Raw genomic sequence first — 57,671 nt, 5'->3', positions numbered from 1 at the left:
CCGCTATTGCAAGCAGGTCACCCAGCAGTGGTGAAACGTACCTTTGGGTCAAAACTGATTAAGATGATTTACGCGGACAGCCAAGTGATTGGCAAGCAAGTGGAAGTCATTGATACGTCAGACGAAGAGCAAAACCGGTTTTCGCTTAATGATGACGAGATAGCGGAGCTTGCTAAACAAGCGATGATCATCGAAAAGCATTATCAGCGTCCGATGGACATTGAGTGGGCGAAAGACGGCATTGATGGCAAGCTCTATATCGTTCAAGCACGTCCGGAGACCGTGTGCTCGCAAAAGCAAAGTAATGTGATTGAGCGTTATGAGTTGAGTGACCGAGCGGGTGTTCTGGTGGAGGGGCGCGCGATTGGTCAACGCATTGGAAACGGCCCCGTGCGTAATGTGGCGTCGCTGGATGAAATGTCTTTGGTGCAGGAAGGCGATGTGCTGGTGACAGACATGACAGACCCAGATTGGGAGCCTGTGATGAAAAAAGCCTCGGCAATCGTGACTAATCGCGGTGGCCGAACGTGTCATGCCGCGATTATTGCGCGCGAATTGGGTATTCCTGCCATTGTTGGCTGCGGTGATGCTACCGAGAAATTGGCTGATGGAGCTGATGTCACCATATCCTGTGCAGAAGGCGAAACGGGCTATGTCTACGACGGAAAACTTGAGTTTTCGATTAATCAAACAGCGGTCGATGAGTTGCCGGTATTGCCGACCAAGGTGATGATGAACGTGGGTAACCCTGATCGTGCGTTCGATTTCGCGCAAATCCCGAATGAAGGCGTCGGCTTGGCGCGTTTGGAATTTATCATCAATAAGATGATTGGTATTCACCCGAAAGCCTTACTGAACTTTGATGCGCAAAGCGATGCGCTGAAAGCAGAGATCAGCCAGCGTATTCGCGGCTACAAAGATCCAGTCGATTTTTATGTTAGCAAGCTGACCGAAGGGATCGCGACCATTGCGGCGGCCTTTTGGCCGAAACGCGTGATTGTGCGTATGTCTGATTTCAAATCGAACGAATACAGCAACCTCATCGGCGGTAGTGAGTATGAGCCGCATGAGGAAAACCCAATGCTCGGTTTCCGAGGGGCCTCTCGTTATATCTCGCCCGTGTTTGAAGACTGTTTTGAGTTGGAAACGCAGGCTATTAAGCGTGTACGTAACGAGATGGGCCTGAAAAATGTAGAAATCATGATCCCGTTTGTTCGTACAACAGGTGAAGCGGCTGAAGTGAATGACTTACTGGCGAAGTTTAGCCTTCGTCGTGGCGAGCAAGGGCTCAAAGTCATCATGATGTGCGAGTTACCATCAAATGCGGTGCTGGCGGATGATTTCCTCAAGTACTTTGACGGCTTCTCGATTGGCTCGAACGACATGACCCAGCTAACGTTGGGGCTTGATAGGGACTCCGGCGATATAGCCCACTTGTTTGATGAGCGTAACCCCGCGGTAAAAGCCATGTTGAAGATGGCGATTGAAGCGGCGACGCGCGCAGGTAAATACGTGGGCATTTGTGGTCAGGGTCCGTCTGATCATGATGACCTAGCAGAGTGGTTGATGGCACAAGGGATCAGCTCTGTATCACTGAACCCAGATACGGTTGTCGATACGTGGATGAAGCTGGGTACCGTCAAACCTAAGTTCTGATTACATTATTCTCGCCTAAAAATACGAAAGCCTATCTCCTAAAGATAGGCTTTTTTCTCAGTGCGGAATGCGCTTATCAGGCACTTTGTTTTTCTTGCTCCAGCAAGGCTTTCTTGCGCTCTAGTCCCCAGCGGTAACCGCCTAGGCTGCCATCATTTCTCAGTACTCGATGACAAGGAACTAGAACGCCTATTCGGTTTTTACCACAGGCGGTGCCGACTGCTCTCACTGCATTGGGATTGCCAATTTCATTGGCGACATCGCCATAGCTACGTACATCACCGTCTTTGATGCTAAGGAGGAATTGCCAGACTTTAATTTGGAACGCTGTACCGCGCATGTCCAATGGCAAATCGGGTTTTGGAACACCTTGGCTAATGTGGTTATCCAGTGCGGTTATCCAATCATCCAGCTCATGGCTGGTTTGAGCATCGGACGCGGCAAACTGCGCGTTAGGGAATTCTTGCTCAAGCAAGGCAACCAGTGAGGCTTCATCATCACCAAATTGAACACAACACACGCCAATGTCTGTGGCAGCCATCAATAGGAGTCCGAGCTTGGTTTCACGGCAGGTGAAGTAGATGGTTTCTCCTTCGCCACCGGCCTTGTAGGTTTTGGGGTTCATGCCCATTTTGCGTGATTCTTCGCCATAGACGCGACTGATTGAGCCAAAGCCGGAGTCGTAAATCGCATCTGTCACACTGTTGCCTGTTTTCAATGACCGCTTAAAGCGGCGCATGCGAAAGGCATCTTGATAGGCTTTGGGCGAGATGCCAAATGTACTTTTGAACACTTTTTGAAAGCGAGACGGGGACAAGTCCGCCATATCCGCTAACGTTTGTAGGGTGAGCTTGTCTTCACAATGGGCTTCGATATATCGAACCACATCAATCAATTGCCGCGTTCGTGTATCTTGGGTGTCGGTATAGCAACGCTTGCATGGACGAAACCCTGCTTGAATCGCACCTTGGGCATCATCAAAAAATCGCATGTTTTCTGGATTGGCAGCTTTTGATGTACAAGAGGGATGGCAAAACACACCTGTGGTGATCACGGCATAGATAAACCGTCCGTCATAGCGGTTGTCTCGGTTTGAGACTGCGGTTTCCATCTCGCGTTTAGTTAGCATGGTCATTTTCACTCCATCCATTGCGTTGCCCAATGAGTTCTCGCTATCACATCATAGAGCAAGGCAAGGCTCCATCCGAAAATGGTTAGGGAATTATTTATAGACGAAAATGATGCGCAAGAATCGGATGTTTTGTGCTTTTTGAGGGCGTTAATCTGGGAACATGGAATGACGACAGGACCTAAGTGATGACAACAACGATTAGCTCAACCATGTCTGCCAGAGTGTGGTTTTTACTGATCCTTCTCTCCATGCTGTGGGGCGGTTCTTTTTTCTTCGTGGGTGTCGCGGTCGGTGAGTTGCCTGCACTGACGATCACGTTTCTTCGCGTGAGTATCGCCGCTATTGCGCTTTGGAGCTTTGCATTTGCTATCGGTATTCGCCCAAACTTGTCGCGACAAGTTTGGCTCGCGTTTTTCGGAATGGGGATGTTGAATAACGTCATTCCGTTTGTGCTCATTGTGTGGGGACAAACCCAAATTGCGTCTGGGCTAGCGTCAATACTAAACGCCGCAACGCCTATTTTTGCTGTGATTGTGGCGGGGCTTTTGCTGCCTGATGAAAAGCCGACACCACTTAAAATCATTGGTGTCATGATTGGTTTTACGGGTGTGGTGGTGATGATAGGTGTGCCAGCTTTAGGTGGTACAGGTACGCTGCTTGCGCAGTTAGCCATTGTCGGAGCCACTGTCTCCTATGCGTTTGCGGGTGTGTTTGGACGTCGGTTTAAAACCATGAAGATAAACCCGATCATCGTTGCAGCAGGGCAAGTGACAGCATCGTCAATCGTGATGCTTCCTATGACGCTGTATGTGGATGGTGTGATAGGAGTGGGGGAAGTCAACACGCCTGTTTGGGCATCTGTTTTCGCTCTGGCAATCCTCTCAACCGCGGTAGCGTACGTTCTGTATTTCAAAATATTGGAAGTCGCCGGTGCAACAAACGTGCTGCTCGTGACCCTGCTGGTGCCCGTGTCCGCCGTGTTCCTTGGCACGGTTTTTCTGGGAGAATCACTAGACGTTATTCACATTGTTGGCATGCTACTTATCGCGTTGGGGTTATCCGCCATTGATGGTCGACTTTGGCAAGGTGTTAACCATATCAATCGCGATGAAAAGAGCAATTCCCCAAAAAACTAAAAGGCGAGAGCAACACGCTTATACCTGATTGGATCTTCGACTGTCGAGCCTTGAATGTGATGGTGACACAAGCCACTTGATGAGCATTTTTACAAGCTGTTGCTTAGTGACAGGCTTTACTAAGTGATCATCCATAGTGTCGTCAATCGAGAGGAGTGTGTCGCTGGTGTATTCCCCTGATAACGCAATAACCGGAATACCTTGGCTGCATTGTCTGATGGACTTTGTCGCTTCGATGCCATCCATGCCGGGCATTCGGATGTCCATCAGAATCAAATCAAGGCGTTCCATCTTGGCTTTTAAAATCGCTTCTTGCCCTGACGATGCATGGACTACGTCCACCCCTTCAGTGGCAAGGTAGCCTTGTACCAAAAGGCGATTCACCTGCATATCATCAACAACAAGCACTCGCTTACCTATTAGGCAGCCGACTTGGTGCAATCCTCCATCATTGATCACCGTATCAAGGGAATGCAGGAAAGACTCACGATGATTGATACTGTCTATTTTTCCCTGAGCAAGATTGCTAATGATGTAGTTGTCGACGATTGGGTCGCAAGTGTTGGGCTGCGCGAGCAGCCAAATGGGGGTGATTTGCGCTTGATGACCGAGCTCCCCGGAACGAAGTCGTTTTATTATGTCGTTGCTAAATTCAATGTGGTCAGTATCAATGAGGATGAAATCATATGACCGTGTCGTCATCGGTGCGTGTATGGACGTGTTTTCAGATAGCCAGGTTGTTTGAGTGCCAAGTAACAATAACTCAGAAGACAATAACGCGTAGGTGTTGCTGTCACTCACAACGAGGCAAGACTTTCCATTGAGGTTTTGAGTGAGGTTTTTCACCACGGCCGCATTTAGGTTGCTTGTATCTAAGGATGGAAATGTCAGGACAAACTCGGTAAATACGCCCGGGACAGAACGCACCTCGATATTGCCACCAAAGGACTCCATGACGCGTCGACAGTAGGCGAGACCTAATCCGTTGCCTTTGGATTTCCCTTGTGAATAGTATTCATCAAAGATGTGGGCTTGTTGCTCTTTTGAAATGCCGGGGCCCGTATCAATGACCCTTACCTGATGTTTCTCGGTTGTACTGCCAAAACGGATATTCACGTTGCTATTTGGGTGAGAGTCGAAGTAGTAAACCGCATTCTTTAGCAAGTTGAAGATGACAAAGCTGTACAGGGTATCGCTGCCATGGAAGACGAAATCAGATTGCTTATTGAATACCACACGTTGCTTATCCTGCTCACTGTTAAAGCTGAAATCATTGATGGCCTGTGACGTGAGTTCGGCTGCTGAGTAGGTTTTGAATAAACTTGTGCTGATCCCTTCTCCATTTAGCTCACTGAGCATGGCATCTATAAAACGATTCCCCAGTTGTACTGCCTTTTTACCTTCAACGAGTTCATGGTAAATCTTCTGCATTTCAGGTGAGGCAATCGAATGTGGCTCATCTTTATCAATACCAAACATGTCGGCATTGATCCGCTCAAAGTGATAGTTAATTTTTGTTAGTGGGTTTCTGATCTCATGAGCAATAGAACCGGCCAATACATGCGACGTGCGGATTTTTTGTTCTGTGACGATAAAGCGATTAGCAACAGCAAAGAGTTTTTGGAGGCCTAATATTTCTTCGCTGGTGATGAGGGACTCTTTGGGGTTCTTACTGACAACGTATAAATAGACGATGTCATCTTGTTCGTCGGTGATAGGCAGAACCAAAGAGATATCTTTGTTACGCATCTCATTGGCAATTTGCTTGAGCGCGTCTTTGTTGGAAGATTGACTGTGGCTAACCTGATATTCAAGCTCGTCCCTGACCAAAATGGTACGGTTTCCCTGAAAGTACAAGAGGAGCGCAACATTTTCTGCATTTTTGCCCACTGCCTGTATTTGGCCTGACTTGGCATTTAATAGGGTGTTGAGCTTTTCAATGGCGAGTTCTGTGGAGTATCGAAAATCATTCGTAAGCTTACTGATGTTCTCAACAGGGTTGCCTTTCTGGTGGTAAATTAAGTGATTAAATTTACGGAGAAAAAATGCATGTGTTTTAAGCCAAAACAGACCGGAAATCAGAGTGGCAGCAGCGATGGGTGGTGCGATGTTTTGATTCTGACAGAGGTTGGTAATTAGGGTGGCAGGAATAATGTAAAGCATGGCGTTGGAGGAAAAACTTGCCACCTGCAGGCAGACATAGCGAAAGCTATAGAACCTATCGCTGAGCAGCGCATAACCAACCATAAGTGCTTCGACGATTGAGAGCGCGGGAGGAACCCAAGTGACCGAGAAATCGTTAAAGAGAACAGGAATAGCAAAGTGAGCGACAAAGGTGGAGAAAATAAACGCCACCATACCAAATACCATATAGGAGGATTTGACGCGTTTTAGCATGCTCGGGCTTTTGCTGGACAGGATAAAGTTACGTAACGTCAACACGATAACCAGAAATAGGCACGCGAAGAACACCCAAGCCACCGCACCGAAGTGAATGATAAACTGACCGATATCTTCTACGTCTACGCTCACCACACTGAGCCCGGGGGACGTGTTTGTCAGTATGATGGTCAAGACTGAACAACTAAAAATGCACCATTGCCAACGAGATATTTTGTAGCCGTCTTGCTCTGAACGCAGGCGACAAGAAAACAGATAGGCAAAGCAAAAGGCGAGCCCTGAGGCAATGTTTGCGATCATGGCCATCCACAATGCGACCGCTCTTGATGTCTCTACCAATAAATACGATTGAAAGTACGCATTAGAGAGGATCCAAACGGAGATGAACATGGTGTAAAGCGTATAAGGAACGTAAAGCGGCGGAGAGAGCCCAGAACGTTTTTTCGTGAGTGCAATGACAAAATAGGATGCCCACAACATCACGAACAGTGCGATCGAAACCAGAAGTATCGCCACTGAGTTTTCTGAAGAAATCGATACCCAATCAGACATGCTCTTCAGCCTTGATTTGTAGTCTCATCGAAAATTTCGTTTTGACACATACTTCGACGCTTCACTGTATCTTCCATGACTAATAGACAAAATAAAAAGGCGTAAGGGGGTTGGGTATATGGTATTCAATTATTACCTTGCCACGTGTCACCATCCTGATAACTTTTCTCCACGAAATAACTTTTCTTTTTTCTGCGACGTTGATTGATAGGAACCACCGTTGAGGGTTATTGCCTTGAAACAACTTTCACCATGGAATGTTCTGTTGAGTCGAAAGAGATTTGGTATTATCTGTGCGGAAACGGTGAAGCGTATGCACGTTAGGAATGCGATTAGGAGAACGGAATGAGTCTTAAGGGACTGCAAAAATATCTGGCATTGAATCACATTGATTATGAAGAAATCACGGATGGCTTAATGATAAAGCTTGGCTTCCTTGTCGGCCGTGTTCATGTCAAATGGGATGATAGAAAAGACACGTTTAATTTCAATGATAAGTCTCGCTGGGTCACTCAGGCGTTTGTCGTGATACTGATGTTATATTTTCTCCTGACAAATCTTGGTATTTACTCCTCTCTTCAGCTTTACACCTGTGTTGGTGTCACATTGGCCATGCTGGGGATTTTCTCGTACAAAGAGTTCAAAATTCACCAAATTAAAGCGGCCATTTTGAAGAACGTGTTGGCGAAATAGCGAACATTAAGTGAATGTTCCTGCCGATGAGTATAAAGGCTGAACGCTATGCGCTCAGCCTTTGTTGTATATGAATCCCCTCTTCCCCTCGAAAGATTATCTTCCCTGCCAAATGAGTTATTGCGCGGGGTAATTTTCCGTCCTGTTTCACGCATCCTTGGTGCCACTCGCAAATGACATGCCTTAAATATTAGTCTTTCTGTTGTGTGTCGCATCGATAATATTGTGTTCATCATGATGTTGTTTTTCTAACTACATATAAATAAAGACTTTTATATCGCATCTTAAATTCCTGCCCTCGCTCATTGCCTGTATGGATAAGTGGACTGTCTGTTTCATGTTTATGCGACTTACTCCTTAAAGGCGACCAAAATCCTTCACATTCATTTCTTAGCTGAGTCTTTCCCCGACAAAAAAAGGAGAAAGATTGTGATCAAGACAACACTAGTTACCGAGCAGAGCGCAACGCCGGATGAGTTTTGGATGCTGTGGGGAAAAAATCATTACAGATTGAGAAACTGTTGCATGCGATGGCTCAATGGGAATGTTGCGAGAGTAGAAGATGCAATGTCACAGGCGAGAGAAAAAGCGTATCACCACTATTTGCGTCGTAGTGACCAAATCAACAGTCCTTTTTCTTGGCTTTGTAAGCTCACCTACAACATTTGTATCGACATTTTGCGGGACCAGAAGAAACAACTTACTCTCTGTGAAACCGTCTCTCATAGTCCAGACCTATTCTACTTTTCTCACGTCACTACCGAGCCGCTGGAAGACAAAATTCTACGTGATAACACGCTCAATGATGTTCTTCGCGCCTATGAAAGACTGACCCCAGACCTGCAACGCGTCGTGCAGTATCGCTTTGTCGATGAAATGGAATATCCCGAAATTGCCGAGGTTTTGCAGATCTCCCAAGCCAATGTGCGCAAGCGTGTTCAGTTGGCTCGTAAGCAGATCAGAGCATTTATTCATTGAGTCATTCTCTATGCACAATCTACAGCTATTCCGTCAACGTCAGTAAATGGTGAGCCACTGGTCATTGCTAATGGACGCCGCAAGGCATGTCGGGACACTGATAGAAGTGAGAGGGAAGAAAAACATGGCGGTAGAGGCGAGTGAATGCGCTTACTCACTTTGGAAAGGGATAAAGCGAATTTGCGATGAGTTGGTTTGTCACTATGGGCTGCGATGTAAATAAGGCGCGCGATGTAAATTGGAGCATGCGTCGCTGGATAACCCCCCTTAGCGAACAAACCGACACATGAGCACAAATAGTCGTCACAACGTTTCCCTTTCGCCGTCTCAAATGAATAGAGCGTTACATGTTGAAGTGAAAAGTTAATCCTTTTCCGCTTCTGTTTACTGTGCCCGCCTCATTGAACTGGGGCCGGTAATAAGGTGAGACGGATGAAAATTTTACCAGGATGGTTGGCGGCGAAAGGGAAGAAATCGGCCACCGTGGTCAACGTCATTGCTTATCGACGATTTGTGGAAATGATCAAATCAGGGATTGATGAGCTAGCACAGGCGTCATCTGAGCAATTGTCAGATGTGTTGGCGTTATATGTTGAAAGACGTCCCGATAACGCGTCATTGAAAGATGTGCAGACTTACTCCCAGCAAGTGGCGCAAGCAATCGCTGCGCGTGATTTGGTAAATGCTGAACAAGCTTGTGATGCACTCTTGCAGTGCGTGAACAGTATCTCTTCGCCTAAAAAGCCACGTTCTAACTACCAGCTAAAAAAGGTGGCGATTGAGCAAGAAGAGACGGGGTCATCGGTAAAACACATACCCATGATATCTCTGCTACCTCCCACGTACTCGCAATTTAAAACCTTTACGGTTCGTATCGAGCTGGATCTGTATGTGAATGAAGGCGGGGAGCTGGTGGTGGCGTGCGCTAATGTCAGTAAAAAGCGCGCATCAAAACAAGTAAAAGGGCTGACATCTTTGGGGAGAACAACCCAAATTCTTACCTACCAAGCCAACCAATCTGACGATGATTTTTATCGCAAGGCTCAACAGCAGATACAAACGTTTGTTAGCCAGGCGAGAAGTTAACCTGTGAATTAAGACTGATAGGGCATTTCATTATGATCAAGTTCCAAGCACTGATGCAGGCAATACAGAAGAGTATTCATAGTGCCGCGCAAGCTGTTGAGTCTGAGGGAATTAAGCACGTCGACAAATTCTTTGACCAGATACCCAGCGACAAATATCACGCGCACCAAAATCAAGCAAAACGGCTCTCTGAAGCGCATGAAGCCCTCGATCGCCAAGATACGGAAAAGGCGAACTCCTTGCTCAAAGAGTTTAATGAGGTGTCGGAAAGTTCGAAACACATTGCACCCGAGCAAGAGATGATCCATCGCCCGAAAATGGTCGCGATGGCATTTCCTCGACAAGGCAAAAATGGAGAGATAGAAAAAACCATCGTTAATGTACCGCTTATTACTCTTTGCCCCATAAGTAGCCCGCGTATCAAAGAGGTGCATTTTGAAGCGGAATTGGAAGTGACGGCAGATGACAATGATGAACTGCATGTCGCGTTCAGACCGCTAGGTGGAAACCAAGCTGAAAACCAAGTGCGGCCAGATGATACCAACACAAAAATTGCAATTACGCTCGTTGGTCATGAACCGCCGAAAGGGCTACAAAAAGTCATTGAGGGATACGAGAAAGCCTTGCGGGCGCAAATTCCGGGATAAGAGAGTAGTCACATCATGGCAGATGAAAATAAGAACCTGATTTCAATGGCGCAACAGTTTAGTGGGTTACCTATGCGCTCGTTAGTTGGCGCACCGCTGATTGCGGCTGCACAGGCCAATAGTGAAATGGCGTTGGCCCAAACACGTTTTTTGCTGGATACCTGTTTTGAAAAAATACCGGATGGGGATAGCCAACTTTTTAAGCCCATCATGGTAAGCATGACAGTAACGCGGCCCGTTATCGATAGAAACGGTCAACCAGGTGAGGATGTTGAAACGCGCTTTAGTTTGCCGCTAATGACACTTATTCCTCTCAATTCATTAGCGGTTGATGAGGTGAAAGTCTACTTCGAGATGGAAGTGGTAAGTTCATTTAGTAGCGTGAGCAAGAACAGTGAAGACACGAAACGTGATGAGAAGGAAGACTCCTCTCTCTCTCAGCGTTTAGAGACCTCCGAGCAAACAACGGAATTGACGGGCTCAGTGTCGTCTACCTCGAACCATCATGCATCCGGTGAAACAGAGAAAAAACAAAGTAACGCCGCCAAGTATGAAATCACTACACACGCGAGTCAGTTGCCGCTCCCGAAGGGGATTACGGCGGTCATTGATGCGTATACACAATGTATTTCACCCATTCAAAGTCGGGAGTAATACGTAGAGGTATAAAAATCATTTTCTTTGTTTTTAAATAAAAATTTGTGGAAATAAACATTCACTAATTAATAAGTTATACGTCTTTAAGTTATAGAAAACATTTACTGGTTAATAAATTAATTCACGTTCCGTGAGTTATTTAAAAGAGCAACTTCTTTAGATTAATTCTGGAGATTGCGACATAACAAGCCTTTGTTGTTATGTGCGCTTTGAGCGTCTCTAGCTCAAAGCAGAGTTTAATTATTTTCGACATTAAGGATTCTATAATGCCTGATCAAAATCGTGCTCTCGTTTCTATGGCTCAACAGTTTAGCGGCCTTCCAATTAAATCACTGATCTCTGCTCCGCTTTTGGCAGGTGCAGAAGCCAACGCCAAAATGGCTCTGACGCAAACACAGTTCCTGTTGAGCACTTGTTTTAACGTCGAAGAAGCTGACGGCAATACAACGTACACGCCTATCATGATCAACATGAAGCTAACACGTTCAGTGATCAAAGCGAACGGTGAAGCGGGTGACCCGGTAGTTACTGATTTCAACCTGCCTCTGATGACCATCATGCCTTTGAACTCATTGGCTGTTGACGAAGTTACCGTTAACTTTGAAATGGAAGTGAAAAGCTCGTTCTCGAACGACAAAGAGACTTCAGCGGAGTCAGAAAGTGCTGCGGAAGGTTCGTTCTCTGCGAAGGTTGGTTATGGTTGTTTCTCTGCAGAAGTGAGCGGTTCGGTTTCCTCTAAGAGCAAATCAGCGTCGTCTGAGAAGTCGCACTATGAGAAGTCAAACTCTGCAAAATATGACATTCACGCTCACGCGGGCCAATTGCCTTTGCCAGAAGGTGTTACCACCATTATCCAGGCCTTTGCCCAGAACGTTACGCCTATCCAGCTGAAAGATGATGGAGACGCTGGTCAAAACCAGAACGGCGGTTAATAAGCGACAGTCGTCCGTTTTACTTTTCTTTAAACTCACGCCTCGGTTATTTGCCGGGGCGTTATTAGGGAATAATTTATGTCAAACAATACAACCATTAATTGTCCAGCATGCCAATCTCCCATTGCGATTGAACCTAAATTGCTAATGAGTGGATTTAAATTTCAGTGTGCGAACGTTAAGTGCAATGCATCAGTCAGTATCAGCACTGAAAGCCGTCAAGTAGCGAAGAGTGCCTATGGTAAGTTTGAGCAATTAAAACGTGAACTCTAAGTAATATATTGTGGATATATTGCGGATATGCGCTTTTTCGTTTGATTTCATTTCGAGCAAATAAGGCGATAAATAATGAAAACACTAAGAAAACGATGGACGAAGTCGTTATTTTTGTTCTGGACGGTATCTTCTTTTTCGTTGGCAGAGCCAACTATTCACCAATTTCCCACCAAGCTTATAAAAGTCATTAGTGGGGATACAGTTCGCGTGTTGCTTGAGGTGTATCCCCACCAATATACGGTTGTTGATTTGCGGCTTTATGGTATTGAGGCTCCTCAAAACCAGCAGGGCGAAAAACATGGGGCTCCTATTTCTGAATGTGAAATCGCATTGGGTAAAGCGGCGAAGCAACATGTAGCCAAATTGCTGCGTCGCGCTGATTCGTTGCGGGTCAACAACATCGATCCAAAAATGCTCAACCATGCTGGAGAAATGGTGGGTGACTTGTGGTTCACTAATGATGGAATAGAAATGAGCGTAGCGGAGTACTTGCTAGAGCAAAATTTGGTTGCACCATACTTTGGCGAAAAGCGGAGCATATGGGACTGCGAAACACCAGATACACCGAAAAAGTCTGACGCAATAGCGACAAGCACATGACATACAAATGTGTTCACAAAAAGCGGCCTAATCCGTCTTAGATATGTGAACTGACGATGCAACGTATTCGACAATTTGGAACCCCCTGCCAGCAATGGCGCGTTGAAATGACTGCCTTAATCCCATTGCTGGGGTGGCAGACCAGTGCAGGGGGTTCTTCCTATTACTCATCAGATGAGCGGGTGCTTTGTCGCCTCACTTCATGCTTACCAATTGTCAACATGACTGAAAATAGTTGTCACACCGTTATTTGACTGCCGTCTTATTAATACAACCAACAATTATCCCTATCGCGACTCTTTGTGAGTTGCCGTGCAGGAAGGAGCGTTACTTTGGCGGAATTCGCTTTATCGTTTGAACACCTGATTGAAGACGTTTTTGAAGTCGATTCGTTAGACAGCCGATTAGAACAATTGCCGCTCGGCCGTTTAGGGGATCAAGCTGGTGCGTGGAAACTTGCACTTATCGAAGCTGGCTGGCAACGGGAAGAATTCGATTTACTCTTTCGCGAATGCTATCGAGCAAATGTTTGGTTGGTGTTACGTGCTAATGACATTCATAGCCAAGCCATTGCGGACTCACTGTTTCGTTACGCCTCCTATGCGCATTGCAGTCACGCTGTCCGTTTGATGCAAGTGACACTTGGCTTGCCGGCGACGGGGAAAATGTCTGATACCGATATTGATTATCTCAACGTGATTGATGAAGACAGTTTCTACCTTAAATTTGGTCGCGGGAAGATTGCCAAAATGTCAGAAAATCTGAGGTATCGCTTTGACTCAAGCAAGGCATGCGATGAGTTTGAGCCGATAGTTACCTTGATGAAGCCAGGGAGTCTGACATGAGACGTAAAGACAACCTAAAAGTGATTTTCAAACGGCCAGGCTTTTTTGGAAGAATGCGGTCAATTGTGCCTCATTGGCTGATGGTGTTGGGGGCGGGAGCCATTGTCATCAACCTTGCTTTGGGGGAGGTTGGACTCGGTATTGTGAGTGTCTTTCAAGACATCCAGAGCGCGCATCCTCAAGAACATATGACGAAGGAAAAATTGACGTGTGTTGATGATAAGTTCACTGAGTCAGGCGCAGAGCCCTATACCCAGTGTGTTAACCAGTTGGGTGAATTGGTTGAAAGAAACTGATGGTTCATGGTGGGCGAAAAAGTGACGAGGTGTTACCTGATGTACTTACAGGATGGTGTGTGGGCTGATGCAAAAATGCGCAATTTGCGCATTTACCGTGACTCGTGCGGAAAGTCCTTAGAGTGAAATAAATGTTTGTCCCAACAACGTACTAATTCGCTTTTCTACGCTGACGACTAGCGATAGTATTCGAAGCATTCATCAGTTTCGTCGTGTGTGTACGATGAGCTAACCGCGCAACGACACTTCTCTGCAACCTGTTACGTTTTTGGGCCTCTAATGGCCGTTTTTATTTGATCGAGATTTAGGAGAGATAGCCTTGCATTACTATCGCTGGTATGCGGTATTTACCCATGCAAACGCTGAAATCGAGCTGTGTGAACAACTTTTGGACATGGGCTATGAAGCCTATTTACCGCTTAGAACAGTCAGAAAAACGGTAGACGGGAAGAAAAAGGTCGCGACCGAGCCTTTGTTCAAATCACACGTGTTTGTTCAAACCAAACCTGATGGCCTTGAGGCCATAAAAGCACTGCCGGATTTTTCTCATTTCGTGCGCTTTAATCAATATCTGGCGTCTATTCCTGCTACTCACATTGTTAAAATCAAAACGATTCTTTACTACTATGAGGAGTCGACATCTATCGCCAGTTCGTTAGCAAATGGTGTGACGGTTGCAATCGTCAATGGCTCATTAAAAGGCATGACGGGCATTTTATTGGACGATGAAAACAACCGTAAAATCGCCATGGAAATTGGCCAACTAGGGCGCTGCGTATTGGTCGATGTACCCAAAGCGAGCGTTGTCCGAACAGAAATATCTACGCCTGCTTAACTCCCTCTAAGCACTACTTTACGAGTAGTGCTTACATAACGCCTTCTGAAAACCTCGCTTTTTTTGTTACTCTTTCTGCACAATGTTTAACCAAGGAACGGTCAAGTGCTTTTTATCAAAGGTTCGCGATTTACTGCTGATCGTGCGTGGGGCGCGCTAGATATTGCAAATATGAAGGGTATAACAACCCGTCTGCATTGGACCGACAAACCCTACAAATGGCATATCAATGACGGTGAAGAAGTCTTCGTTGTGCTCGATGGAGCCGTTGAAATGCATTATCGCAAAGATGGCGAGACTTGTTGTGAAGTGATGGGTGTCGGCGATATCTTTTATGCAAGTGTCGGTACTGAACACGTGGCAAAGCCCTTAGGTGAAGCGAGAATTTTGGTGGTCGAAACGGCCGGTTCGGTGTGACACTTACCGGTTGCTTGATTGAGGTCGCAGACTTGTGGTCAAAGTTTGCTGTCAATCATTTTCACTGTAAGATTATGATTTATAAGGGATGTCATGTAAGTGTCGTGGCGGTGTCGTGGCCGACAGTGCTTATTTTTCGGTAGGTTAGTTGGCAAACAGCAGAAAGGAAATACCAATGATTATCAGGAAATTACGACTACAGCGTGGTTGGTCTCAAGAACAGCTTTCAGAGATGAGTGGGTTGAGTGTTCGCACAATTCAACGTCTCGAAAGAGGAGACAAAGCGGGATTAGAGTCGCTGAAATCGTTGGCTGCTGTGTTTGAAGTTCAAATAACCGACTTACAAAAAACGGCGGAGCCAGACATGACAGATGAAGTGAAATACACCGAAGAAGAAGAGCGTGTGATGAACCAAGTGCGAGATATAAAAGGGTTTTACTCGCACCTTGTCACCTATGTGCTGGTGATTGGCATGCTGTTTGTGATTAACCTGCTTACGAGCCCTGAATACATTTGGGCATGGTGGCCAGCCATGGGCTGGGGTATTGGTCTTGTCGTTCAAGCATTGAATACATTTGATGTGCTGAATTTCTTTGGCCCAGAATGGGAAAAGAAACAGATTGAAAAGCGGCTGGGGCGAAAGCTGTAGTCAAAATCCAAAATCCAAAAGCCAAAAGCGTAACAACCTTGAAGCCAGCATTTTGCTGGCTTTTTTGATCGTGAATGCAGGCGTTTTCGCTACCGGAAACGTGGTGTGGCTATTTGCTTTATATCGAGGGTGTGAGGCGTTACAAGAATTAACTGATTTGGTCGAAATTGATGTGACTGAACGGTGATGTTTACGTATCTACTTAGATGTATTGCGGGGCATTTTAAGACGCCGCTATATTCACAGGCGATAAGTCGAGGTGAATAAGCAAGGGGATAGAGTAGGCCTTCTCCCCTTGCTGATGAGCGTCACTTTTCGATGTGAGTGGCGTTGCTGCTCTGCAAGCATTCAGGCTTTTCGAGTTGGCCTGAATGCACATTCTCCTTCGTGGATTTGTAGCAGCGACTCCCCCTACAGTGGTTCTGCTAGTCAACCCCCGGCGTTTCCTCCTTGGATGCCGGGATTTTTTTATACCATTTCTTCTAACGTGGCTTCAGTGACCTTCACCCTCGCAATGCGGTTGTGGTCGATAAGCAGGATTTCAAAGCTCCACTGACCATGCTGAATCACCTCGCCTTCAGCAGGAAGTCGGTCGACCAACCAAGTCAGCATGCCATTTAACGTTTGGAAGCCTTCTTGATCTTCGCCATCCAGTGCATTGATATTCAACCTGTTTTTGAACTCACTGATTGGGATCAGAGCATCCATCACCCAGCCGCCTTCGGGCAACTCTTTTACCCATTGTTCCTGAGGTGATAAAGACAGCTCACCGGCAATGGCTTCCAGCAAATCATAGTGAGTAACCAGACCTTGAATGTCGCCATATTCATCGATGATGAAGGCCATTTCCGCGCTGTGTGTTTGCAGGTGGTTCAACAGCGTTAAGCCTTTCATTGACTCAGGCACGTACAGCGGCTGTTTCACGAGCTTGACAATAGAAGGTGTGCTCAGTTCATTGGAGCTGCTAAGCAGCATCTTTGCTGACACTGTACCTACGACGGTATCAAGGTTGCCGCGACACACAGGAAAAACACTGTGCTTGGTGCCGCGAATGCGTTTAAGAAGCACATCAACCGGCTGTTCGATATCTAAATAATCGATATCGCGTCGCGGTGTCATCAACGAGCCCACTAAACGGTCATTGAGATGGAGAATGTTTTTAATCATCTCTTGCTCGCGCGGTTCAATCGCGCCGGATTCTGAGCCTTCATTGACGATGGCTTGGATATCGTCTTCGGTTACCACATCGTCATTGTCGTTGTTAATGCCTAATAGTTTCAGCAAGGTTTGGGTCGAGAAACTCAGCAGCAAAACGAATGGCCGTGTGATAATGGATACCCAATGGATCGGAAGAGCAACCACCATGGCAATGGCTTCAGCCTTTGATTGTGCGATACGTTTAGGAACCAGTTCGCCGACAACAATGGCGAAGTAAGTGATACCTACCACCACGATAGCGGTCGAGAGGATATTGGCCGTGTCCGCATCTAGCCCGTTTAGAACCATAAATTCAGCAAATGGCACAGAGAGCGTCGCTTCACCGACAATACCGCTTAAAAGACCGATAACGGTGATGCCGATTTGAATAGTCGAAAGGAAGGTATTAGGGCTTTCTTTGAGTGCTAAAGCAGTGGCTGCTGCTTTGCTGTTTTCGGCGAGTTTTTTAAGCCGACTGGCTTTTGATGCGACCAGAGCGATTTCTGACATCGCAAACAAACCATTTAGAACAATTAAACCAACAAGTAAGAGAACATCCATAAAGTATTAAATTCACGTAATTAACAGCCGTCAGAATAATCCGGAATGTAATTATGGAATGTGACAAAATGAATAATTTTGAAGCAAGAACCGTAAGGAATTGTAAGGATTGTTGGTAGAGAGATAAAAAAACAGCCTGAATAGGCTGTTTTTTTGATTTTCTATTCGTTATGCAACGTTTAGCATCTTTTGTTGATGCGCGAGGTACTCATCGTAAGTACCTTGGAAGTTGTTCAACTTCTTATCTTTGATTTCGATGATTGATGTTGCCAGAGATGATACAAACTCGCGGTCATGGCTGACGAAAATCAGTGTGCCTGGGTACACTTTCAGTGCGCTGTTCAACGCTTCAATTGCTTCCATGTCCATGTGGTTCGTTGGTTCGTCCATTACCAAGACGTTGATGTCTTGCATCATCAACTTACCGAAGATTAAACGGTTCTTTTCACCACCTGAACAGTTCTTGGCTTTTTTGTTGACGTCATCTTCGGTGAACAGCAAACGGCCTAAAATCGCACGAACAATCAGGTCGTTGTGCTTTGCGGTACGCCATTGTGAAATCCACTCGAAAATGGTCATGTCGTTGTCAAAATCAGCAGTGCTGTCTTGAGGGCAGTAGCCGAAGGATGCGTTTTCCGCCCACTTCACTACACCTTGCGTTTGTGAAAGCTCGTTGACAAGGCAGCGAAGCAGGGTGGTTTTGCCAACACCGTTCTCACCGATAACAGCAAGACGCTCACCCGCTTCCAGCAGCAGGTTACCTTTTTCGAACAGCAATTCGTCTTCATACGCGTGACCGAGGTCTTGCAGTTCCAACGCTTGGCGGTGCAGCTTTTTGCCTTCGCCAAAGTCGATAGAAGGGCTGATGCGGCTAGATGATTTCACTTCATCCAGTTTGATTTTGTCCATACGCTTAGCACGAGAGCTTGCTTGCTTTGCTTTAGACGCATTCGCACCAAAGCGGTTTACAAAGTCTTGAAGCTCGCTGATCTCTGCCGCTTTCTTCGCGTTGCTGGAAAGTAGCTGTTCGCGGATCAAACCTGACGCTTCAATGAAGTAGTCATAGTTACCCGGATAGATACGCAGTTCACCGTAGTCAATGTCTGCCATGTGGGTACACACGGTGTTTAAGAAGTGACGGTCGTGCGAGATGATGATCATGGTGCACTTACGTTGGCTAAGCTCTTCCGCCAGCCAGCCGATGGTGTGGATATCCAAGTTGTTGGTTGGTTCGTCCAGCAGCAGAATATCTGGGTTAGCAAACAGTGCTTGAGCAAGAAGCACACGTAGCTTCCAACCCGGCGCAACGTGTTGCATCAAACCAAAGTGAAGGCTCTCTTCGATACCTGCTTTGATCAAAATGTCACCCGCGCGGCTTTCTGCCGTGTAACCGTCCATTTCCGCGAATTCGCTTTCAAGCTCAGCGACTTTCATACCGTCTTCTTCGCTCATTTCTGGCAGAGAATAGATACGGTCACGCTCTTGTTTGATTTCCCACAGTTTCTTGTCACCCATGATCACCACGTCGATAACGTTGTGGCTTTCGAAGGCGAACTGATCCTGGCTTAGTACGCCAAGCTTCAACCCCGGGGTAATAGACACGTTACCTGAGCTCGGTGTCAGCGCGCCACTTAGGATCTTCATGAAGGTTGATTTACCACAGCCGTTTGCACCGATTAAACCGTAGCGGTTACCGTTGCCGAACTTCGCAGAGATGTTTTCAAATAACGGCTCAGCGCCAAATTGCATGGTGATGTTAGCTGTCGAAATCAAAGAAGTATTCCTAGGTGTTTGAATGAGTTGTTCTCTACGCCAGTTGCTGAACGTGAGTAAATAGGCGGCGAATTATACAGACTAATGCGGCAAAGAACAGATGTGAGAGTAAGATCACGTCTTAAGATTTTGTGAGATTTACTTTCAACGCTGTCTGGCGGGAGATTGGCAATAAAAAAGCACCGTATGCAGGCCACAGACGGTGCTTAATATCCTACTTAGATCATACTGATTTTCAGTGGGTTATGCTGTTACTTCACTTTCCAACTGATGGTTTCACCCGCACGGATTGGCACAACAATATCAGCACCAAAAGGCATAGTTTGTGGCACAGACCATTCTTCCTTGGTCAGTGTCACTGTGTCAGTGTTGCGTGGGATACCGTAGAAATCTGGGCCGTTAAAACAGGCAAATGCTTCCAGATTGTCCAGCTTGCCTTCTTGCTCAAACACTTCAGCGTAAAGCTCAAGTGCCGCGTGTGCCGTGTAAGAGCCTGCGCAACCACAAGCAGACTCTTTCGCGCCTTTAGCATGCGGTGCAGAGTCGGTGCCTAGGAAGAACTTCTTGCTGCCGCTCGTCGCGGCTTCTACCAATGCTTTTTGGTGCGTATTGCGTTTTAGAATTGGCAGACAGTAGAAGTGAGGTTTAATACCACCAACCAGCATGTGGTTGCGGTTAAACATCAAATGATGCGCCGTGATGGTTGCTGCTACGTTATCGTTCGCATTCTTCACGAAGTTTGCCGCGTCAGCGGTAGTGATGTGCTCCAGCACGATCTTCAAGCCTGGGAAGTCGTTCACGATCGGTGCCAAAACCGTATCGAGGAATTCTTTTTCACGGTCGAAAATATCAACGTCGTGCGTGGTCACTTCACCGTGAACCAGAAGCAGCATGCCGACTTCTTGCATCGCTTCCAACACAGGGTAGATATTCTTCGCAGAGGTTACACCTGAATCAGAGTTTGTGGTGGCACCTGCTGGGTAAAGCTTGGCAGCAACAACCGCACCGGATGCTTTCGCTTTTTTGATTTCGTCTGGTGACGTGTTGTCGGTCAGGTAAAGGGCCATTAATGGCTCAAACTGAGCAGAAGGTTTTTCCGCCATAATGCGCTCGCGGTACGCAAGGGCCATTTCAGTGTTTGTAACAGGAGGAACGGTGTTTGGCATGATGAGTGCGCGACCGTTGTAACGGCTGATGTCGCGGACGGTATCTGTCAGTACTTCGCCATCGCGAAGATGTACGTGCCAGTCGTCAGGGCGAGTGATTGTTAGTGTGGTCATTAAGGCGTCCCTCCATAGCAAAAATATCGGATTGGCGCCTGCTAGCAAGGAATGAGAAAAGAAACGCAAACGCTTGCGCTCAGGCGGCAGGATGATAGAGGAAAAGCCTTCATATTTCACCCCTTTTTATCGGTGTGATGTCAAACGATGGGAAAGAACACGTGCAGTAGCGTGTTGAAAAGTAAGGTGCGAACTGCAATCAAAATAAGGGTTAACAGACGATAGAAGAGTGGCTTACTTTATTGGCCAGAAAGGCGGAATGATAAATCGGGTTTGGTTAAAACCACCCAGCAATCGCTTTACTGATGAGTGGCCAGATTTGACCAAGTTAACCTCATAGGCATTCAGTTTGACGGTATAGTCGACCGTTGCGTGGCCGGATTGACCGACATAAGTGAGATAGATGTTGTCATCGCGTTCAAAACAAACATAGTTCCACAACTCTTCTTCAATTATTCGATCCATTGATGGCCCTCGGTACTTTCCTGCATTTCATGCCCTCGTCGTTGGCGAAAAACGCCACTTGTTGATCAAATTGAGCTTTCCCTAACCACTCACCCAAAACACGCCAACGATACCCCTTCTTTCTCGTAAACCGCCTTAACCGTTGGGTGTTTGGCCATCTCGCGAAGGTACCTGACGAGGTTTGGACATTGTTTTTTGGCGTCTTCGATGTTCGGTAGCCAGCCGCAGAGCATAACGAGGAAAAAGTCGCAGGCTGAAATCTGCTCCCCCAATAAATACTTACCTTGTTGCAATTGCTTATCGAGCACACTAAGCGCGTTACCAATCTGGACGCGCTCTGCGGCTTTAACTCCGTTTATCGCCGTTTCGTCAGTGGTGTGTCTTTGCGGATAGTAGTAAACCAGAAGCGCGGTTTGCAGTGTATTGTTCAAATAGGCCAACCATTGGAAAAACAGTGGCCGTAATGGGGAGCCTAAAGGTGGCATCAATTGATGCTCTGGGTGCTGTTCACATAGGTGAATACAAATGGCAGGGCTTTCGAATATCGCTTGGCCATTGTGGACCAAAGTAGGCACGCGCCCTGCTGGATTGAGTTTCAAGTAAGACGCCGATTTTTGCGCATTTGCCTTTCTATCCACCAACACCAATTCGTAGTCGAGCCTCATATGATGCAAAAGCATATGCGGAGCAATACTGGCGTTGTTTCTTGCGTAGTAGAGTTGGTACATCAAACATCCTTGAACGAAATACTGACTAGGTGAATTTACATGAAGCTGGGTTACAGCAAATCATAGTCGCGAATAAACTGGCTCATGTGATCTGCCACTGACGCATGCTCGCTTTCAATCGGGTGTCTGGCACAGCCTTTACCTTGGATCTTGAAGGTGTGGCGATAAACCTTGGCTCTACCAAGGGCGTGCAGTTTTGCAATCGCAGCGTCTGCCGCTTCTTCTAGCTTTTGGGTAGGGACAGCCAACAGGATATTCACGTCGTCATGATCGCCATTTGGGTTTCGATAGTGGGCCACAATCTCTTCAACAAACGCTACCATCCGCTGTGTCCACGCTTGTGTAAACTCGGTTAGAGATTGCCATGACTCTTGCGCCTGTAAAGGTGTATTGAAGTCGTTTGTGCCAATTTCAATGACTACTAGGTTGGGTGTTTTCTCTGTGTAGTGGGTGTCATCGTTTTCGATAGCACTCGCTTTAAAGGCAAAATCTGGTATGTGTTGATGCGGCGCAGTACCGTTCCAGTTTCTGATCAATCCCATGCCGGAGTATGAGACTTGGGCAAGACTCGCACCCAGACGTCTCGCCGTTTGATACGGAAAAGCCAATCGCGCGTTAGACGTGTCGAACACTTCTTCCGTCGAGCATTCGATGGTGTTGGACTCGCTGGCATAGCCTGCGCTCATGGAATCCCCGATAAACAGAATATGTGGTTGGTGGTCTTTGGGATGCGGTTCAAATTCCCCATCGTGATGGAATGCGAAGAGGGTACAAAATGACACGTAATTCTCAGTGCGTTTTATGAGCTCGATAGTTACCGCTGTTGATGTGTCGGCTTCTATTAACGCAAACGTTTCTCGTATTCCTTGAGGGGAAGTGGTGATTTTTTTAGCAAGTTTGCCGTCAACCAGCACATCAAAACCATCACCACATCCTTTAAGTTCAATGGCCAGATACTGCCCTACAAACCGACATTGAAAGTTTATGCCCGGCCAATTACATCTCACAACACCCGTGTCATTGTCTCGAACGATTCGTCCTTCATAACGAACATGCTTATGTGTGGCAGGATCGGTGATTCTTTTTTCGTTCGAGATAATGCGCGTGTGTTCCATTTTTTGGCGGCTCCATGGTAAAGACGTTTGCGTGAACGCTAGACCATGGATATTACCGCCAAATTTTGGCAATACTTTGACTTACATTGTTTTTGTGTCTTGAGCGGGGTTTTTCGTCAGAAGGTGCTTCACCATTTTGTTCACCGCATTCATCTGAAGCCCTGATTTATAGGCGTAGTCATATCGCGTATATCCCCACCAGTCCCAGCAGCCTTTCGGGTTCATCATCAGGCGGGTTTTCGCTTGAGGGTAGAGGACGATGATGTTGTTGGCATCCGCCCATTCGTTGATACCGACTTCAGTCGGGTATTCATCTCCTAGCGTGTCTTTGTTTTGCTGGCAACCGTGAAATGCTACATGCACTTTGCAACCGCTCTGAGTAGAGCAATTTTGAGGGATAAAGACATAGCCTTGCTCATCCATACTTGTCAATGTGGAGTCGATAAACGGGCGTTGATCGAACAGTGATAGTTTACCCGGTTGGCTAGGTGGCGAATCTTTCAATGGGCCAACCACCCAAGACAGCATTTCTTTTGCACTGTCGTAATCACAATCGTTGATGTACGGGCTTTTTGTTTCGCTGCATGGGCTGCCTACATCATCTGTTACGAACGCATGCCCGGCAGGTATGTTTTTCACAAAGTTGATGTTTTTTTGAGGGCCGACTTCTTGGTAATAGCGGTGAACGGTTTCCATCGTAACAGGCTTGACGGTCGGGTCTTCAGTTCCGCTAAATAACCACACCTTCTGTTTAGCGATGTTGCTAATGCTGTCAATTTTCCCCTGTTTTTCGTGCCTCTTCGTCAGGGACAATAGGGTATCGAGGTCGGCTCCTTTCTCCATGCAATGATAGGCGCGACCGGCATTGGTCAGACTGGCTAGTGGATCGGTAGGGTCAAAGCTCAGTACATTGACGCACTCATACGGGATGCCGGCGATAACACCTACGCCGCTTACTTCCGAAGAGAATGCCACGCCATATTGCACGGCCATTGCACCGCCGGATGACAAACCAGAAACGGTCACAGATTCGCTATCCGCGCCGAGCTGAGGTAAAGCATTGGTGTTTTCCTTGTCTGCTGCATGCGCAAAGACGCTTAGCATTGCGGTGGTTAACAGAACTGCAATTGGAATGTTTTTCATCTTGGCCTCATAAATTAAAAAAGCACGACGACTTTTCTGTGCCACAGAGAGAAAACTAATAACACTCTGATACGTTGTGAATTTCGACACGAAATGTATAGTTTTTAATGCATGTCGTGTCAATTCTGCCTGACTATTTGCGGGGTCGTGTTTTTGGTTCTGGGCTGCCCGTGGCAAAAGGCTGCAATATCGTTCAATACCTCACACACCAATTTCTCTACGCTAACACCAAGCGAATGAGGAAGCATGATGAACAGTATTCTTTGGGCAATGACAGTTTTTGCGTTTGTGGGGGCAGTTACACCGGGGCCTGTGAATATCCTGGCAACGAGTACTGCTGTGAATTTAGGGATGCGTGCTGCCATCTCACATGTATTGGGGGCATCGCTCGCTTACGCCTTTGTGGTGTTTTGCAGTGGTTCAGCCATGCATGTGTTGATGGCATTTATTCCCTCAATGGCTCTATCAATGAAACTGGTGGGCAGTGCGTATATTCTCTACCTTGCGTACAAAATTTTCCGCGCGCCGTCGGAAGGAATCCGGCTTCAACAGAATACCAAAGGCAGTGCTTGGACAGGTGCGGTGACTCAGCTAATTAATCCGAAAGCTTGGCTAGTGGCGATGTCGGGGATCAGTCTGTTTGTTGTTAATGGCTCTGATTACAACCAGTTGTTGTTGATGTTTACGTCTGTTTCACTGGTTATCTGCGTGATAGGGGTCGGAGTCTGGGCAGTGATTGGGACGGTATTGGCAAAGTTTCTTGAAAATCCTGTCTACCACCGCCATTTTAATCAGAGTATGGCGATATTATTAGGCATATCTGTCGTGTCACTTTGGTAGAGGGAGGCTTAGGTTGGCGAAATGAAAAAGGATTTAACGGCGCATTTTAAAAAAAGCACATTGCTTCCTTGGATTGAGATGCGTGTTGCTCATCAAAGTTGCGCCTGTTATGAGCCGCACTCTCACGATGAATTTTCCTTTGGTATTATTCAACAAGGCACGGCGACCTATCAAAATCGGAATGCGTCTTACCATATTGCGCAGGGCGATATTGTGACAATTAACCCCAACGATGTGCACTCCTGCAATCCCAATGCTGGCACTTGGTCATACAGCATGCTGTTTGTTGACGCTATGCAAATGGGCATCATTCAAGAAGATGTGCTCGGCGAAAGTCGTCGTGATTATGTTCCCTTTCCCAATGATGTTGAGCGTGATGAACGTATTAGACGTAAATACCTGCATCTTTTTCAATCGCTTGAAGATGAGAGTGATGTGTTTGACGCCGAAGTGGCGTTGTATGAGTTTGTGGAAACCGTGATGGCCGGTGGGGCACTGAAATCGATTGAACGGCGTCATGATTTGCCGACCCTTTGTTGGGTGAAAGACAAGCTATTGGATAACTTCCAGCAAACGCAGCAATTGGAAGAACTGGCTAATGAAGCGGGCATGAGTCGCTATCAACTACTCCGTGCGTTTAAAGGGCAATTCGGTTTACCGCCTAATGCCTATTTAATGGACGAAAAGATCAAGCGAGCTAAGGTGATGTTGAGAGCAGGGGAAGGCATTGCGGATGTCGCTCTGCAATTAGGCTTTTCCGACCAAGCGCATTTTCAGCGTCAGTTTAAAAAGAAATTGGCGGTGACGCCCAAGTACTATCAATCCCATTTTGTATCGAAGTAGCCTAGTGTCGATATAACGCGGGAAATGAAAAAGAGTCCTCAACGGACTCTCCTTCATAGGGGGAACGGATTTTAGTCTTCTGACGTGGCACCGATTTTGTGAATAGCGAGATCAGCACCTTTGTACTCGTCTTCATCGCTAAGGCGGATGCCTGATACTTTGTCGACGGCCGTGTAAACAATCCAACCGCCCACGAATGCAACCACAACGCCAGCGATAGTACCGATGATTTGCGACATCAGGCTAACGCCGCCCAAACCGCCCAGTGCTTCGGTACCGAAAATACCGGCTGCAATACCACCCCAAACGCCACAGACGCCGTGAAGCGGCCATACACCTAATACGTCATCAATCTTGAAACGGTTCTGGATCAGGGTAAACAACCAAACGAACAGAACCCCTGCGATACCGCCTGTGATCAACGCACCGATGGGGTGCATGAGATCGGAACCCGCACACACGGCGACCAAACCTGCAAGTGGACCGTTGTGTAAGAAACCTGGGTCATTTTTGCCTGCAATGAGTGAGGTGATAATGCCGCCCACCATTGCCATCAAGGTGTTAACGGCAACTAGACCACTTATGCCGTCCATGGTTTGTGCTGACATGACGTTAAAGCCAAACCAGCCGACAGTCAGGATCCATGCGCCTAAAGCAAGGAAAGGGATGTTTGATGGAGCAAATGCAACTAAGCGTCCACCGCGGTAGCGACCGTTACGTACGCCCAGAATCAAAATGGCGGCAAGGGCGATCCAACCGCCAACAGCGTGAACAACCACGGAACCCGCAAAGTCATGGAATGGCGCACCAAAAGTATTGTTTAGCCAGTCTTGAAAGCCGTAGTTGCTGTTCCAAATCAGTCCCTCAAAGAAAGGATAAACAAACGCGACGATTGCGGCAGCGGCGACCAACATAGGTGCGAATTTGGCGCGCTCAGCTACACCGCCGGAGATGATGGCAGGAATGGCGGCGGCAAAGGTCATTAAGAAAAAGAATTTAACCAACTCATAGCCACTGCCTTCAGAAAGTACGCTAGCACTGCTGAAAAAGGTCACATCATAGGCAACCCAGTAACCGATAAAGAAATAGGCAATTGCTGAGAAACCAAAATCGGACATGATCTTGGCTAGCGCATTGACCTGATTGCGGTGTCTAACGGTGCCGACTTCCAAAAAGGCAAAGCCTGCGTGCATGGCTAGTACCATGATGGCACCAATCAAAATAAACAGTGTGTTGGCACTTTCTGATAGCGTTTGAATCGCGCTACTGATGTTATCCACGTTAATTTCCTCTACTTCCTTGAGAATGTATTTGCTTCCAGCGGTAGGGGTTAAAGCACAAAGTGTGCCGGAATGTCCCAAACAAGTGCAGGGATACACCAAATCAGTGCGGTGGAATGCTAATGCTTTGAGGTATAAGGAAAATGCAGGGCGTGTTTTTTGCCTCTTGATTGGACATCATGGCGATGAAAGGAGACGTGCGGTGGGCAATATTGGTGCAATTACTTTGTCATCAATGCACTGAGATGGTGCGTTGGGTATCGAAAGGGTACCAATCCCACGGACAAGTTGCGGTTTTTGATACCGTCATATTGTCCGTGAAAAGGGCTGAATTACGCGTTGAGTGCTTGGCGAATAAACCCATTGTTTGCGTCGAGCTTGGCCTTGGCTTGTTCTGCAGACAAGTTTGCCAACAGCATGAGAATAGCCGTTTTACAATGGCGGCCACAGGCGTTTAGTGCGCTGTCAGCCTCTTCCGCTGACACGCCAGTTGCTTCTACCACAATGTTAGTTTGGCGTTGAATGAGCTTTGCATTAGTGGCTTCTACATCGACCATAAGGTTGCCAAAGACTTTTCCGCTTCGGATCATCGCGCCTGAAGTCAGCATATTCAGCACCAATTTTTGTGCCGTGCCGGCTTTCATTCGCGATGAACCTGTGACGACTTCTGGGCCAACAACTGGCGTGATGGCGATATTGGCTTCATCTACCATGGTACAGACGGGGTTACAGGCGATGGCCACCACGGTAGAACCGATGGATTTGGCGTATCTCATGCCGCCAAGCACATACGGCGTGCGACCACTGGCCGCGATGCCCACCACGACGTCTTTGTCAGTCAAAGCGAGGTCGATAAGGTTTTGTTTGCCGAGCTCTGCATTGTCTTCCGCATTCTCAACGGCTTTTAAAATCGCTGGATGCCCTCCGGCGATGAGGCCCACGACCATCGCAGGATTGGTGCCGTACGTCGGCGGACATTCACTCGCATCAAGAATACCCAATCGGCCAGAGGTTCCCGCCCCCATGTATATCAGTCGTCCACCGTCAGCGAATGCGTTGGTGATGGCATCGACAGCTAGCGCAATGTTCGGTAATTCGGCTTCGACGGCGAGCGCGACTTTTTTATCTTCGTCATTGATCACTTTCAGCATGTCGAGTGTGGACAGGGTATCAATCTCTGCACTGGCAGGGTTGCGGCTTTCTGTCACCATCTTGGTAAGGTCTATTTTCATCGGTAGCGTACTCAATCTATTACTCTTTTTATGCTGTTCAGTATTCACGAACTGGCGGGTATAACTCAAGGAAAAAGCAGTCGTTCGCACAGATGATCCGGTCACTTTTACTGCACTTTCCTATCATGAATATATTTGATGGTAACGAGCAATAACGCGAATGGTGATTTTCTCTCAGATGCATAGACTTGCGTCTTTTCTCTGGCAGTAGAGCTCTGTATGCATTGCAAATTCTTCGAACAGCACAAATGTCGCTCTTGTGAGCTGATGGGCACCCCGTATGCTCAGCAAGTCACAGAAAAAGACGATGCGCTGAAATCCCTGTTTGAAAACCGTCTGCCTGAGCAGTGGTTGTCGCCGGTATTAAGCGAAGAATCAGGCTGCCGAAACAAAGCCAAAATGGTGGTGTTAGGTGCAGCACACCAGCCTGTGCTCGGTGCCGATGTGAAACGTGGTGAGCAGATTGAGCTAGTTAGCCTGACACATTGCCCGCTCTACACGGAAGACATGACAGTGTTGCTGGACTACCTGCAAGACTGGATTCGCACGTCCGGTATTCCGCCGTACAACAAAGTGAAGAAGAAAGGGGAGCTCAAGTTCATCCTTCTGACGCGAGCGGATTTTTCGGGTGAATTTATGCTGCGCTTCGTGATGCGAAGCAAAGATGCCATGGCGCGCGTGGAAGCGAATCTGCCAAGGCTTCAGGAAGCGTTCCCGAAAGTGAAAGTGGTGTCTGTGAATCTGCAACCTGTTCATATGGCGCGCTTGGAAGGTGAGGAAGAGGTATTCCTGACTGAAGAACAGCATCTTGTTGAGCGATTCAACGATGTGCCGTTGGTTGTGCGTCCAAAGAGCTTCTTTCAAACCAACCCGAAAGTGGCGGCGACACTTTATGCAACGGCCCGTGAATGGGTAAAAGAAATCGCACCCGCACGTATGTGGGATCTTTTCTGTGGTGTTGGCGGTTTTGCGCTGCACTGTGCGTCTGTGACCGATGCAGTCACGGGCATTGAAATTGAACCTGAAGCGATTGCCAGTGCGAAACGTTCAGCCGAAGAGATGGGTATCGACAATCTGAGTTTCGATGCGTTGGATTCCACTAAGTTTTCCGAAATGCAGGACACGGCTCCTGATTTGGTGTTGGTCAATCCGCCTCGTCGAGGTCTGGGGAAAGAGCTGGTGGCACAGTTAGAAGAACTTGCCCCGCAGCACATCATTTACTCGAGCTGTAACCCAGACACATTGAAAGCGGATATAGATGGGCTGACAAGCTATGACGCTAAGCGTCTGCAATGGTTTGATATGTTCCCTCACACAGATCATGCTGAAGTCATGGTGCTGCTGGAACGCCGAGCATAAAACACTGCGTCAGCGGTTATGACGTGATGGCCGCTGACATCTTTTCTGACACATCAAAAATGGCCCTTTCCAGTTCATCTTCAGGTTTGCGATAGAGCAATCGAACCTGAAACGGAATGTGCCATTTTTCGTCGCCAGCCACACTTAGCTCTCCGCGCATCAATTCATCTTTGACAAAAGAATGTGGTAGCCAAGCCAGCCCATAACCGCCGAGTACCATGGATTTTAGCGTATGTGCGAAGGGATTTTCGTATCGCCGCGTCAGGTAGCAATCTTCATTTTCCAACAGTTGGTCCATGGCTTTCCCGAACAGGGATTGGTGGGTATAGGCCACGAGAGGGATAGGATCTTGCGCGCTGCCAGGAAGGGTATGTTTGGGCTGGTTGCCAACACGCAATGTGACAGGAACCAGTGTTTCTTCCCCAATGACCGTACTTTCAAATCGGGCATCATCAATGCCTAATCCAACGTCTTTATGGGTATAGCAAAGCAGGTAGTTCACGGTGCCGTTACGGAACATCTCGATACAGTCTGCGAGACGGTCTGAAGACAACCTGACATAGATGGGGCCGACGGACTTTTCGATCTCTTCCATCCAAGCCATAAATACGGTTTGCACAATGGAGTTTTGAGCAGCGACCGAGATTTCGTTCGCCGTGATTTTTTTTAAGGCTCTCGCTGTTTCTCTTGCCTGATAGAGTTTGTTGAGTATCTCTTCCGCTTCTACGACAAAGACACGTCCTTGTTCTGTGAGTTCCAGTTGTGGCGAGTCGCGATTGACTAAGTCCGTGCCCACCCATTGTTCCAGCGCTTTTATGCGCCGACTAAATGCAGGCTGCGTAACGAACCTTTCCTTCGCTGCAGAGGTAAAACTGCTCGAATGGGCAAGGCAGACTAAATCTTCCAGTAATTTAAAGTCCAATGCTTCCTCCAGGTCATACCATCAACTACATCTCGACCTAGCACGCAGGTTGTCACCGTTGTCGTTCCATCGACGTGATGTTTTAACACTATCAGAGTTGGTCACGTTGAAAGGCTTAAAGATAAGAAAGTGCTGGATTGAGCGCAGATACTTGGCAACCTCAATAAATCGGTTATTTTCCTTGTTTGGACAAGAAATGCATTTTTATCATTATGAATTCACATTGTTTTTTGTAGCTCCTAAAAAATTGGAATGCAGTCCAACCAAATTGGCATTACGCAAAATACCCTGTCGTCGCCATGCTTAATGGAGCGATTTTGAAACCTTGATTTCCCAAGGTGGCAGAACTCATTAAGAGCGAGTAAAGACAAGGGAGATGTCCTATGAAGTGCCAACGCTACGTCCGTTCTTTCGTAAAAAGTACCCTCAGTATCGCCATCGTCAGTGCCTTGCCATTTACGGCACAAGCTGCGGAAACTATTCGCCTTTCAACCTATGTGAATGAGTCGGATATTCGCTATCAGGGCTTCCAGAAGTTTGCCGAACTTGCGGCCGAAAAAAGTCAGGGCGATCTCAAGGTACAAATCTTTCCGTCTGCAACCCTTCATGGCTGGAGCGAGGGTGTAGATGCGGTGCAAGGCGGGGTGTCAGATATCAGCTGGATTCCCGCAGACAAGCGTCTTCCTTGTTATCGCGTGACCTCTTTGTATCCGGTTGCGATTAACCTCGAAAAGCAAATCGAACTGGACAGTGACTATGCCGCGCTCGTGGAAGCGGAAGCGGCAAAGGCGGATTTGATCCCACTGATTAATTCTAACTACTCATACGATCAAGAATGGTGGTTTGAAGACCCAGTTTCTGACATCGGTAACTTGAATGGCAAGCTGGTTCGCTCCATCGGCCCTTTAGTTAGCCTAATGATTGAAACATGGGGTGGTAAGCCAGTATTTGTGGCACCGAAAGAGGTGTTCCAATCCGCAGAACGTGGTGTGGTTGATGGCATCAATATGGGCGTGGCGACCTACAGTTCATGGAAGCTTTGGTCAGTCATGCCACACATGGTTAATGCCAATATGTTTTACGGCAACATCATCTACATGATGAACAAGGACAAGTTTGATGACTTAAGTCCTGCCAACCAAAAAGCACTGAAAGAAGCGGCGGTTGAAGCCGAAGCTTGGCTAAAACCGCGCTATGAGACTTGGGTAGATGAGCGTGTCGGCAATGCGGTGATGGCGAATGGCGGCTCGGCGGTTTCCATGTCAGAAGATCGTACAGGAGAGCTATTAAAAGGCATTCAGGCGAAATGGACACCGGAAGTGAACGAAGCATGTGGCGTGCCATTGGCAGATAAAATCCGCGGATTGTTTGCGGCACACACAGAGTAATTCAGGGGAGCGCACCGTATGAAATCACTCCTTTTAAAGCGGCTCAACCAGTTGTCTTTGGCGTTGCTTTACTGCGGTGCGGCTATCGTGCTGGTTCAGGCATTTTGGATCAGCTATGGCGTTGGCGTGCGATACCTGCTTGATTCGCCTGATGGCATGGTGACCGAAGCCACGGCGTTACTGCTGGTGCCCGTCGCGTTTCTCGGTGTTTCTTATGCACTGTTAAATGATGCTTACCCTAAGGTCGGCTTAGTCCGAGATAAACTTCCGCCTTCCATTCAGTATTGGGTAGATAAGCTCAATATGTCGGTGATGTTGATGGTCGGCGGCTTTTTCTTTGCGGCATCCACCAAAGCCATGCTCAAGTCTATCGATTCAGGTGCGGCGTCCGAAATTCTTCTCTGGCCACGCTTTTACTTCTGGATCCCTGTGGTGATTTCACTGCTCGCTTTTTGCCTGACCGCACTCTATCTGTTGGTGGCAGGAAGAGAGGTGCCTGTGTCGCAAAGGACAGCGACGGATAAGCCAAACGAACAATAATAAGGACGTTTTATGGAATGGTACGTTGTCGGGCTAGGTATGTTGGGCTTGTTGATGGGCTTTATCATCATCGGCCTCCCTATCCCGTTTGCGCTTGCTGCAGCTTCAATCCCATTTTTGCTGGATATTCTGAGCCTCAAATCGTCGTTAGTGACAGTTGAATTGAAACTGTGGGGCGTTTGGTTTGATTACATTCTGCTTGCGGTTCCCCTGTTTGTTTTTCTCGGTGAGTTGATTGGTCGGTCATCCATAGGGCCGAATCTCTATTGGTTTATGCACAGTAAACTGCCTGTTCGTGGTGCCGCAGCATACGGCAGTATTGGAGCCTGTGCAGGTTTTGGTGCCGTATGTGGCTCAAGTATGGTCGGTGCCTTGACCATAGGCGGTGTTGCATTGCCAGAAATGCTCAAGCTGGGGTACGGGAAACGCCTGTCTAGCGGAGTGTTAGCCGCCGGCGGCACGCTCAGTGTGTTACTTCCGCCAAGTCTTATTCTGCTTTTTTATGGCATCGTGACTGACCAATCCATTGGTGCGCTATTTATAGCGGGCGTAGTGCCGGGCCTTATCCTCGTCACCATGTTTTTTATTATTGTCGCGGTCTGGGGCAAGGTTAAACCGCAAGATATTCCTGGGCAGGAAAGCATCAACCCGATTCCTTGGCTGGTGGCGTTTTCGGCTCTATTTCCTGTTCTGATCATCGGCTTGGTGATCACCATTTCAATCTATGCGGGTATCGCAACACCCACTGAAGCCGCGGGCGTTTCCGCTGTATTTACGCTTGTGCTGGCGTACTTCTTTGGCGGCCTGCGTTGGCAGGGCTTACTTGAATCGTTGAAATCGACCATGCAAACCATGGGTTATCTCGGGCTACTGCTTTCTTCTGGCGTGTTGTTTGGCTTCGTGATGACGTATCACCAGATCCCGCAGCAATTTACCCAGCTCTTTGTTGATATGCAGCTATCGCCTTATGCCGTGCTGGCGATGATTGTGGTGTTTTACATCGTGCTAGGCATGTTCCTTGAGCCTGTCTCAATGACGTTTATTACGCTGCCAACCTTATACCCTTTGGTTTCCGCCGCTGGATTTGACCTTATTTGGTTTGGTGTGGTTTACACCATCACGATGGAAATTGCGGTGCTTACGCCTCCTGTCGGGCTCAATTTATTTGTGATTCAAAATCTCGCTAAAGACGAGGTTTCCATCGGGGACGTCATCATTGGATGCGTGCCCTTTATTGTCGCCCTCGCGACTTTGTTACTGGTGTTGGTGGGACTGCCCGACACCGCGCTTTGGCTTCCGGAGTTAATGGAATAATAACGATGAATTGTATACGAGTAGGTTCAGGACCCACGCTGGTATTGGTGCATGGGTTTCTCAGTAGCCTGAGCTATTGGGAGAAACAGATTGAGTTGTTTTCAACACGTTTTGACGTAGTGGCCTTCGATTTACCCGGGTATGGCGGGAAAGCGCAGGAAACGGGATTGGACTCTATTGATGGGTTTGCCGATTTTGTATTGGGGAAGTTGGATGATTTGGGGATCGATTGCTTCCATCTTATGGGGCACTCGATGGGGGGCATGATTGCGCAGGAAGTGGCACTGAAAGCACGTGATCGCGTGAAAGGATTGGTGCTCTATGCGACGGGACCCATGGGCAACCTGCCGGGGCGATTCGAGTCGATTGATGACAGCATTGCCAGAGCGGAGAGTGAAGGCACAGAGCAAGTGGCAAGGGATACGGTGCGAACCTGGTTTTCTGACGGGGAAGCGGATCCTGATTTTTTAAGGGGAATGGCACTTGCTGAGCGTGTATCTACACAAACCTACATCAATGGTTTAAGGGCGATGGGAGGATGGCGTTCGGTCGAACGACTAAAACAAATCAACGCAAAAGCTCTGGTGCTTTGGCCCGACAGCGACCGCTCATACATGTGGGAGCAAACGGAGACGCTATGGCGTGGTATCACCGACGCAAATCTTGCCGTTGTTCCTCAGGCGGCGCACAACACCCATTTAGAAAAAGCGCGAATATTCAACTTGCTGGTTATCGACTTCTTACAAAGTGAGAAAGTGAAACAGCACCAGCTCATTAAAGAATAAATGAAGGCTGAATACTTATGTCTCAGTGCCTTGCGCACTGAGCTTGACGCTGTTCATCTTAGATTCCAATGAATAAGGACATACAACTATGCATCTATCTCGTTTCCCTCGTCTTCGTTTTGCACATTTGCCTACGCCGTTGGAGCCACTTTCGCGTCTGTCAGAAGTACTGGGCGGCCCGACGATTTGGATTAAACGCGATGATTGTACGGGTCTGGCGGGTGGCGGAAACAAAACCCGAAAACTTGAATTCTTAATGGCAGATGCAGTGGAAAAAGGTGCAGATACCATCATCACGCAAGGCGCGACACAAACTAACCATGGACGTCAGACTGCCGCCATTGCAGCTAAGCTCGGATTAGAATGTCACGTTTTGTTAGAAGACCGAACCGCGTCGGAAGACCCTGATTATGTGCTCAATGGTAATGTACTGTTGGACCAACTGTTTGAGGCGAAGCTGACAACCTATCCCGGTGGCACTGACATGAATGCGGCGATGGAAGCCGTCGCTGAAACGCTTCGTGCTGAAGGTAAAAAGCCTTACATCGTTCCGGGTGGTGGTTCCAACGCGATTGGTGCACTGGGCTATGCAAACTGCGCGTTAGAACTCGTCAGCCAAGCGAACGATCAAGGCTTGAAAATTGACCATTTGGTCACGGCGACGGGGTCTGCTGGGACCCAAGCAGGATTGGTGACAGGGCTTTGTGCTATCAACAGCCAAATTCCTTTGTTGGGTATTGGTGTGCGTGTGCCCCAACAACAGCAAGAGGACAATGTGTTTGCGCTGGCAGAAAAAACCTGTGCGTTGCTGGGTATTGAAGGGGTGGTGAAGCGCAGTGATGTGCAAGCCAATTGCGATTATGTTGGCGATGGTTATGGTATTCCGGCGGAAAGTACGTTGGAGGCCATTTCGCTGTTCGCGCGTTATGAAGGCATATTGCTTGATCCGGTTTATTCGGGAAAAGGAGCCGCTGGCCTAGTCGGTCTCATTCGTAGCGGCACATTTAGGAAAGACGAGAATATTGTGTTTTTGCACACAGGTGGGGCTCAGGCATTGCCTGGCTATCGTGAGGTGTTTGGGTTCGATAGTAGTATCAAATAAATGTAGATTGATAAAAACAGAGAACTCCAAAGAGCAGGTGAAATACAAACGTATTTCACCTCATATTTTATATTCCAGCACGTTTTGTTTAACGATTTTAAATCGAATGCATAATTGTTTTAGTAACTATCAACATTATTTGTGATGTTTTTACTTTTTAAAATAACTGTTCATATTGTCATTAGTTTGTAGTCAGTTCGTGGCTTCCAATATGTGCGTCTAAATTCTAAAAACTTAAACGCAGATACTTCTCTAACTCTCTGTTATTTGCGAATTAATTCACAGTGAATTTGTTTTTGTTGACAGTCAGTTGTGCATTAATTACCTCTCATATGTAGTCAATCATACCAAGTTTTCCGAGAAGCATATTAGTTACGCTTTTCAGGTTTTTGTAATCTAAATTTCTGTTATTAAAAGGGATGTGTATGAGAGCGAGAAGTGCTGTCGCGATGGCTGTCAGTGCCATTGTGAGTTTTTCAGGGAGCGCAATAGCGACTGATAGAGAATATGAAAACCGGTGGTTATTACCGGGAGACCCATTGGTGGAACATCAATGGAATTTGTTGAATGCAGGGCAGTCGGCGTTTGCTGCCAACGGAGGGAAAATTGGGTACGACTTGAACCTTTGGCAGACACATTTGTTTGGGCTTCAAGGACAAGGGGTCATTGTCGCAGTCGTCGATGACGGCCTTGAAATTGCGCACCCAGACCTTGCCCAAAATATTAAGCCTGGCTCGTGGGACTTGGTGAACAATGACGATGATCCAACACCGATTAGTCCTTACGATGCGCATGGCACGTCTGTCGCGGGGATCATTGCGGCAGCAGGAGGTAATCAGATTGGTGTTAGAGGCGTCGCGCCAAGGGCCGGATTAAAAGGCTTCAACTTTCTGGCAGAACAATCGTTGGGTAGCTGGTTAATTGCCCACGGTGCCGATACTCGCTCAAGTGATGTTCGTATCTTCAATCAGAGCTACGGCGGAAATGCGATATTTAGTTATCCTTATGATCTGGAAAACGACCTCGCTCTAGCAATGCAAGATGCGGTCTATGCGCAAAACAGTACCCTCTCTCATTCAGGCCGAGGCGCGCTATACGTCAAGTCTGCGGGCAATGGTTTTAACACTACTGCAATCATGATTGGCAATGGGATCTATAAGATCATGCCGAAAGATTATGGTTGGGTTGAGTCCCCTAACCAAGGTCTCCCATGGCAAAACAGCAACCTAGAGTCGAGCAACGCTAACTATTGGAACATGGTTATCAGTGCCATGAATGCGGATGGTGAACTGTCTTCATACTCTTCCGTGGGTAGCAATGTCTTTCTTACTGCACCTGCGGGTGAGTTTGGAAAGGATAAACCTGCACATATCACCACCGATCTCACAGGGTGTGAGCGCGGGTATAACCGCCTCGACACGGCGCAAAGCAATGGCTTGCATGGTGGAACCGCAGATGACCCAAATTGTAACTATAACGGCATCATGAACGGCACGTCCTCTTCTGCGCCTAATACCAGTGGTTCAGCGGCATTGCTGATGACATCGCGCCCTGATTTAACCCAACGAGACATTCGTCATTTGCTCGCCAAAACGGCCACCAAAATCGATCCAGAACAGGGCGACACGGTTATTTCGTACGTGACTGCGTCAGGGGCAACGAGAACGGTCGCGGCATTCGATGGTTGGGCGAAAAATGCTGGCGGCTATGACTTTAGTCCCTATTACGGATTTGGTCTGATTGACGTCGATAAAGCCATGTTTGAATCGCGTACTTACCAGCCGTTACCTCCGCAGAAAATCTCGGATTGGTCCGAAAACACACAGCAAGTGGCGATCCCCGATGCGGGCGACGGTAGCGTAGGAACTGATATCAGCATTGACAATGATTGGGTGGTTGAGGCTGTTCAGGTGAAAGTGGATATCAACCATGAACGTACTGGCGACTTGCTGATTGAGTTGATTTCACCGTCAGGCACCAGCAGTGTGTTGATGTCTCCCTATAACAGTATGATTGGCCGTTCACTCTACCAAGGCTTAGGGATCCCACTCGGTGATGAAGGGCGAGGGTACCGAGATCACCTGCTTCTAAGTCATAAATTCTATGGCGAACCCGCCGCAGGACAATGGAAGTTACGTGTCACTGATGTCAGCAAAGAATTTGATTATTGGGTTCTCCAGAATCGAGATAACGATGCTGAAATTTACTATTTCCCTAATCCAAACAATGTAGAGCAGGGTGTGTTGAATCATTGGTCTATCCGCGTGGTTGGCCATCAGGGATAAAGGAGAACGTTATGAAAATTAAAACTATTCTGCTCGTGAGCGCATTGTTTTCTGCGCCATCAATAGCTGATGTGAGTTCACCGGAGAACCTGACGTTTGAAAGACCGCAGGGCGAATCAGTCATGGTTAACGGGCAGGCATTTGTAAAGCAAGCTCCACAGCCGTTTTCATTGAAGCGTTTATTTGGAATTGAAGCTGCGCCAACGCTCTATGCCGGTGAGTTATTGTCAGATGCGTCTGGCTTAGTTTCTTATGAGGCCAGTGGTTTGATCCTTGCACGAACTGATGAGGAAACCGCAAAGAGATTGGCTAAGCAACATGGTCTGACAATTGTTTCAAATGTTGGCGGAATTTTCGTTTTTGATGCCCCAGCGAGTGAAGAGTTGTTGGCATTGAATGCGGCACTTCAAACCGCTGGGTTGAACACCCAACTTGAGATATTCAGTGAAAAGATGAAGCCGGAATAAAAAACAAAAGGCCTGAGCGATCAGGCCTTAGTCATCTCGTTTTAGGTGAGCTTAACGGTGGTGACTGCCGTGATCACAACCAAACACAGACCAGCTACTCTCATCCCATCCATGTCCCCAGTGACCGTCGAACGCATACGCTGTACCCATCAAACCGAAAGCAATCAACGCGCCAATTAGTATTTTTTTCATAAGGTTATTCCTTCTTCTAAGAGTGCGCCTAGTATCGCGATTCGTGGTGATTTTTGAAGGCGATTTACCCTCCTTTACATAAACCGTTGTTATCTATACAAACGAAGGGCAATCGGGTGCTAATTCGTAGTCAATCGTCAATTGCGTTCTCGTTTCAAGAACAATCATTTCTATTCAGTGCTGTTTTTCAGTCTACCGACAACCTTTATTGTTACCCCATCGAAACGAAACGGCTCGGGAGGCCATGATGGGATTATTGGTTGATGGTGTGTGGCGCACCGATTGGTATGACACGAGCAAAACCAGTGGCCGCTTTACGCGAAAAGCACCGAGCTTTCGCAATTGGATCACTCGCGATGGCAGTGCGGGTCCTTCTGGTGATGACGGATTTAAGGCAGAAGCTGGACGCTATCACTTGTATGTATCACTGGCGTGTCCATGGGCGCACCGTACCTTGATTTTTAGAAAGCTCAAAGGGCTTGAATCCATGATTTCAGTGTCGGTTGTGAATGCGTTCATGGGGGACGATGGTTGGACGTTTTTAGCGGGCGAGGATGTAGTTGAAGATAGTGTGAATGGTGCGAGCTACTTGCATCAGGTGTACACGACAGCATTGCCTGATTACACCGGTCGCGTCACGGTGCCCGTGCTTTGGGATAAGAAAACTCACACGATTGTGTCGAACGAGTCGTCGGAAATTATCCGTATGTTCAACTCCGCATTTGATGAGGTGGGCGCAACGAAGGGAGATTTCTATCCTGATTCGCTGCAAAGCGACATCGATGAGATGAACGAGTTCGTGTACCCGAACATTAATAATGGCGTGTATCGCGCAGGTTTTGCAACCACGCAGGAGGCTTACGATGAAGCAGTGGAAGATGTATTCAGCGCACTCGACAGACTGGAAACACATTTGGCAACGCATCGCTACCTTGTGGGCGGGCAGATCACGGAAGCTGATTGGCGCTTGTTCACCACCCTTATCCGATTCGATGCCGTATATGTCGGACATTTCAAGTGCAGCCGTCGCCGCATCAGTGAATACCCCAACCTGTACGGGTATGTCCGCGAACTTTATCAAATAGAAGGTATCGCGGAGACCGTAAACATTGACCACATCAAGGCGCATTACTACCGCAGCCATGAAACGGTTAACCCGACCCGCATTGTGCCGTTCGGACCAAAATTGGACTTTAGTGCACCACACCAACGTGAAGGTGTGGGAAGCACACAGTAAGGAGGCAAAAAATGGGAAAACTGATTGAAGGCCGCTGGCTTACTGATGATGAATTGCGAGAGTGGGAAACCCAGCAATATGCGGAAGCTAACGGTCGATTTGTTCGTGGTGTTGCCAAGTTCCGAAATTGGGTGACACCAAACGGCGAAGCGGGGCCCAGCGGAGAGGCAGGTTTCAAAGCCGAAGCCGATCGTTACCATTTGTTTGCCGCGTTGAATTGCCCGTGGGCACATCGCACCCTGATCTACCGCAAGGTGAAAGGCTTGGAAAATGTGATTGGTCTTTCATTGGTTGCGCCACTTCGTACCGAACAGGGCTGGGTGTTTGATAGGGAAAGCCCAAGGTTTACAGACAGCTTGTTAGGGCTAGATGCTATGCACCAACTGTACGTGAAGTCGAATCCTGACTTTACCGGGCGTGTGACTGTGCCAGTGCTTTGGGACAAGAAAACCCAAACTATTGTCAGTAATGAATCATCTGAAATCATTCGGATGTTCAACAGCGCATTCAATGAGATCACGGGGGACACGCAAGATTTCTGTGCAGAAGCATTGGTTGACCAAATTGATGAAACCAACGATTGGATCTTCAACACGGTTAACAACGGTGTCTACAAGGCAGGATTTGCTCGCACACAAGAAGCCTATGACGAGGCTGTGACTGTGTTGTTTGATTCGCTTGAAACCATTGAAGAAAGGCTAGGCAAGCAGCCATTTCTGCTGGGCGATGCAATCACGGAAGCGGACTGGCGATTGTTGCCAACACTGGTGAGATTTGATGTGGGGTACTTTACGGCCTTCAAGTGCAATCTGAAAGCTCTGCGTGATTACCCGAATATCTCGGCGTATCTGAAAGTATTAGTACAACAGCCAGGCGTGAGAGACACCATCGATGTAGATGTGTATCGCCGAGGCTATAACTCGAAAAGCCCGATGCGTAACCCACATGGCATTGTGCCTGTTGCGCCCTACGTGAGCTTTATGGACTGAACGTTACAAACGAAAACTACCGAAGCAAGGAGGAGTCACCATGTTGTTCTCAACGAAAAATACAGAAAGACGTTTTAATGCGGCAGCGGATATGTCTGCATTGGTTAACGATGAAATGCAGCGCGACAGTGCGTTCCACCCAAACCTCGGTGGTATCACGCAAGGTGGCATGTCGAACCATTACCCAATGACCATTATGTCCTTGCAAGGGCTCGGAGCCAACGACGACGAAGTCAAAGCCTTTCGCAGTACGTGGCCGCGATATCGTGCTCGCATTGAGGAAGATCTTAACTTCAAAGATACGGGTGAAGTGACCGAAGATAACTGGACCACATACCTTGGTCAGTCACAGTATCTGGCAGACTTTCAACGCCTGTTCTTTGATGGCTTAAACGGTGCGAATGATCAGACTGATTATTTGATGCAAGTGCTGGATAAGCTGCAATATGCGCTGCCAATGGGGCTATTCCATCCCGTTATTCGCCTGAGCTTTGCGCTGATGCACGGTGACAAAGGGTTGATTGCAGATGCGCTGGCTTACTGGGCAATTCGCTTTGAAGATATGTATCAGCGTGTATTGCCGCCGCGTACAGATCTCGCAACGCTGTCTATCAGTGCGGAAGATATGTGGCAAAAGGTGCATGCAGCGAAGCCTCAGGTCACCCGTTTTGGTGGTAGCTTGCGGATATGCGAAATACTGTGTTCAGACCCAGTATTGCAGGATTTAGCGATTGCTGATGCGTTTTTCATTACCGAAGAAAACATCGAACTGAAAATACGTGAAATCGGTGATCGGGCGATCAGTTTGTATTTGCATGAACCTGCACTTACCACGCTGCATGCCGTGACGAGTTATCAGGCACTTGCTGATATCACGCTACGTGTGCTGAGTGATGGGAATGCTCACCGCCTCTTGCTAGCTGAGCTTTGGCAACGCTACTGGATTTGGTTGACCGGGCTTTACATCGAAAAAGGATTCCCGAAAGCGTTCCCCAAACTGAGCGACGATTCACTGGATGATGTGCAAATCGCGCTGTGGGAAGACATCGCCAGTGGTATCTGTAAGGTGCCTGAAGTGCATGCAATCAAGATGGTATATAGCTGCAAGTGGCTTTACGAACACATAGATGCTAATCCGCTGTTTAAAGCGGCGGCGATTAATGTGTTGTCTGAGCACACCAACGTAAAGCCAGTGAGGCTGATTGGATAATTTGCAGATCTGCAAAAAAGAAAGAGCGGGCAATGCCCGCTCTTTGTGTTTGGATACGTTGATAATTTACATCTCTACAAGGCTTGTCATCGAGTCCAAAAAACCGAGAACACCACTCCCGTTTTTTCGTTCATCTGGTGATCTTTGAACACCTGCAGCCTCATAGCACTGTTCTATGATGTTATCTTCTGATATTTGCTTGCAGGCATTAAAAGATTGGGTCGCTAATTTGTTGTTATTTTGTTCCCTATAAGCTCGTATGTACTCTGGGTAGAAAGGCATTTCCACCCCCAATGATTTTGAGCCTATATCCAGCACATCCTTAGCGCGTTTGGGCTTGCCTACAGATCGATACGCTTGTGCTGCTAAATTGAAGGTTTGAATGGAGGCATAGTCCCAGTGCTTAATTAGGTTCAAGTTCGCAAGTGCTTTGGAAGAGTTGCCTTGTTTAAGGCGAACTGTATAAAACGCTAATCTAGGATAGGGGTGGTATTTGGTTTTACCTCTCACTGCTTTCTTAGCTAGCTTTTCAGCTTGTTCAATATTGCCCGCTTCGATTGCTCGAAATGCCTCAGAAGCGAACCAATAATTCTCAGTTATGGCTATACTGCTACCGGAGTTTAGGTTCTTTTCAAGCGAGCGTTCATCCAATCTTCTCTTGCGTTCTTTTCTGTATTCACGTTTTACATAATGTGCGAGATCGATTTCGCGTTCTTCGGGGGAGTTATGTCTGTCAGCAAAGCTCTGCAGTAGACGCGTCGACGCCTCATTTGCGGCCATATAAAGTAGCGTTTCAGTATTTAGCCCAGATATTTTTTTATTGGCTTCAGATGCCATACTGACAAAGCTTTGGAAGTCTTGTTTCTTTGCAGCTAGCTGTGCTTCGTTGAACGTTTGACTGCTGGCCATACGCTGCATAACATCTTGGTAAGCTGAAGGGGAGTATCCTGCTTTGGCGATCAAATCTATAGCCATCAAGTCAGATTCATCTTCGTCAGATCGGCTCATTGATGAGCTAATTATATCTCGACTGAGTCTGTTGATGGTCAACCCAGTACGATAGATGTCGCCGACTTGGCCTGCTGTTTCTTCAGAGGTGACAAAGTTTACTTTCAAACCAGTTGTGGTTTTAGTCGTATTTACATCCTGTAAACTCGCCGTCACCATTGCGACGTTTGCGGCTTTGGATACCAGTGCTTTTTGCTTAGCAAAATATTCATTGGTTTCATTGTGTTTGAGCAGAATGTGCGATAGTTCGTGGGCAATAATAAATGCAATCTCATCTTCTGACTCAGCATCTGCCAGTACACCGAGTGAAATCATAATGGTGTCGTTGCTAGCACTTGCTGTGTACGAGCGATCAGTGGTGATTGAAAGATAAACTGGATTTGGCAGTTCCTTTCCCCAAGCAATTACCACCCTGTCGAGTATTTTATTTAGGTATTTGTGAGCGTAAGGGTTTCTCATTAAGTCTTTGTCTGATGCCGCACGGATACCAGAGATTGAGACGTCGTTCTCTTGCGGTTGCTTGTTAGCTGTTTTGCTTGAGTCTGTGTTTTCTATCTCTTTCTCTTTGTTGGTTTCTTGTTCAATGAATTTCCCATCAAAGGATTCGTAAGTGCTACCTGTAAGGGTTGCCAGCCCACATCCTGACAGCAATAGTAGAGTGGCTACTGGTATGAAAGCTTTTAAAAGCATCTAGCATCCCTCCCCAAGTCCATAAGTGGCAAAAACTTCTTTATCACTTTTCCGCGAAATTTTCTGGTTAGTGCAGATTACGGATGCCTCTGCTTTCCTATTTAGCTCGACTTCTGTTTGGTGAACCCACTTCTCCTGTTGTTCTACGACAAACTTCAACATTCCTTCATTCTTGTCATAACCGACTACCGGAATGGCTTTTTTTTGTGGGTCGGGTAATGTTTTGGTTTCCACATCTAAACAGTTGTAATTTTCGTCACATATTTCTACTTCACTCATCAGGAATTTTAATATTTTTACATCGTCGTCAGCGGCAATGGCCTGAGTTAGCGGTACAACTAAAGATGCTACTGCAATAAAGATATATTTCATTTTGCCTCCTTGAAAATGACATTTTGTTTGCGTTTAACTCTTCGTTTTACCAAAAGAAATCTGACCTTCGATTTTCTGACTGCTACTTTATTAATGACCTGCATTCGTTTCTTTAATGACTCCAACATGAAATAGAAGAAAATAGGTATATCGAGAATAAGAATGAGTGGAAGTGCGTACCAATTTGATACCCCTATATCTAAAAGCTGGTCGGAAAATAGGATAGTTAGCAAGATCAAAAGAGAAACAAATATGACTGGCTTTAAACCTGATAACAGACTTTCTTGAGAAGCATCATTGGTTTCCAAATGTGAATATCGGTACCAAATAACGGTAAATAGAACACTGATTTGTATAGCAATTTCGAAGATGTCAGCAATACTGAGGTTAAAGAATCCCGTTGAAGCAGGGACATTCCAATAATTTTCTCCTTTTTCAAGAAGGTTTTCGAGTGCCATAGCGTGATTATAAACGCCGGGAAGCTTTCCATGCACAGGAGAAATTACAGTGTCTGTACCACCACTTAAGTGGTAACCAAAAAGTACTAAACGGCCTTGGATTGCTTCTTTCAGTATCGGGGATTTTGACGCCCCAGGTTGAATCAAAGAGTGGGCAGAAATCGTCAGCACAGGTGGGCATTTATTTCGAAGCTTATCATCTAGTTTTTCTTCAGGTATCAGGCCTTGCACCAATAGCGTCCACAGTGTTTCAAACATACTTCCGATGTTGCTTTTAGGTAATGCGTTGCAGGCTTCACCTACATATCTGAACTTGTTCTGATGAGAGTCAAATTTATTGGTCCATTGGATTACCATTGAGTTTTCATATGAACTATTCGTTTGGTTTTTCTGGCATTTCAAAGCCATCTTTTCACAATAGACACGATATAGTGCGAGAGCTGCAGAAGGTATGTCTTGCTCATAAGCAGTAACAGACAATGGATAATAATGTTTTTCTCCACTCCAAGACACAGAGACAAACGTGGAAACTGCATTTAATTGACTTCGTATGGAGTCTGGGTTTTTTAAGCGCGTGGGTGAATCATACTCAGGGTCGCTTGCCATAAAAACTGGGAAGTTGGTTTTATCTAGTGTTTTTAGCCAACGCTCAAATCGATCTGAATGTTTATGATGTTGAAGAATGTCAAAAAAAACGGCGTTAGGTTGATGATACCCCGTGACTTTTAATAGTCTGGAAAGGTTTGTGTAATTTACGGGGAAGCGTTCTGTTTTTTCTAAAAATGCTTCATCGATCAGAATGACGGTTACTTTATTAGATACTTTCTCGCTAAAAAATGGCGAAAGTAGGCGTAGTATATGATCTTCATAGTGTTTTTCCGCAGAAACCCTAATCCCTAGCGGGTCTATGACAAACATCGCTATGATACATACGCTTGTAAATAAGGTTTTTAGAAAAACAGACATGTTATTCGTGAGTAATTGACAGTAAGTAAAAACTTAGGTCAACGTCACCAATAATTTCATATTGGATATATAAATTACTGCTCGCAATCTGACTTCTGATTCTTGTTTGATTTATCAATTACACCCAACTGATAAGACAGTCAAAATTTGCAGTTTAGAAGCCAAAAAAAGAAAGAGCGGGCAAAGCCCGCTCTTCGTGTTTTAACGCAACCAAAAATCAGCGTTTTTGCTTTTTCGCCAAGCTGGTCAGATCGAAATCGAATTCGTCTGGGAAAAGTACAACGCCTTCCAAATCAGTGTTCGGGAATGCCACGATAGACAATTCGTCATCCAGCAGGCCATTGGTCCAGCGGCTGTGCCATTTGTTCAGGCCAATCGCTTCTGGTTTACAGTGTTCCCACTCGCCCGTTGCCCACTCTTGCGCGAACTCTTCGTTTGGCCATACTGGCACACAGTCTTCTTCTTCTGTGTTCAGCATTACGCAGCCGTGTTCGTCGGTCAGGATCCAAATTTCACGGTTCTCAACGACTTCTTTCACCAAGTATTTGTAACGCTGGTCAACGTCGAGTTTCAGGATTTCTGCAATGCGATCCTGAGTCAATGTCTTTGCCATTTTGAATTTCCACACGGGCTATAAAAGTAGTGAGAGAGTATATCAGAAGCCATAGAAAGGGGAGAGCGTTCACTTCGTCTGCGCAGGTGCTCAAAAATGGACTGATCCATCTCACTCGTTGAATGAGATTGTGATAGTTTGTTTTCAACTCATTGAAAGGATTCATTTCGTTGAAAAAGCTCTCTTTCGTTGCGCTGTTTGCCTTCGCCCTAATGGGATGTGAGTCTGACTCCTCGCTAACACCCAAAGTGGAAACGTATCATTCTGGATACCACGCCTCATCATCATTGGCTGCGTTTTTTAAGGCTGAAGAAAATATCCCCCCGAACTACTCTGGTTTTTTTCCGCTTCAAACAGGGCATGATGCGCTGCTGACTCGACTCGCTATGATTGAGTCAGCGTCGCATTCTCTCGACGTGCAGTACTACATTTTCAGGGACGACGAAACGAGCCAACTTTTGATATGGCGAATCTATGAAGCCGCTGAACGTGGTGTGAAAGTTCGTCTTCTCTTGGATGATATGCAAAGCAGAAAAGACAGCGACATTGCTTATCTTAACGCACACCCGAATATCGAAGTGCGCTTATTCAACCCTCATCAATATCGATATCTTCGTATGCTTTCTTGGATCACCGACGGAGATCGCTTAAACCGCCGTATGCACAATAAATCCATGACGGCTGATGGCGTTGTGTCCGTTGTTGGTGGCCGGAACATCGGCAATGAATACTTCTCGTTTAAATCGGACGTTGAGTTCGGCGATTTTGATGTGTTGATGAACGGTCCTGTCGTTGAGGAAACACAAGTCCAATTTGATACGTATTGGAACAGCCGATTTTCAGTGCCAATGGCGTGGATTCAAAAGAGTGATCGAGTGCCAAGCCGGGAAGATATCGCCAAGTGGCGCAAAGTGTCTGAAATTGAGCACCAGTTCACCAGTGATACGTATAACTTTGAAACCTTGTCATTGTACGAAGACATACGTAACAACCACATTGCGCTGAACTGGGGGGACGCGCAGTTATTGTATGACTTGCCAGAAAAGGTCGACAATGGACAAAGCCAGATGATCGATGGCCTCGTTGAACTATTGGTTAACGTAGAGCACACGGCGGTGATCGTTTCACCGTATTTTGTACCCACCGAAGTAGGGACACAGGCACTGGTTAATGCAGCGGAACGAGGCAAGCAAATTGTGATCCTGACTAACTCGTTGGCATCAAACGATGTGTTTGCGGTTCATGGTTGGTATGCCAAATACCGTAAAGAATTGATTGAGGCGGGTATTGAGCTTTGGGAAATGAAAGCCAAGGCTAAAATTGAGCACCAGTGGAGTGTGACGGGCAGCAGTCGTTCTAGCCTTCACGCGAAGGTCATGATGCTTGATGACCGAAAACTGTTTGTGGGGTCAATGAACATGGACCCTCGTTCCGCGGATCTAAATACTGAAATGGCAGTGGTGTTTGACCATCCTGAATACGTTTTAAAGGCGAAGCAAGGCTTGGAAGGATTGCTGGTCACCAGTGCTTACAAGCTGGAAATCGAAGACGATGAACTGGTGTGGCGAGACGTAGGCACAGGGGAGGTATTTGACTCAGAGCCAGATGCTGGATTCTTGCTAAGAAGCGGGGCTTGGCTGAGCGGTTTGTTGCCAATTGAAAATTGGCTGTGATGTTTCACGTTTTCAAACGAACCTTAAACCGACGCATAAGCGTCGGTTTTTGCGTTTTAAGAGGTTAACGCATGGTCATGTGTATCGCGTTGGTAGAGCAAGCAATTCGGCACTGTGCGCAACCACTACAGGTGTCAGCATTTATCTCAATGCCGCGAGGCGTCAGCGTGATGGCTCCATGGGGGCATGCCGCTGAGCAATCATCGCACTCAGCACCGACTTGACGAATACACATGCCAGACGCTATCGCTTTTGCACCTGTCGATGTTGTTGACGATGCAAGTGCCAAGGTAGGACAGGCACGTTGGCATTCACCGCATTCGTTGCAGCCATTGGCATCGAGGGCCAGTTCAGGCAGGCCGCTGAAAAGGCCAATGATATGCTGCGGACAGGCTGCGACACATTCACCGCATTGGTTACAAAGCCTTACTAACAATGCATCTTCTACCGCGGTGGGTGGGCGAGGTGCAGAGCGAGTAGCAACCACCGTGGCGGACGCTTTCATCGGTTTGCTAACACCTGACCAAAGTCCTCGGAATAACCCCCTACGGCTGCATTGCTGAATGTTTAACTGCGCATGGTAATAGCGCTCATCTTTTTCTCTCATAACCGGATAACAGCCTTGGATTTGACGATACAGGGATTGGGGCACTGCGTTGAAAAAAGCCGGGGGTGGCGACAAAGCCGCGACTCAGCAAATTTTGTTCGGACAATGCGGCGGATTCTACTACTTCAAAGGCTTGCGCGGTATCGGGATAGGATGAATTCGAGAAAAAATACGCCCATTTTACCTTCTATCTAGGAGTCCTTAACGTGAGGGTGGAGAGGGGAGGACTAAGGTGCAAAGAACACGATGGCGGTGTAATGCCCAGACGCGTGAGGCAACGAAGATATGTAAATCTGAAAGCACTTGTCTTTATCGCGACCATAGTCAGTCAAATGCACTTGATGGGGGGTTTCGCTGAGTGCGATACGATCAATTTCGAGAACGGTATTTTGGGAAAATAGCAATTCAAGGTTCAGCAAGCTTGTTGATTTTTTCTTTGCAAGCGTGAGGGCGTATCGGCTCGCGCGGATTATATTTCCATTTTTTATCAATAAACTACCGTAATCACAACGTTCGTAGTATAGCGAGTTTTCTATGTCATTTTCGAGAGACTTAATTTCATTATTTTTTATTTTTGTTATGTCTTGATTTATTTCAAATGCTCCTAGAAATTCATTGTGAGAATTATAAAGTGGGGCTGCATAGGAAAAAATGGTTTTTAAATTTCCGTCGAGCGATTTTATTGTCATTACGACAGGTTCGGTGGCTTCTTTCAGTTCAATTGCTCGAGCGAGTGGCCGTTCTGACGCCTCCAATTGATGGCCATCACTCGTGCTCCAACTCTGTGTATTTAGGTAATGTTCAAGCTTTGAAAATGTAGAGCCGCCCCATATACGCTCAGCCTCTGGATTAGTAAGGTTGATGATGCCGTTTTCGTCTGCTCCCCAAAAGCCAACAGGAATAGTTTCTAGAATGCGCCTAAGCAGTAGTTCTTTTTTTTCCAGTGCGTTTTCAACTTCTTTTCTTGTGGTGATCTCAGAGCAAATTCCAATCACCTTGGTTGGCCTTCCTGACGCATCAAAATAGAGTTTAGCCTTAGAGTTAAACCACTTGAGAGCACCTTGAGATGTTTCAGAGGAAAAATCCCATGTGTGGGGTTCATCAGCCCCAAAGACCGAAAGCAATTCTTCGATAGACATGTCGGCATAAGGCAGCATGCAGTTAGGCAGGTTATTTTCTTCTACGCCAAAGAAGTCAGACGCATTCGATGAGCAGTCGACAGAGCCAGTAAGTACATTCCACTCCCATGTAATAATATCAGCCATCTCAAGGGCTTGGCTCATCCTCGCTTCGCTGTCCATGATTTGGTTTAGATATTCACGGCGGCTGTCTTTTGCGTTGGTATCCCCATTCGGTATTTGTTGAAGGCTTTCTATCGCCTCATCACCATATCGTAGCCATATCCAATTAACGTCTAAGTATTGGGCGAGGCTTCTGAGGTTGCTGTATTCGATCTGCCCGCCTTTGGTCCAGCGATTAACAGAAGGGATCGATGTTCCAATGGCATGTGCAACTTGTGCCTGTGTTTTTTTCTGTTTTCTCAGCAAGGATTTCAAACGTTCGCCGAAGTTGTTGTGTTCCATCACTGTCCTCAAGCGGCATCATCGAAGATTAGCAAAATAAAATATTAGCATGAAGTATTGGATATTAAAGGACTATTTCATATTGAGTAATATATTACTTGACGAGTAATTTTTTTAATTATATAGATTGTCATACGGTTTAGATGGATATTTACTATGAAATTAAAAGCATAAAAAAGGCTTATTTATTACTGGAGATAGTTATGAAAATAAGTGTAATCATGGCGTTATGTTTTAATTTTGTTGCGGCGAGCACGTTTGCGCATGGCGTTGAAGTGCCCACGGATAGCAAAAGTCTCAAAATATTTAAAGATGTCACATCAATGCAAATTGCTTCAATGAACGAGCCAGGTGTAAACGCATATTTTGAAGATATTGTCGGCTCTTCAGATCCTAACGCCCCAATTTCTTGCGGTATTTTCAAAATGGAAAAGGGCAAACCGCTTGTTTATACCTACGACTATGACGACAGCAAAATAATTTTGGATGGCCATATTTATTTCTCCGATGGCAGCCAAACCGTTAAAGGCGAAAAAGGTGACGTTCTGTTCTTCCCTAAAGGGTCAACAATCACATTCTCGACGGATGATTCTGGACTCGCATACGCCTGCGGCCAAAGGAAGTTGTTCTAGATAACATGAGAAATATCACTAGAAACAGGACATTAGGGAGAGAAGGACATGAAAGTATCCCTAGCACAATCTACCTTTGCTGTAATGACATCCCTTGCACTAGGAGGTAACGCACTCGCCAACCAAAACCTGACTGATCTGACTAACAATGACCCCTTTTTCTACACCAGCGATCAAAACATCGCGGCAGATAACAACTTGAAAGTCTTGTTAGGCGTAGGGCGCCCGAACCGGACTCATTCGCAAATTCCGCATCTTCCCGTGTATATGGGATACATGAACACCAACTCGACGTACCGCTTCGTCAATATCATGGAACAAGTGTTTACCATGGTAGGTGAAGGCAAGCACGGTTTATGGCGGGTTCATGAAAGTGGAAATGTAAGACTCTATCGACGACGTGGTGCAGAAGGCTTACTGGCGGATAGTGATTTATACGCCGAAGATTCCGTCAGACAAATAGGTAATCAATATGGCTACTATTTGGAGGATGAAAGCTGGTCTGGCTATAAGTATCCCGATCAAAAATTGAGTGAAAGCGGCCACCTTAACTATATTGACCTTCCTATTTCTCACCCCATTTTTAACGGTAAATATGTTAATCACGAGCCAATTGATCTCTCTAATTGGTACTGCACCATGTCTGCCAATGACTATCCGTATGCCAAAAAGGCAATGGATTTTGCATTCAGCCAAGATGGTGCGAATCAGATAGGTCCTTTGGGTAAGCGCGCAGGGCTGGATGTCACCGAAAATTACCTCAATGTTCTCCGTCTTGACCATTTCCCGGATGCGAATACCTGGATTAATACCGGTCAGGAAGGCAAAGACGCGTCTCACGTCGAGTGGAAAGCAATCGACCCGTCCAAAACGAAGGTGGAATATTACCTGGTAGAGCGAACATTTTTTAATAAGCCATACCTGTTTGTGACGGCGGTTTATGACAATGTGAACAATGACGACCATCAGTATGTCAGGCCTGATGGCGACTATTACGCTTCCTTGTCTGACCCGAGTACGCTGAAAAACAAAGTTACGATGACGCCTCGCTTCAACTTGTTAGGCGGCGGTGAAGGGCAGGCGATAGGTTTACCTATTTATGGTGTTCATCACCCCAATCGTGCAGTGTTTGGGGCTGGCGGTGCGTGTCCATTAAAGGGAGGAGATTGGGGGCGTTATCCCGACACCTCAGGTGGTGCAGGCTGGCCAACTCAATATGAGGAAGTCACTCCACTTTGCGATGCTGTACTTGTCGACATTAAATTCTTTACCAATCTGGATGGGCGTCCTTGGACGGACGATAGCAAATATTTAGCAAATGCCGGATTTGGTACGGAAACGGTGACCTACAAAATGCAGCCAGGAGAGTATGGCGTTTTCACTGATCCCTATAACACGTCCAGAGGGATTAAAAACCCAGATAGCCAACAGGTCCCTGAACAGCTAACACTCACTTACTCCGCGGTGCCTGAACCCGTTGGATACAACGAACCACCTAAAGGCAATGCGATGTTAGGGATGATCCCTAGCGAACAAAGCACGTGTCGTCCGGTTATTACGCAATAACTGAAGCGAGAAAAAGAGCGAAGGTAGGAGCGGGTATGCAGTTAACGCCCGCTTTTTTTCTGCGCTATTTTATCGTTCCGCTGAGTAGATCTGGGTGGCGAGAAAGTAACGTGGTAATGAGATTTTCCGCTTTGATGACCCCATCGCCACTGTTTAACAGCCTTTCAGGAGGCTGCACGATATTAACCGTGTGGATGATAGAGGTGGGTGAGCGGCTCATAAACCAAATCTCATCCGCGAGCATGACCGCCTCGCGGATATCGTGTGTCACAAACACCATGGTGGATTGTTGACGTTGCCAGAGGGCCAACAATTGTTGCCTAAGCTGGTTTGCCGTTGGAGCATCGAGTGAGGTAAATGGCTCGTCCAAGAGCAACAAATCAGGATTGTAAACAAAGGCGCGAGCGATACTGACCCTGCGTTGCATGCCGCCAGACAGTTCGGCGGGGTAACTATGCCGTTTATCAAGCATACCCATCGCCTCAAGGGTGTCCTTGATGTTGGGGTTATTCTTTCCACAGATAAGAGCGAGGTTCTCTTCTGTGGTCAACCAAGGCATTAGCCTCGGGGTTTGAAAAATATAGCCAATTCGAGGCGTCTCGCTGTCTTGGTTTTCAAAACGTATGTCTCCTTCAATGGCATGTTCAAGCCCAGCAATCATATTCAATAGTGTTGACTTACCGCAGCCAGAAGGGCCAATGATGGCAGTGATCTTTCCGGGTTGTACATGACCGACTAAGCCTTTAATGACCTCGGCACCACAGGGGTATGCTTTGTGATTGATGTTGAGCGCGATTGATATCAAATTCGCCCCCTTTGCACCACGTTGTCTAATGGCCGGAAGAGCAAGGCTTCGAGCAAAAAAATCACGGTGACGAAGGCGAGGGTGTAAGCGAGAATGCCAGCGATATCGAAAAATTGGAACATGGTATGCAACTTAAATCCAACGCCGTTGCTTCGCCCTAATAGCTCTACGACCAATACAATTTTCCAGATAAGTGATAAACCGGTTCGTGCTGATGCCATGATGTAGGGGTAGAGTTGAGGCAGAAAAACGTTAAAGAAGCGCGAGGAAGGCGAAAGCCGAAAGACGGTGGCGACGTCCATTAAATCCTCATTTATCATTCTTGCACCCTCACGGATCATGGCGACGACGGTCGGGATTTTGTTGAGGGCGACGGCGGTAACCGCCGCTGCTTCGACAAGGCCAATTGTCAAATAACAAAGCAAAATGGTGACAAGGGCTGGAATATTCAACGTTAGGATGAGAAGAGGGTCAGACAGCTCATTCAGCTTAGGGAATCGCCCCATCATGATGCCAAAAATTACCCCGAGTACCATAGAGATGATAAAGCTCAGAAAAACGCGCCAAAGCGTCATGCCGAGGTGATAGAGCATCTGCTCGTTAACGAGTTCGAAGATCAAGGCCTCGTAAACCTGATGGGGTGTTGGGTATTCGGCACTGTTGACCAACATGGCTGACCACTGCCATGCAATCAGCAGTAAAAACGGCAATATAAGGCGTTTGGGACGGGGCAAGTGCACGCGTTTGCGATTCCTTTTCGCTCAGTTTAGGGCAACAGCCAAAACGTACCGTCACTCAAGGTATTTGATTTACCAACCAGCTTGGGGCCACCTTCTTTCGCCAGAATCTCAAATATTTGTCCAGCAGCACGCTGTTGCTGTTTGCCGAATGTGCCTGAAAAGCCGCGTCTATATGCCGTTTTTAGTGCATTAAAAACGTCATCACTTTGGGCTTTAGTCAAAGGGCGAATGATGTCCCACTCTTCATCGGATGAGCGCAAGATAGCGCGGGCATCTGCGGAAGTTTTTAGAAAAGCTGATACCAATTCCGGGTTGGCCTTTGCCCAATTTTCGTCGAACACCCAACCCAACATGGGAACTTGAGCGTCAACTCCCAGTCCTTGAACAAGTTGGTCGAGATTGATAACGGGCTGAAAACCAGCCGCTTCCAGCCTTGCGCCGTAGTGCCAAAAGTTAATACCGACTGGCAATTTATCTTGCATCAGGAGTTTGTTGAGTAAAGGCGGGGCCATAAACTGCTGTTCTGTTAGTTCACTGATCTCAATGTTGTGCTTTGCTTTGCAATAGGCTTGATAGAGCAGCCAGGTCTTATCGACCGCTCCGCCAGCAATGCCAAGTTGCTTCCCTTCAATATCACAAGGGGAAGCGAGCGTAATATCGTCAGAGGCGAACAAGCCGCCTGCGGTTGCCGAAGTGGGTGACAAGGTATAGGTTTTACCCGCTGCACGCTGGCGGCTTACCCATACCCAATCTGAAAAGATGACATCTACCGCATCACCTTGCAGGGCCACTGAAGAGGCGTTTTTGGACGCTAGCGGCGTGACATCCAGAATGAATCCCGCTTTTTCATCGAGCTTGTTGCGCTTGATGACATCCATTTCCCAATTAATGGTACCGAACTTCAGCACGCCAACTTTCACAACAGGAAGTTCATTTGCGAACGCAGGGAAAGAGAGCACAATCAGAACAATAGCTCTGCAGAGACCGTGAAATAGCGCAATAGGTGACAGGGCGAGCATAACGAAATAACCCTTTGATTTGTGGGATGCTGATTTAAAACTAGGCAGATATTGATGTATGCGCAATGCTACTTTATAACGAAAAAACACTTTGCTGTTGTTGCAAAAGTGCATTTGGTTTTCACCTTCAGTAAGCTGTCACCACGCTATTTTACGGGAAAGGAATACCCATGTCTGATATCGCAAAAACGCCTGAGCCACCCTATTACGCCGTGATATTTACCAATCTCCGCACTGAAGTAGAAGAAGGCTACGCAGAAATGGCGGATCGCATGGTGGAACTTGCACAGCAACAGCCGGGGTTTCTGGGTGTTGAATCCGTGAGGTATGGGTTAGGCATTACAGTGTCGTACTGGAAAGACCTTGAATCGATAAAAGCGTGGAAAGTGAATGCGGAACATTTACACGCACAAAAATTGGGACGGAATAAGTGGTACGCCGCGTTCACGACGCGAATAGCGAAAGTCGAGCGCGAGTACAGTCTTTAAAATTAATGGAATGAAAATCAATGAAAATAGCGGTTATCGGTTTGGGTGATATTGCCACTAAAGCCTACCTTCCTTTACTGACTCGTATGCCTAGTCTTGAGTTAGTCTTTTGTACACGAAACCCAGAAAAACTGGCTGCGGTTGCCAATGAATACCGTATTGCAGAAACCTGTCGCGATTACCGCGAGTTGATCACCATGAATATCGATGGGGTGATGATTCACACCAGCAGCGAGAGCCATGCCACTATCGCCTCATTTTTCATGGAGCAAGGCATTCCTGTTTTCGTTGATAAACCAGCTACGCTGAATGCTGCCGAATACCAAAAGCTTCATGACTTATCTGAGCAAACATCGGTTCCTATGTTTGTTGGATTTAACCGCCGCTATATTCCGCTTTGGAAAGAGCTGGTGGGTCGAGAAAATCTCCGCTCATTAACTTGGCATAAGCATCGTCTCAATCTTACTGGCGCGCCACAGGATTTCGTCTTTGATGACATGATCCACGTGATTGATTCGCTCAATATCTATGGGCAAATTGACCAGCAAGACATTCAGATCGTATGTCAGAAATCGGGCGATGACATCGCAATGATTAACCTCAGTTGGGAAGAAAACGGCACACTGTTTAATGGCCAAATGAATCGTCTGTTTGGCAAAACCTGTGAGTCAGTGTCAATGGCCTTTGAGAATGAAGCCTATCAATTTAGCGGTTTCTTGCGTGGCGAGAAATTGGAGAATGGCACCACTCAAACTGTTGAGCTTGCAGATTGGACCGATACGCTGGAATCCAAAGGTTTTAAAGCCATGCTGGAAGATTGGGTGAATGTCGTGGCATCAGGCCGTATGGATGAAAAGGTAAAACAGCGCAATTTGTCGACACATGTATTTTGTGACAGCTTGGTTGAACACATTCGTTAGGTTGCATGAAAAAATGCCTGTGAAAGCATTTCGCTCTCACAGGCATCTTATTTGGGTCTTTTTGCTTCGGTATATCCGGCGGGCGTATGTCTAGGCGGAATAGACACCTAGATCTTACTGGGCGAGGGTATACTGACTGTCAGCTTGGTTGACCGCGCGCTCATCTTGTTGCCACTTATCAATCACAATCGCGGCAATTAAGTCCCCTTCCACATTGACCGCTGTCCTAAACGTATCGAGAGGGCGTTCAATAATCAGAAGAATGGCAATTGCTTCCAACGGGATCCCTGCTGCCAACAACACCATCTGCATACCTGACATAGAACCCGACGGCATACCCGGTGCGCCAATCGAAGACACCATCGCCATAATAAATATCATCACAAGGCCAGTTGTCGTGAGATCAACCCCGAATAGCTGCGCGAGGAAAATCGCCGCCACGCCCTCAAACAACGCCGTGCCGTCCATATTCATGACTGAACCAAGCGGCAACACCATGCTGCTGGTGCTTTGCGATACCCCTAACTCTTGCTCCGCAGTTTGCATTGAAAGGGGCAAGGTGGCTGAGCTTGATGAGGTTGCAAAAGCCATGGCCATCGGAGCGGACAACGCTTTAAAAAGACGTTTGATGCTGATGCCCGTAACAAATTTGGCAATGCTTGGCAGTACGACCGCACCGTGAAACGCGGTAAGGGTAAACACCAACAACGCGAACATGGCCAATTGTTTAAACAGCGAACTGTTACCCGACACAGTGAATTCAAAAACGATGGAAAAAACCGCCAACGGTGCCAAACGGATGATCCCGCTGACAAGGGTATTCACGCTTTTGTTTAAGCCGCTCAGCACCTCAAACAAAGGGTGTTTTTCAGGCAGAGAAGAAAGCAACGCCATGCCGAGCAAAAACGAGAACAGCACAATGGCGAGCAAGTTGCCTTGAGACAACGCAGCAATCGGATTGACCAACGCCATGTTCAACAATTTGGCGGCAATGGCTCCGCCGCTTGCCGCTTCCGCGCTGATTAGCGTGACATTGTCGCCTACCGGTACGGCAGACGTGAGGGGCTCCCAAGCAGGAAGAAGCAATGACGCCCCTAAACCAATACTGACCGCAATAAACGACGTAAAGCTATAAAACAACAGAGTGGAACGGCCAATTTTCTTTAAACGCATGGTCGAGCCAATACTGGTTATCCCCTGAAGCAATGACAGCATGACCACAATGCCAACCACCATTTTCAGTAAGCCCAAATAGGTGGTTTTACCCAGCATGATGAATTGGTACCAGCCTTGTTCAGCCACATTGCTATCAAAGGAGAACAGGCTTGCGATCCCCCACGCTGTTACGGCTGCAAACAGCAATTGCAAGGGAAGTGATTGACGCAATTTATTCCACATTATTGTTATTCCGAATAGTTATTACACGCGGGAAGGCGAAATTGAAAAGCAAGCAAGAAGACACAGAGAAGCGTTTTGCGCTTCTCTGTGGGAATGACT

At 47.0% G+C, this 57,671-nt stretch carries 56 protein-coding genes (1 of these 56 running past the window's edge); 33 read left to right on the top strand and 23 right to left on the bottom strand.

The features are described from left to right. A protein-coding gene (ppsA, locus tag LRP49_RS08090) for a phosphoenolpyruvate synthase (RefSeq protein WP_274141510.1) crosses the window boundary here: on the top strand, positions 1 to 1,656 show its 3' portion. 738 nt of this gene lie to the left of the window's left edge; the window shows 1,656 of its 2,394 coding nt (coding positions 739-2,394); its start codon lies off the left edge, out of view; it ends in the stop codon at positions 1,654 to 1,656. A 76-nt stretch (positions 1,657 to 1,732) separates the two neighbouring features. Here the strand turns inward: ppsA and ada are convergent, their stop codons facing one another. Continuing rightward, positions 1,733 to 2,791, bottom strand: a complete 1,059-nt coding sequence (gene ada, locus LRP49_RS08085) for a bifunctional DNA-binding transcriptional regulator/O6-methylguanine-DNA methyltransferase Ada (RefSeq protein WP_274141509.1) — start codon at positions 2,789 to 2,791, stop codon at positions 1,733 to 1,735. Positions 2,792 to 2,973: 182 nt separating this feature from the next. Here ada and LRP49_RS08080 point away from each other — a divergent pair, with 182 nt between their 5' ends. After that, positions 2,974 to 3,924 (top strand): DMT family transporter, encoded by a 951-nt coding sequence (locus LRP49_RS08080; protein ID WP_274141508.1) that lies wholly within the window; start codon positions 2,974 to 2,976, stop codon positions 3,922 to 3,924. Positions 3,925 to 3,942: 18 nt separating this feature from the next. Here LRP49_RS08080 and LRP49_RS08075 read toward each other — a convergent pair whose 3' ends face one another. Further along, positions 3,943 to 6,876: an ATP-binding response regulator gene (locus tag LRP49_RS08075; protein WP_274141507.1), complete on the bottom strand. Its 2,934-nt coding sequence runs from the start codon at positions 6,874 to 6,876 to the stop codon at positions 3,943 to 3,945. Positions 6,877 to 7,221: 345 nt separating this feature from the next. On the opposite strand from LRP49_RS08075, the gene LRP49_RS08070 reads away from it, so the two are divergent. The 13 genes from LRP49_RS08070 (at position 7,222) to LRP49_RS08010 (ending at position 15,787) form a co-directional block, all read left to right on the top strand. Continuing rightward, positions 7,222 to 7,569 carry a hypothetical protein gene (locus tag LRP49_RS08070; protein ID WP_274141505.1) on the top strand — a complete coding sequence of 116 codons (348 nt, stop codon included), beginning with the start codon at positions 7,222 to 7,224 and terminating at the stop codon, positions 7,567 to 7,569. Positions 7,570 to 7,998: 429 nt separating this feature from the next. After that, on the top strand, positions 7,999 to 8,547 hold the full coding sequence (locus tag LRP49_RS08065) for an RNA polymerase sigma factor (RefSeq protein WP_274141504.1): 549 nt from the start codon (positions 7,999 to 8,001) through the stop codon (positions 8,545 to 8,547). 432 nt (positions 8,548 to 8,979) lie between these two features. After that, entirely contained in the window at positions 8,980 to 9,633 is a 654-nt protein-coding gene (locus LRP49_RS08060; protein WP_274141502.1) for a hypothetical protein, read from the top strand. Between the two features lie 32 nt (positions 9,634 to 9,665). Then, positions 9,666 to 10,280, top strand: coding sequence for a DUF2589 domain-containing protein (locus LRP49_RS08055; protein WP_274141500.1), 615 nt, complete (start codon positions 9,666 to 9,668; stop codon positions 10,278 to 10,280). Positions 10,281 to 10,295: 15 nt separating this feature from the next. Further along, complete coding sequence (locus LRP49_RS08050) at positions 10,296 to 10,934, top strand: DUF2589 domain-containing protein (RefSeq protein ID WP_274141498.1); 639 nt, start codon at positions 10,296 to 10,298, stop codon at positions 10,932 to 10,934. 269 nt (positions 10,935 to 11,203) lie between these two features. After that, positions 11,204 to 11,869: a DUF2589 domain-containing protein gene (locus LRP49_RS08045; RefSeq protein WP_274141496.1), complete on the top strand. Its 666-nt coding sequence runs from the start codon at positions 11,204 to 11,206 to the stop codon at positions 11,867 to 11,869. A gap of 78 nt (positions 11,870 to 11,947) precedes the next feature. Beyond that, positions 11,948 to 12,142, top strand: a complete 195-nt coding sequence (locus tag LRP49_RS08040; protein ID WP_274141495.1) for a hypothetical protein — start codon at positions 11,948 to 11,950, stop codon at positions 12,140 to 12,142. Positions 12,143 to 12,217: 75 nt separating this feature from the next. Beyond that, on the top strand, positions 12,218 to 12,745 hold the full coding sequence (locus LRP49_RS08035; protein ID WP_274141493.1) for a thermonuclease family protein: 528 nt from the start codon (positions 12,218 to 12,220) through the stop codon (positions 12,743 to 12,745). Positions 12,746 to 13,077: 332 nt separating this feature from the next. Continuing rightward, positions 13,078 to 13,590, top strand: a complete 513-nt coding sequence (locus tag LRP49_RS08030) for a hypothetical protein (protein WP_274141491.1) — start codon at positions 13,078 to 13,080, stop codon at positions 13,588 to 13,590. Then, positions 13,587 to 13,886, top strand: a complete 300-nt coding sequence (locus LRP49_RS08025; protein WP_274141488.1) for a hypothetical protein — start codon at positions 13,587 to 13,589, stop codon at positions 13,884 to 13,886. Before LRP49_RS08030 ends, LRP49_RS08025 begins: the two co-directional genes overlap by 4 nt. A gap of 319 nt (positions 13,887 to 14,205) precedes the next feature. Then, positions 14,206 to 14,721: a UpxY family transcription antiterminator gene (locus LRP49_RS08020; RefSeq protein ID WP_274141486.1), complete on the top strand. Its 516-nt coding sequence runs from the start codon at positions 14,206 to 14,208 to the stop codon at positions 14,719 to 14,721. A 105-nt stretch (positions 14,722 to 14,826) separates the two neighbouring features. Further along, positions 14,827 to 15,138, top strand: coding sequence for a cupin (locus LRP49_RS08015; RefSeq protein ID WP_274141485.1), 312 nt, complete (start codon positions 14,827 to 14,829; stop codon positions 15,136 to 15,138). Between the two features lie 175 nt (positions 15,139 to 15,313). Then, entirely contained in the window at positions 15,314 to 15,787 is a 474-nt protein-coding gene (locus tag LRP49_RS08010) for a 2TM domain-containing protein (RefSeq protein WP_274141484.1), read from the top strand. 468 nt (positions 15,788 to 16,255) lie between these two features. Here the strand turns inward: LRP49_RS08010 and LRP49_RS08005 are convergent, their stop codons facing one another. The 7 genes from LRP49_RS08005 to LRP49_RS07975 all read right to left on the bottom strand — a co-directional run bounded on the left by LRP49_RS08005 (position 16,256) and on the right by LRP49_RS07975 (position 24,049). Next, on the bottom strand, positions 16,256 to 17,545 hold the full coding sequence (locus LRP49_RS08005) for a hemolysin family protein (RefSeq protein ID WP_274141482.1): 1,290 nt from the start codon (positions 17,543 to 17,545) through the stop codon (positions 16,256 to 16,258). A gap of 168 nt (positions 17,546 to 17,713) precedes the next feature. Continuing rightward, positions 17,714 to 19,318, bottom strand: coding sequence for an ABC-F family ATPase (locus tag LRP49_RS08000; RefSeq protein WP_274141480.1), 1,605 nt, complete (start codon positions 19,316 to 19,318; stop codon positions 17,714 to 17,716). A gap of 251 nt (positions 19,319 to 19,569) precedes the next feature. After that, positions 19,570 to 20,598, bottom strand: coding sequence for a dihydroorotase (gene pyrC, locus LRP49_RS07995; RefSeq protein ID WP_274141477.1), 1,029 nt, complete (start codon positions 20,596 to 20,598; stop codon positions 19,570 to 19,572). A 234-nt stretch (positions 20,599 to 20,832) separates the two neighbouring features. Next, entirely contained in the window at positions 20,833 to 21,063 is a 231-nt protein-coding gene (locus LRP49_RS07990) for a hypothetical protein (protein WP_274141475.1), read from the bottom strand. 89 nt (positions 21,064 to 21,152) lie between these two features. Next, entirely contained in the window at positions 21,153 to 21,791 is a 639-nt protein-coding gene (locus LRP49_RS07985) for a glutathione S-transferase family protein (RefSeq protein ID WP_274141473.1), read from the bottom strand. Positions 21,792 to 21,841: 50 nt separating this feature from the next. Next, a complete protein-coding gene (locus LRP49_RS07980) occupies positions 21,842 to 22,906 on the bottom strand; it encodes an SGNH/GDSL hydrolase family protein (protein WP_274141471.1) in 1,065 nt (354 codons plus the stop codon). A gap of 81 nt (positions 22,907 to 22,987) precedes the next feature. Further along, positions 22,988 to 24,049 (bottom strand): extracellular catalytic domain type 2 short-chain-length polyhydroxyalkanoate depolymerase, encoded by a 1,062-nt coding sequence (locus LRP49_RS07975; protein WP_274141469.1) that lies wholly within the window; start codon positions 24,047 to 24,049, stop codon positions 22,988 to 22,990. A 249-nt stretch (positions 24,050 to 24,298) separates the two neighbouring features. On the opposite strand from LRP49_RS07975, the gene LRP49_RS07970 reads away from it, so the two are divergent. Continuing rightward, entirely contained in the window at positions 24,299 to 24,889 is a 591-nt protein-coding gene (locus tag LRP49_RS07970) for a LysE family translocator (RefSeq protein ID WP_274141596.1), read from the top strand. A 21-nt stretch (positions 24,890 to 24,910) separates the two neighbouring features. Continuing rightward, complete coding sequence (locus LRP49_RS07965; protein WP_274141468.1) at positions 24,911 to 25,732, top strand: AraC family transcriptional regulator; 822 nt, start codon at positions 24,911 to 24,913, stop codon at positions 25,730 to 25,732. A 71-nt stretch (positions 25,733 to 25,803) separates the two neighbouring features. Here LRP49_RS07965 and LRP49_RS07960 read toward each other — a convergent pair whose 3' ends face one another. Continuing rightward, positions 25,804 to 27,012 (bottom strand): ammonium transporter, encoded by a 1,209-nt coding sequence (locus LRP49_RS07960; RefSeq protein ID WP_274141466.1) that lies wholly within the window; start codon positions 27,010 to 27,012, stop codon positions 25,804 to 25,806. Between the two features lie 332 nt (positions 27,013 to 27,344). After that, complete coding sequence (gene murQ, locus LRP49_RS07955; RefSeq protein ID WP_274141464.1) at positions 27,345 to 28,244, bottom strand: N-acetylmuramic acid 6-phosphate etherase; 900 nt, start codon at positions 28,242 to 28,244, stop codon at positions 27,345 to 27,347. A 219-nt stretch (positions 28,245 to 28,463) separates the two neighbouring features. Between murQ and rlmC the strand changes: the two genes are divergently transcribed. Further along, the gene (gene rlmC, locus LRP49_RS07950) at positions 28,464 to 29,603 is read left to right on the top strand and encodes a 23S rRNA (uracil(747)-C(5))-methyltransferase RlmC (protein ID WP_274141462.1); all 1,140 of its coding nucleotides are present in this window, start codon (positions 28,464 to 28,466) and stop codon (positions 29,601 to 29,603) included. Between the two features lie 16 nt (positions 29,604 to 29,619). Here rlmC and LRP49_RS07945 read toward each other — a convergent pair whose 3' ends face one another. Next, the gene (locus LRP49_RS07945; RefSeq protein WP_274141460.1) at positions 29,620 to 30,525 is read right to left on the bottom strand and encodes a LysR family transcriptional regulator; all 906 of its coding nucleotides are present in this window, start codon (positions 30,523 to 30,525) and stop codon (positions 29,620 to 29,622) included. Positions 30,526 to 30,908: 383 nt separating this feature from the next. On the opposite strand from LRP49_RS07945, the gene dctP reads away from it, so the two are divergent. The 7 genes from dctP (at position 30,909) to LRP49_RS07910 (ending at position 38,406) form a co-directional block, all read left to right on the top strand. Beyond that, positions 30,909 to 31,913: a TRAP transporter substrate-binding protein DctP gene (gene dctP / locus LRP49_RS07940; RefSeq protein ID WP_274141458.1), complete on the top strand. Its 1,005-nt coding sequence runs from the start codon at positions 30,909 to 30,911 to the stop codon at positions 31,911 to 31,913. An 18-nt stretch (positions 31,914 to 31,931) separates the two neighbouring features. Then, positions 31,932 to 32,453, top strand: a complete 522-nt coding sequence (locus tag LRP49_RS07935) for a TRAP transporter small permease (protein ID WP_274141457.1) — start codon at positions 31,932 to 31,934, stop codon at positions 32,451 to 32,453. A 12-nt stretch (positions 32,454 to 32,465) separates the two neighbouring features. Continuing rightward, positions 32,466 to 33,767, top strand: a complete 1,302-nt coding sequence (locus LRP49_RS07930) for a TRAP transporter large permease (RefSeq protein ID WP_274141455.1) — start codon at positions 32,466 to 32,468, stop codon at positions 33,765 to 33,767. A 5-nt stretch (positions 33,768 to 33,772) separates the two neighbouring features. Next, a complete protein-coding gene (locus LRP49_RS07925) occupies positions 33,773 to 34,552 on the top strand; it encodes an alpha/beta fold hydrolase (protein WP_274141453.1) in 780 nt (259 codons plus the stop codon). Between the two features lie 88 nt (positions 34,553 to 34,640). Then, positions 34,641 to 35,654 (top strand): D-cysteate sulfo-lyase, encoded by a 1,014-nt coding sequence (gene cuyA / locus LRP49_RS07920; RefSeq protein ID WP_274141451.1) that lies wholly within the window; start codon positions 34,641 to 34,643, stop codon positions 35,652 to 35,654. A gap of 425 nt (positions 35,655 to 36,079) precedes the next feature. Then, positions 36,080 to 37,939 (top strand): S8 family serine peptidase, encoded by a 1,860-nt coding sequence (locus tag LRP49_RS07915; RefSeq protein ID WP_274141450.1) that lies wholly within the window; start codon positions 36,080 to 36,082, stop codon positions 37,937 to 37,939. A gap of 11 nt (positions 37,940 to 37,950) precedes the next feature. Further along, entirely contained in the window at positions 37,951 to 38,406 is a 456-nt protein-coding gene (locus LRP49_RS07910) for a hypothetical protein (protein ID WP_274141448.1), read from the top strand. Positions 38,407 to 38,457: 51 nt separating this feature from the next. On the opposite strand, the gene LRP49_RS07905 is transcribed toward LRP49_RS07910, so the two are convergent. Further along, entirely contained in the window at positions 38,458 to 38,598 is a 141-nt protein-coding gene (locus LRP49_RS07905; RefSeq protein ID WP_274141446.1) for a hypothetical protein, read from the bottom strand. Positions 38,599 to 38,845: 247 nt separating this feature from the next. Between LRP49_RS07905 and LRP49_RS07900 the strand changes: the two genes are divergently transcribed. From LRP49_RS07900 to LRP49_RS07890, 3 genes are read left to right on the top strand one after another with little or no spacing between them, the layout of a single operon-like run. Next, positions 38,846 to 39,835, top strand: coding sequence for a glutathione S-transferase family protein (locus tag LRP49_RS07900; protein WP_274141595.1), 990 nt, complete (start codon positions 38,846 to 38,848; stop codon positions 39,833 to 39,835). Positions 39,836 to 39,846: 11 nt separating this feature from the next. Continuing rightward, on the top strand, positions 39,847 to 40,824 hold the full coding sequence (locus LRP49_RS07895; RefSeq protein WP_274141444.1) for a glutathione S-transferase family protein: 978 nt from the start codon (positions 39,847 to 39,849) through the stop codon (positions 40,822 to 40,824). 40 nt (positions 40,825 to 40,864) lie between these two features. Beyond that, the gene (locus tag LRP49_RS07890) at positions 40,865 to 42,034 is read left to right on the top strand and encodes a questin oxidase family protein (RefSeq protein WP_274141442.1); all 1,170 of its coding nucleotides are present in this window, start codon (positions 40,865 to 40,867) and stop codon (positions 42,032 to 42,034) included. Positions 42,035 to 42,100: 66 nt separating this feature from the next. Here LRP49_RS07890 and LRP49_RS07885 read toward each other — a convergent pair whose 3' ends face one another. The 4 genes from LRP49_RS07885 to LRP49_RS07870 all read right to left on the bottom strand — a co-directional run bounded on the left by LRP49_RS07885 (position 42,101) and on the right by LRP49_RS07870 (position 46,141). Beyond that, positions 42,101 to 43,732, bottom strand: coding sequence for a M48 family metalloprotease (locus LRP49_RS07885; protein WP_274141440.1), 1,632 nt, complete (start codon positions 43,730 to 43,732; stop codon positions 42,101 to 42,103). Continuing rightward, positions 43,733 to 44,104 carry a hypothetical protein gene (locus LRP49_RS07880; protein WP_274141438.1) on the bottom strand — a complete coding sequence of 124 codons (372 nt, stop codon included), beginning with the start codon at positions 44,102 to 44,104 and terminating at the stop codon, positions 43,733 to 43,735. Next, positions 44,101 to 45,528, bottom strand: a complete 1,428-nt coding sequence (locus tag LRP49_RS07875; RefSeq protein ID WP_274141426.1) for a CHASE2 domain-containing protein — start codon at positions 45,526 to 45,528, stop codon at positions 44,101 to 44,103. The genes LRP49_RS07880 and LRP49_RS07875 overlap by 4 nt, the downstream gene beginning before the upstream one ends. Before the next feature lie 217 nt (positions 45,529 to 45,745). After that, a complete protein-coding gene (locus tag LRP49_RS07870) occupies positions 45,746 to 46,141 on the bottom strand; it encodes a DUF2750 domain-containing protein (RefSeq protein ID WP_274141425.1) in 396 nt (131 codons plus the stop codon). 212 nt (positions 46,142 to 46,353) lie between these two features. Between LRP49_RS07870 and LRP49_RS07865 the strand changes: the two genes are divergently transcribed. Beyond that, positions 46,354 to 47,814: a phospholipase D family protein gene (locus LRP49_RS07865; protein ID WP_420791532.1), complete on the top strand. Its 1,461-nt coding sequence runs from the start codon at positions 46,354 to 46,356 to the stop codon at positions 47,812 to 47,814. A 64-nt stretch (positions 47,815 to 47,878) separates the two neighbouring features. Here LRP49_RS07865 and LRP49_RS07860 read toward each other — a convergent pair whose 3' ends face one another. Both LRP49_RS07860 and LRP49_RS07855 read right to left on the bottom strand, forming a co-directional pair. Next, positions 47,879 to 48,421, bottom strand: coding sequence for a 4Fe-4S dicluster domain-containing protein (locus LRP49_RS07860; protein WP_274141423.1), 543 nt, complete (start codon positions 48,419 to 48,421; stop codon positions 47,879 to 47,881). 227 nt (positions 48,422 to 48,648) lie between these two features. Further along, a complete protein-coding gene (locus LRP49_RS07855) occupies positions 48,649 to 50,004 on the bottom strand; it encodes a PAS domain S-box protein (RefSeq protein ID WP_274141422.1) in 1,356 nt (451 codons plus the stop codon). Between the two features lie 143 nt (positions 50,005 to 50,147). Between LRP49_RS07855 and LRP49_RS07850 the strand changes: the two genes are divergently transcribed. Together LRP49_RS07850 and LRP49_RS07845 are read left to right on the top strand one after the other, a co-directional pair. Beyond that, complete coding sequence (locus LRP49_RS07850) at positions 50,148 to 50,636, top strand: cupin domain-containing protein (RefSeq protein WP_274141421.1); 489 nt, start codon at positions 50,148 to 50,150, stop codon at positions 50,634 to 50,636. A gap of 48 nt (positions 50,637 to 50,684) precedes the next feature. Next, the gene (locus tag LRP49_RS07845) at positions 50,685 to 52,202 is read left to right on the top strand and encodes a hypothetical protein (protein ID WP_274141420.1); all 1,518 of its coding nucleotides are present in this window, start codon (positions 50,685 to 50,687) and stop codon (positions 52,200 to 52,202) included. 64 nt (positions 52,203 to 52,266) lie between these two features. Here LRP49_RS07845 and LRP49_RS07840 read toward each other — a convergent pair whose 3' ends face one another. From LRP49_RS07840 to LRP49_RS07830, 3 genes are read right to left on the bottom strand one after another with little or no spacing between them, the layout of a single operon-like run. Next, positions 52,267 to 53,007: an ABC transporter ATP-binding protein gene (locus tag LRP49_RS07840; RefSeq protein ID WP_274141419.1), complete on the bottom strand. Its 741-nt coding sequence runs from the start codon at positions 53,005 to 53,007 to the stop codon at positions 52,267 to 52,269. Beyond that, the gene (locus tag LRP49_RS07835) at positions 53,004 to 53,747 is read right to left on the bottom strand and encodes an ABC transporter permease (protein ID WP_274141418.1); all 744 of its coding nucleotides are present in this window, start codon (positions 53,745 to 53,747) and stop codon (positions 53,004 to 53,006) included. Before LRP49_RS07835 ends, LRP49_RS07840 begins: the two co-directional genes overlap by 4 nt. A 26-nt stretch (positions 53,748 to 53,773) precedes the next feature. Then, a complete protein-coding gene (locus LRP49_RS07830; protein ID WP_274141417.1) occupies positions 53,774 to 54,766 on the bottom strand; it encodes an ABC transporter substrate-binding protein in 993 nt (330 codons plus the stop codon). Between the two features lie 170 nt (positions 54,767 to 54,936). On the opposite strand from LRP49_RS07830, the gene LRP49_RS07825 reads away from it, so the two are divergent. Both LRP49_RS07825 and LRP49_RS07820 read left to right on the top strand, forming a co-directional pair. Further along, positions 54,937 to 55,254, top strand: coding sequence for an antibiotic biosynthesis monooxygenase family protein (locus LRP49_RS07825; RefSeq protein ID WP_274141416.1), 318 nt, complete (start codon positions 54,937 to 54,939; stop codon positions 55,252 to 55,254). A 20-nt stretch (positions 55,255 to 55,274) separates the two neighbouring features. Beyond that, positions 55,275 to 56,174, top strand: coding sequence for a Gfo/Idh/MocA family protein (locus tag LRP49_RS07820; RefSeq protein WP_274141415.1), 900 nt, complete (start codon positions 55,275 to 55,277; stop codon positions 56,172 to 56,174). Positions 56,175 to 56,288: 114 nt separating this feature from the next. On the opposite strand, the gene LRP49_RS07815 is transcribed toward LRP49_RS07820, so the two are convergent. Next, positions 56,289 to 57,572, bottom strand: a complete 1,284-nt coding sequence (locus LRP49_RS07815; protein ID WP_274141414.1) for a dicarboxylate/amino acid:cation symporter — start codon at positions 57,570 to 57,572, stop codon at positions 56,289 to 56,291. Positions 57,573 to 57,671 lie beyond the last annotated feature (99 nt).

The organism is Enterovibrio qingdaonensis, assembly GCF_028683135.1.
GTDB classification, from domain to species: domain Bacteria; phylum Pseudomonadota; class Gammaproteobacteria; order Enterobacterales; family Vibrionaceae; genus Enterovibrio; species Enterovibrio qingdaonensis.
This window is presented reverse-complemented; position numbering and strand designations above follow the sequence as displayed.

Coding starts and splice junctions, on each gene's coding strand:
- ada (WP_274141509.1), bottom strand. CDS start 2,791: ATGACCATGCTAACTAAACGCGAGATGGAAACCGCAGTCTCAAACCGA.
- LRP49_RS08080 (WP_274141508.1), top strand. CDS start 2,974: ATGACAACAACGATTAGCTCAACCATGTCTGCCAGAGTGTGGTTTTTA.
- LRP49_RS08075 (WP_274141507.1), bottom strand. CDS start 6,876: ATGTCTGATTGGGTATCGATTTCTTCAGAAAACTCAGTGGCGATACTT.
- LRP49_RS08070 (WP_274141505.1), top strand. CDS start 7,222: ATGAGTCTTAAGGGACTGCAAAAATATCTGGCATTGAATCACATTGAT.
- LRP49_RS08060 (WP_274141502.1), top strand. CDS start 8,980: ATGAAAATTTTACCAGGATGGTTGGCGGCGAAAGGGAAGAAATCGGCC.
- LRP49_RS08055 (WP_274141500.1), top strand. CDS start 9,666: ATGATCAAGTTCCAAGCACTGATGCAGGCAATACAGAAGAGTATTCAT.
- LRP49_RS08050 (WP_274141498.1), top strand. CDS start 10,296: ATGGCAGATGAAAATAAGAACCTGATTTCAATGGCGCAACAGTTTAGT.
- LRP49_RS08045 (WP_274141496.1), top strand. CDS start 11,204: ATGCCTGATCAAAATCGTGCTCTCGTTTCTATGGCTCAACAGTTTAGC.
- LRP49_RS08040 (WP_274141495.1), top strand. CDS start 11,948: ATGTCAAACAATACAACCATTAATTGTCCAGCATGCCAATCTCCCATT.
- LRP49_RS08035 (WP_274141493.1), top strand. CDS start 12,218: ATGAAAACACTAAGAAAACGATGGACGAAGTCGTTATTTTTGTTCTGG.
- LRP49_RS08025 (WP_274141488.1), top strand. CDS start 13,587: ATGAGACGTAAAGACAACCTAAAAGTGATTTTCAAACGGCCAGGCTTT.
- LRP49_RS08010 (WP_274141484.1), top strand. CDS start 15,314: ATGATTATCAGGAAATTACGACTACAGCGTGGTTGGTCTCAAGAACAG.
- LRP49_RS08005 (WP_274141482.1), bottom strand. CDS start 17,545: ATGGATGTTCTCTTACTTGTTGGTTTAATTGTTCTAAATGGTTTGTTT.
- pyrC (WP_274141477.1), bottom strand. CDS start 20,598: ATGACCACACTAACAATCACTCGCCCTGACGACTGGCACGTACATCTT.
- LRP49_RS07990 (WP_274141475.1), bottom strand. CDS start 21,063: ATGGATCGAATAATTGAAGAAGAGTTGTGGAACTATGTTTGTTTTGAA.
- LRP49_RS07985 (WP_274141473.1), bottom strand. CDS start 21,791: ATGTACCAACTCTACTACGCAAGAAACAACGCCAGTATTGCTCCGCAT.
- LRP49_RS07980 (WP_274141471.1), bottom strand. CDS start 22,906: ATGGAACACACGCGCATTATCTCGAACGAAAAAAGAATCACCGATCCT.
- LRP49_RS07975 (WP_274141469.1), bottom strand. CDS start 24,049: ATGAAAAACATTCCAATTGCAGTTCTGTTAACCACCGCAATGCTAAGC.
- LRP49_RS07970 (WP_274141596.1), top strand. CDS start 24,299: ATGAACAGTATTCTTTGGGCAATGACAGTTTTTGCGTTTGTGGGGGCA.
- LRP49_RS07965 (WP_274141468.1), top strand. CDS start 24,911: ATGAAAAAGGATTTAACGGCGCATTTTAAAAAAAGCACATTGCTTCCT.
- murQ (WP_274141464.1), bottom strand. CDS start 28,244: ATGAAAATAGACCTTACCAAGATGGTGACAGAAAGCCGCAACCCTGCC.
- rlmC (WP_274141462.1), top strand. CDS start 28,464: ATGCATTGCAAATTCTTCGAACAGCACAAATGTCGCTCTTGTGAGCTG.
- dctP (WP_274141458.1), top strand. CDS start 30,909: ATGAAGTGCCAACGCTACGTCCGTTCTTTCGTAAAAAGTACCCTCAGT.
- LRP49_RS07935 (WP_274141457.1), top strand. CDS start 31,932: ATGAAATCACTCCTTTTAAAGCGGCTCAACCAGTTGTCTTTGGCGTTG.
- LRP49_RS07930 (WP_274141455.1), top strand. CDS start 32,466: ATGGAATGGTACGTTGTCGGGCTAGGTATGTTGGGCTTGTTGATGGGC.
- LRP49_RS07925 (WP_274141453.1), top strand. CDS start 33,773: ATGAATTGTATACGAGTAGGTTCAGGACCCACGCTGGTATTGGTGCAT.
- cuyA (WP_274141451.1), top strand. CDS start 34,641: ATGCATCTATCTCGTTTCCCTCGTCTTCGTTTTGCACATTTGCCTACG.
- LRP49_RS07915 (WP_274141450.1), top strand. CDS start 36,080: ATGAGAGCGAGAAGTGCTGTCGCGATGGCTGTCAGTGCCATTGTGAGT.
- LRP49_RS07910 (WP_274141448.1), top strand. CDS start 37,951: ATGAAAATTAAAACTATTCTGCTCGTGAGCGCATTGTTTTCTGCGCCA.
- LRP49_RS07905 (WP_274141446.1), bottom strand. CDS start 38,598: ATGAAAAAAATACTAATTGGCGCGTTGATTGCTTTCGGTTTGATGGGT.
- LRP49_RS07900 (WP_274141595.1), top strand. CDS start 38,846: ATGGGATTATTGGTTGATGGTGTGTGGCGCACCGATTGGTATGACACG.
- LRP49_RS07895 (WP_274141444.1), top strand. CDS start 39,847: ATGGGAAAACTGATTGAAGGCCGCTGGCTTACTGATGATGAATTGCGA.
- LRP49_RS07890 (WP_274141442.1), top strand. CDS start 40,865: ATGTTGTTCTCAACGAAAAATACAGAAAGACGTTTTAATGCGGCAGCG.
- LRP49_RS07885 (WP_274141440.1), bottom strand. CDS start 43,732: ATGCTTTTAAAAGCTTTCATACCAGTAGCCACTCTACTATTGCTGTCA.
- LRP49_RS07880 (WP_274141438.1), bottom strand. CDS start 44,104: ATGAAATATATCTTTATTGCAGTAGCATCTTTAGTTGTACCGCTAACT.
- LRP49_RS07875 (WP_274141426.1), bottom strand. CDS start 45,528: ATGTCTGTTTTTCTAAAAACCTTATTTACAAGCGTATGTATCATAGCG.
- LRP49_RS07870 (WP_274141425.1), bottom strand. CDS start 46,141: ATGGCAAAGACATTGACTCAGGATCGCATTGCAGAAATCCTGAAACTC.
- LRP49_RS07865 (WP_420791532.1), top strand. CDS start 46,354: ATGGGATGTGAGTCTGACTCCTCGCTAACACCCAAAGTGGAAACGTAT.
- LRP49_RS07860 (WP_274141423.1), bottom strand. CDS start 48,421: ATGAGAGAAAAAGATGAGCGCTATTACCATGCGCAGTTAAACATTCAG.
- LRP49_RS07855 (WP_274141422.1), bottom strand. CDS start 50,004: ATGGAACACAACAACTTCGGCGAACGTTTGAAATCCTTGCTGAGAAAA.
- LRP49_RS07850 (WP_274141421.1), top strand. CDS start 50,148: ATGGATATTTACTATGAAATTAAAAGCATAAAAAAGGCTTATTTATTA.
- LRP49_RS07845 (WP_274141420.1), top strand. CDS start 50,685: ATGAAAGTATCCCTAGCACAATCTACCTTTGCTGTAATGACATCCCTT.
- LRP49_RS07830 (WP_274141417.1), bottom strand. CDS start 54,766: ATGCTCGCCCTGTCACCTATTGCGCTATTTCACGGTCTCTGCAGAGCT.
- LRP49_RS07825 (WP_274141416.1), top strand. CDS start 54,937: ATGTCTGATATCGCAAAAACGCCTGAGCCACCCTATTACGCCGTGATA.
- LRP49_RS07820 (WP_274141415.1), top strand. CDS start 55,275: ATGAAAATAGCGGTTATCGGTTTGGGTGATATTGCCACTAAAGCCTAC.
- LRP49_RS07815 (WP_274141414.1), bottom strand. CDS start 57,572: ATGTGGAATAAATTGCGTCAATCACTTCCCTTGCAATTGCTGTTTGCA.